The organism is Lactococcus sp. S47 (assembly GCF_016517475.1).
Taxonomy (GTDB): Bacteria; Bacillota; Bacilli; order Lactobacillales; family Streptococcaceae; genus Lactococcus; species Lactococcus lactis.
Map to the genome: position 1 here is coordinate 1 of NZ_JACVUB010000011.1, position 57,671 is coordinate 57,671.

Below are 57,671 nucleotides of genomic sequence, written 5' to 3' on the forward strand. Positions count from 1 at the left end.
GCAAGGGACTTTGACTCCCTCATGCGTTGGTTCGAATCCAGCTACCCCAGTTGTTATGTTTCGCCGAAGTGGCGGAATAGGCAGACGCGCCAGACTCAAAATCTGGTTCCTTCACGGGAGTGCCGGTTCGACCCCGGCCTTCGGCATAACATAAAAGCTAACATGCCTATTGTTAGCTTTTTTATATAATTAATTGGATTATTTTATAGTTAATAAAAAACTACTGAAAATTATTGAATTCTGTAGTTTTTTGTTATATTAAATGCGTTTTTAAAATCAGGAAAAGCGTAAAGCCTGAACTGAGAAGCTTGCTCCAGCAATGATAAAAATATAGCCAATAATCAAGGATTTGAGAATATTTCCGTCGCCATTAACGATTAGAGGAATCAAAAATCCTGCTAAGCACAGAATTGGGGTCCATGTTCTAGTTGCTAGATTATGCCAGGCTAAATAGAAAATTAATAGGGAAAGAACTGCTCCCACAGCAAGAAGTAAAATCAGTAGTGTAGAGTTGATTGCTGTTAAATTACCATTTATCCAGAAGACGCCATGTTTTAGTATCTCATCCACCTTTCCCCTGTAAGTCCCATCTATATCATACCGTTGCCAATCTACTTTAAAAAAAGTATGGTTAAAAATAATATAAGTGATGATAATAATTAGCGAAAGGATAGAATATAGTAATAAGATCCATCTTTTAATATTATTTGGTTTGTTTATAAAATTTTTCATAGTTCTCCTTTTTACATTATTTTTTAATAAGGTAATAGCTTAAAAAATGTGTCTAGTAGTTTGATTGCAGATCCACCAAAAAGATTCACTGAGCTATGGACAATCGCGCTCTCGATGAAATTATTTCTTTTTGAATAAACCCAAGTAATAATAAAAGAAAGGATGAGATATGGAAGTAAGTACCAAGAAAATCCCGTATGGACAAGAGCGAAAAGTACAGAAGATATTAAAAAGGCAACCTTTTTATTAGTTATTGATCCAAAAATATAACTTCTAAACAATAGCTCTTCCGAAAGTGGAACAATAATTCCTAAAATATATTTTTGACAAAGGATTGGTAGTTGGCCTAAAATATCCGACATACCAGTATCACTCGTCACGGAAGAAATAATTTGTGTTTTTAGGACAAGTACTGTTACTAGATAATTGGTTGCTAAAGTGAAAAACACAATCCCCATTAGCCAAAAAATACGCTTTAAATCCCAGTTCTTAAGTGTATTTTTTAGATATCCGAGCTTCCAAGCAATTATAAAAATGAGTATTAATACCAAAGTCATTAATAGTGGTAAGGTCCAAGAGGAATTAGTATATAAAAAATCGGTAAAGAAAAAGATTCTTTTATTAAAGAAATAGGCAAAAACTAAAACAAGAGGATATTGATAAAGAATGTTTAATAAAAGAAAAAATAGAATTCCTAAAATATTAAGTTTGTATTTTTTTAAAATCATGGCTGTTCTCTTATAAAAATTTTTAGTGAGTGTTGCAGGTTCATCACTATAAATTTTTGAAGTTCATTTAAATTCTTCTTCATAAGCATCTCCTTTGTTATAAAAAAACTATATATTCAAACTATTTCGAATATATAGTATAATATTAGCACTTGATCAATACCATGTCAAAGAAGTTTGTGTATTTTTAATATAAATGCCATTATTTAATCAAAAGTAGTATGTATAATAAGTTTCATCTAATGAAAAAATAGATAAACTGACCTATTTATAATAGGTCAGTTTTATTTTATAGTAAGGGTTTATTCAAAATCCAGACCTGTTATATTTTTTGAAATCTGCCAAAGTCTATCTGCGTCATTGTGGTCTATTGCATGCGGACGTAGGCCTCCAGAAAAATTATTAGCTTCTTCTGATGTCATAAGTCTGGCAATATTAAGGTCTTCACAATAAAGACCACCCTTACCTTCTAAATCAGGGCTTGTTGAGGCCCAAAGAGGTGTTGCGGCACCTTGAGCGATTGTTTTTAAATAGCGATATTTACTTCGGTCAAAGCCGGATTTAAGTGCATTAAAAAATACGGGGATATGAATTAATTTAAAATAGTCGGCTAGGTAGCGGAGCCAAGGGGTAATTGGTGAATTTTGACGACCAATATTTGTCATTGGAATCATACCAGGGTGGACGGCAAAACTTCTAATTCCATATTTTTTTCCTAGTTCATCTAGTTTTATTGAAAATAAAACGTTGGCAGTTTTAGATTGTTGGTAGCCTATTTGGGGATTATAGTTTTCTATTTTTTCAAAATTCCAATCTTCTAGTAATGGTGTCATTTGTTGAGCACGACTGGATAAATTTATAACTCTTGAGTTTTTTGCATTTTTTAAAGCGGGTAAAAGTTCCATTGTTAATTGATAGTGGCCTAGATGGTTTGTGGCAAAGTGATATTCTATTCCTCGTGAATCTCTTTTTAAAGGAAGGTACATTAATCCAGCGGAATTAATAAGAATATCTAGTTTTGAATTATTTTGCAAAAAACTTTCGGCAAATTGATGAATACTTTCTGGATTGGTGAGGTCAAGGGGAAGAATGTCAATATTTTTTATTTTAGATAAATTTTTCTTGGCCACTTCCATTCTTCGGGCAGGGATAATAATTTTTGCTCCAGCACGTGAAAGTTGTTTGGTCATCTCTAAACCAATACCAGAATACCCACCAGTGATGATGATTGTTTTTCCTGAAAGATTAATATTTTTCATAACTTTATTTGCTGTTGTTTTATAATTAAATTTGTAGTTTGCTATTGGTTCTTGGTTTGTCATAATAAAATTTTCCTTTGTGTTATAATATTTATGTGATACAAGTGTAACAGCAAAAAAGAACTTTTACAATTAACTTTGGACGGTTTGTCTTTAAAAGTGACAACAAAATGAAAGTGTAACAGAAATGAAGCGAAAAGAGCAATATCAAGATTTTCATGACTTTATTATTGAAGGAACGATGTTGTGTTTAGAGAAATATACAATCAATGAATTGCCATTGACAGAAGTTTGCAAAAAAGCCGGGGTGAGTCGGATGACTTTCTATCGGCACTTCAAAAATAAAGAAGAAGTCGTATTAGAGTATTTTGAGCTAATCTATGATAAATTTCTTAAAGAACTTTTGGAGCTAGAAAGTATTAACTCACTTATTTTAAGTGAGAAGTTGGTGGGGCTATTTGTTGAACAAGAAGAAGAAATAGAAAAAGCTGTCAAGGGGAATTATTATTCGCTGATTTTTCAGGTATTTGCTCAAAAGATGACTATTTTTTATAATGAAACAACGACTTGGGCTGATTATCTAGGGACAAAGCAAAAATTTTGGAACGATTTTATGGCTGCTGGTTTATTTTATGTTTTAGGAAATTGGGTGAAAAATGGCTGTCAAGACTCTTATGATGAAGTGGTGAAGATGGTTGTAGAATTCCATGAATAAGTGACAGATAAAAAGGCTCAAGTTATTTTGAGCCTTTCTTTTAGCCAATAAATTTTTTCCCTTGTTTATTAAGAATCACTTTTGTAATTTCAATGACAAGGGTTGGGATTAAAGCTAAGATGATCGCTATTAGCCAGTGTGTCATTGATAAAGGAGCAACTTCTAAGATGTTCATCAAAATAGGAACATTTGTAAAGAGAACGGTTATTCCTAGTGATAATAAGGTGGTACCAAAAATCATTTTATTAGTGGTAATTCCTCTTGTGAAGAGAGATTCATTACTTCTAGCATTATAGACATTAATCGTAGAAGCAAGGGTTAATATCACAAAGGCCATTGTTTGTCCGAGTTGATGGTTGGGTGTCAATCCAGCGATTTCAATAAACCTACCAAGATAAAAACCAACTAGAGCAGTAATGATGAATGCTGTAGAACAAATGGCGATACGCCAGCTGACTCCTCTTGAGAAGATACTTTCTTTGACTCCAACAGGTGGCTGTTCCATGATATGACTGTCGGCTTTTTCACGTGAAAGTCCAAATCCGGGAATTCCATCAGCAAGGACATTGATATAAAGGAGTTGAATTCCTGTAAAAGGCATTCCCCAACCGACAATTGCTCCAATGAGCATTGTTAGAATTTCAGCTACGTTTGCTGAGAGAAGGTAATAAATTGTTTTTTTGATATTGGTGTAAACGCGACGGCCTTCGCGAATGGCAGCGACGATGGTCGCAAAATTGTCGTCAGCAAGAATGATATCAGAAGCGGATTTTGCAACTTCTGTTCCAGCTATTCCCATTGCAGTTCCGACATCGGCTGCTCTTAAGCTAGGTGCGTCATTGACCCCGTCTCCTGTCATGGCGACGATTTGTTCTTTTTCTTGCCAGATTTTTACAATACGAAGTTTGTCTTCAGGACTTACTCGGGCATAGACCGAAATTTGTTCAATCGTTTGGCTAAGTTCATCATCTGTCATTGATTTGAGCGTTAAGCCGTCAATAACTTTATCTCCGTCACGATAGATGTCAATTTGTTGAGCGATTGCTTTTGCTGTAAGCGCGTGGTCCCCTGTAATCATGATTGGTTTAATACCAGCAGCCCTTGCTTCTTGAACAGCGGCTTTTGATTCTAATCGTGGAGGGTCAATCATTCCCACGATTCCAAGAAAGGTAAGATTATTTTCTAATTCAGTTAAATCTTCTGGGACTTTATCGATGATTTTGTAAGAAAGAGCAAGAACACGTAGGGCTTGGTCAGCAAAAATATCATGTATTTTTTGGGCTTGACTCAATAAATCATTTGATAAGTGAGTGGAAGTCTCCTCTTTATTTGAAGAAAGGAGCTGTGGATGCTGTGCTTGATGTTGACTGCTTGGTGCAAGTCTATCAAAAGCGCCCTTGGTCAGTACAAGATATTTTTCATTATCTTGCGGATGTGGAATGACAACGGTCATTTTTTTGCGTGAACTATCAAAAGGGAGTTCGGCAAGTCGTTTTGGATTTTTTTCGGGTTCATAGAGATCATGAGTAATTAAGAAGCGAATGATTGCTGCTTCGGTTGGGTCACCATGGATTTCCCAATCACCGTCAATGAGTTGTGCACTGGCGTTTGAGGCATAAGCAAAATTTTGTATTAAGGAAACTTCAGAGCTTGATAATTGACCTCCTGACCAACTATCTTGTCCAGATAGCCAAAGTTTTTGAATGGTCATCTGATTTTGTGTGAGTGTTCCGGTTTTGTCAGAAGCGATGACTGTTGCGTTTCCAAGAGTTTCAACGGCAGGGACATTTCGGATAATGGCTTTTTTCTGAGCAATATTTTCTACACCGTAAATCAAACTGAGGGTAACAATAACTGGAAGTGTTTCTGGGACGGCAGCGACTCCTAAAACAACGGCGGTCATTAAATTATCAACAAAAGGAACATTTCCATACAAAAGGTTAATGACAAAGATTAAGATTCCAGCAGCAAAGGCAATGACTGCTAAGCGTTTGGCAAGTTTATCGATTCTTTTTTGAAGAGGAGTTTTTCCTTTTATTTGTTCGCCAATAAGTGTGGCAATTTGTCCCATTTGAGACTCGGAACCAACTGCGACAACGATTCCTTCGGCTGTTCCGTTAAGGATATTTGTTCCTGAGAAAACCATGTTCAGTTGATCTCCAAGAGGAACTTCGTCAGTAATATCAAGGTCAGCATTCTTGTCAATGGGTTCTGATTCACCTGTCAGTGAAGATTCATCAACTTGCAGGCTATTACTTGTGAGTAAGCGAATATCAGCTCCAACTTGTACGCCGGCTGTCAGCTCAATGAGGTCACCGCAGACTAATTCACTTGAAGGAATAGTTTGGCGTTTTCCAGAACGAAGAACAGTTGATGTTGGTGAGGAAAGCTCTTTGAGTGCAGCGAGTGCATTTTCCGCCCTGTTTTCTTGGAAGATTGAAACGAAAACGTTGATGGCAACGATAAGTAAAACAACAATTGTTTTAGTATAGTTTCCATTACTGATATAAGCCAAATAGGCTGAGAGAACACCAACTAAAATAAGAATGATATTCATGACTTCTAAGAGGTGATGAAGAAGTTTTTGAAAAATATTTGGGCCACTTTGTTCTTCAAAGTTATTATGACCGTATTTTATTCGTGAATTTGTGACTTGAGTTGGACTGAGACCAGTTTTACTATTAATATCATAGAATTTTTTTATATTATCAATGGATTCTGTTTTATATTTCATATTTTTTAGCCCTTTCTTTTGGAAATTTACATTATAATATAATTATAATATATTTTTAATAATTACTGGAACGATATGCAAATAAAATTTTTACAAAAGTCTGTATAATTAGCCGAAAATATGGTATTATGGATGATATGAAAACTAAAACAGTAAGTGAATTGGCAGAGCTTTTTGGAGTGACTCGCCAAGCGATGAATAAACGTGTTAAGTCGCTAGATACTAAATTTGTTGAAAAAAATGAGAAGAATGTAACAGTCGTTAATGCTGAGGGAATTCATGAACTTGAAGGACTATACGGAAAAGTGGTGACTGCCAAGGCAGAGGTTCTGGAAGAAAATGCTGACAAAGGTTCTGAGGTTGCGCTTAAGACAGATGATGCAACATCCGCAGCTTACGAAATGATTAGCGCTTTGATGAAAGATAAAAACGCTGAGATTGAACGTTTAAACAGTCAACTTATCTCCAAAGATCAACAATTAAACGTAAAAGATGCTCAAATTGCTGAAAAAGATGTACAGATTAAAAAACAGCAAGAGTTAATGGAAAAAGCTTTGACAGATCAAAAACAATTTTTTACGGATTTGCAAGAACAGTTAAAAACCACTGATAATAAGGGCTTTTTTGGGCGTTTATTTGGTAAGAAATAAATCATAAATTTGCTGAGCGTTTCATCAGTAAATTTTTTTATTGCTTTTTTATAGAAGTGGAAGAAGAAACTATTCTTAAAAGTACGAGCTTTTTTAATGTTAAACGCTTTCAAGAGAAGTGGACTTCTTTTGCTTTTGTAGAGCGCTTTCTAAGGGAGTTTATGTTTGCAAATTTTAAAAAAAGTGTTAAAATAAAAGAGTAAGTTAAATTGTTAACTTAGTCAATTTAAAAGGTAAGCCTTTTATAAAATCTAATCCCTATAAGGAGGAAACTACTAATGGTAGTTAAAGTTGGTATTAACGGTTTCGGTCGTATCGGTCGTCTTGCTTTCCGTCGTATTCAAAATGTTGAAGGTGTTGAAGTTGTTGCAATCAACGACTTGACAGATCCAGCAATGCTTGCTCACTTGCTTAAATACGATACAACTCAAGGTCGTTTTGATGGTAAAGTTGAAGTTAAAGATGGTGGTTTTGAAGTTAACGGTAAATTCGTTAAAGTTACTGCTGAATCTAACCCAGCTAACATCAACTGGGCTGAAGTTGGTGCAGAAATCGTTCTTGAAGCAACTGGTTTCTTCGCAACTAAAGAAAAAGCTGAACAACACTTGCACGCTAACGGTGCTAAAAAAGTTGTTATCACTGCACCTGGTGGATCTGATGTTAAAACAATCGTTTTCAACACTAACCACGAAGTACTTGATGGAACTGAAACAGTAATTTCAGCTGGTTCATGTACAACTAACTGTCTTGCTCCAATGGCTGATACTTTGAACAAACAATTCGGTATCAAAGTTGGTACAATGACTACAGTTCACGGTTACACTGGTGACCAAATGACTCTTGATGGCCCACACCGTGGTGGAGACTTCCGTCGCGCACGTGCTGCAGCTGAAAACATCGTACCTAACTCAACAGGTGCTGCTAAAGCTATCGGTCTTGTATTGCCAGAACTTCAAGGTAAACTTCAAGGACATGCTCAACGTGTACCAGTTCCAACTGGTTCATTGACTGAACTTGTTACTATCCTTAACAAAGAAGTTACAGTTGACGAAATCAACGCAGCTATGAAAGCTGCTTCAAATGAATCATTTGGTTACAACGAAGACCAAATCGTTTCATCTGATATCGTTGGTATCTCAAACTCTTCACTCTTTGATGCTACTCAAACTGAAGTTACTTCAGCTGATGGAGCTCAACTTGTTAAAACTGTATCTTGGTACGATAACGAAATGTCATACACTTCAAACCTTGTTCGTACACTTGCATACTTCGCTAAAATCGCTAAATAATTTTCCGATTTTAACGGTATAAAAACCAGTCTTCGGGCTGGTTTTTTTTGATTTAATAAAGGAGAGAAGATGGAAACACCAAAATGTATTCATTGTTCAAGTGAATATACTTATGAATTATCAGATACGAGCTTTGGCTGTTCTGAATGTGGAAATGAATTTACTCTTGAGGAAATTGAGGCAGCTGGAAAATTTATTGTCCTTGATAGTTTAGGAAATGAGTTAGAAACTGGGGATGACCTTGTTATTGTACAAGATTTGCCAGTTAAGGGAATGCCAAAACCAATTAAGCAGGGAACAAAAGTGAAAAACATTCGCATTAATCCAGAAGGGAAAAATGAACATTTTATTGATTCAAAAATTCCGGGCTTTGGAGCAATTGCTTTGAAGGGTTCAGTTGTTAAGAAAGCATAAAAAATAATCAGAGTAATTTCTGATTATTTTTTTACTGACAGAGCTTTCTGTCAGTAAATTTTGCTGATAAATTCTCTGTCAGCAAATTATATTTGATTTTTGAAGCATTTAACCTTATATATTGGTATAATAAAAGTATGAAATTAACAGATTCAGTGCAATTTTTAAAAGGTGTGGGACCGAAATCTGTGGAAAATTTCCATAAGTTAGGAATTTTCACGGTTCAAGATTTATTGCTTTATTTCCCTTTTCGTTATGAAGATTTCGCAAGTCGTTCGGTTTTTGAACTTGTTGACGGAGAAAAAGCAACAATTATTGGAACGGTAGTGACACCAGCTAATGTCCAGTATTACGGATTTAAACGTAATCGACTTTCATTTAAAATTAAAGAAGGTGAGGCCGTGGTTGCTGTCAGCTTTTTTAATCAACCTTATTTGGCTGACAAAGTGGAAGTTGGTAAGGAAATTGCAGTTTACGGAAAATGGGAGCAGGCAAAGCAACAACTGATGGGGATGAAAGTTGTGGCTCAGGTGGACGATGGCTTAGAACCTGTTTATCATTTGACAGCTGGTATGAAACAAAGTCAATTGGTCAAAGTAATTCATCAGGTTTTTGAATCAGACCTTCTATCAGAATTACCTGAGAACTTACCAGAATTTTTGATTAAAAAATATCGTCTGATGAACCGGCAAGAAGCCGTTTTGGCTATGCATTTTCCTGAAGATATGGAAGCTCATAAGCAGGCTTTACGTCGTGTAAAATTTGAAGAATTATTCATGTTTCAGTTGAAATTACAGGCCTTAAAAAATAAAGAAAAGTCGGGCCGAGCAGGATTAGAAGTTGTTTTTGAGCAAGGAGAAATTGATCAGAAGATTTCTGAATTACCTTTTGAACTGACAGGTGCTCAATTAAGCGCTTTGTCAGAGATTCTGACGGATATGAAATCTCCTTATCACATGAATCGACTTTTGCAAGGTGATGTGGGTTCTGGTAAAACAGTTGTTGCTTCCCTTGCCATGTACGCGGCTTGTTTGGCGAATTTTCAAGCAGCAATTATGGTACCAACGGAAATCCTTGCCCGTCAGCATTTTGCAAACTTGAAAGCTCTTTTTCCAGAATTGCAAATTTCACTTTTGGTTTCGGGTTTGAAAGTGGCAGAGCGCCGCGAGATTTTGGCTGATTTAGTTAGTGGTCATACACATATGGTAGTTGGAACTCATGCACTAATTCAAGAAGGGGTCGATTTTTATAATTTGGGTCTTGTGATTACAGATGAACAACACCGTTTCGGAGTTAATCAGCGAAAAATTTTACGAGAAAAAGGGCAAAATCCAGATGTTCTAATGATGACAGCTACACCCATTCCAAGAACGCTTGCGATTACGGCTTTTGGGGATATGGATGTTTCAATTATTGATGAACTACCCAAGGGACGTCAACCCATTACTACAAGGTGGGTCAAACATGAACAATTTTCCGAAGTTTTAAGTTGGATAAAAGCAGAGGTTGCTAAAGATTCACAGGTTTATTTTATTTCACCTTTAATTGAGGAAAGTGAAACGTTGGACCTGAAAAACGCAGAAGCTCTTTTTGCGGAATTAAATGAATACTTTGGATTATTTGCCAAAATTGGTCTTTTACATGGAAAAATGAGAAATGATGAAAAAGACCAAATCATGCAAGAATTTAAGGCTAAAAAATTAGATATTTTGGTTTCAACAACAGTGATTGAAGTGGGAGTTGACGTTCCTAATGCTACGATTATGGTGATTATGGATGCTGACCGCTTTGGACTTTCGCAGCTTCACCAATTGCGTGGTCGTGTTGGTCGGGGAACAAAAAAATCTTATGCCATTTTAGTAGCAAATCCTAAGTCCGATTCAGGAAAACAACGGATGAAAATTATGACAGAAACACAAAATGGTTTTATTTTAGCCGAAGAAGATTTGAAAATGCGTGGTTCTGGAGAGATTTTTGGACTTCGTCAGTCAGGACTTCCAGAATTTATTGCGGCTGATTTAGTCAATGATTATAATATTTTAGAAGTGGCTAGAAAAGAAGCAGTTGAAATTTTTAAAAATGCAGATGAGTTTCCTGATTTGATTGCTCAAGTTAATGTTGACGGGGGCTTTGATTGATGAGTAAAATGGATAATGAAAAATTAGACCACTTGATTTTAGAAACGTGGACAGATTTTATCGACTTAAAAAATAAAGCTGAGCTGTCAGAAGTTTTGATTCCAAATAGTATGCCACTTTTGTGGTTTGGTGACTTAGCCAAATATGAAAAATCAGACTTAAAAATACTGACGGTCAGTAAAAATGCTTCTTATGCAGAATTTGGTGAAAATCAACGTTATGAAAAATTACTGACAGAATTTTCGTCAGTAAATTTGGAAACTTACAAGTCAAATCTCAATCGGTATTTTGAATACAATCCTAGTCCTTGGTTCAATCAGTTAGCAAAATTTTTACCTGTTTTTGATTCAGCTTATAAAGAATCTGAAAATCAAATTAATCGAGCCTTACATATTGATTTGTTTACCCCAATTGCGACACATCCAGTTTGGCCAGGTTTAGCTAAGAGCCAACAAGAACAATTCAAGATGAAATTTCCGCAACTTTTGCAACTTTTAGAACCAGATGTTTTACTGACAAGTCTGTCAGTAAGTAATTTAAAAATTTTACTTAAAAATGCTGGAACTGAAATCGAAGAAATATTTGATAAAGAAGAAGTAGGAAAAGCTGCCAAATACGTTCGAGCTTATCGTGTCGATAAAAAATTAATCGTGATTAACGGTCGAAACTTTCAAGGAACTTATTTCGGTGGAATGACTGACCAGTTTGTTAGAAAATGTCTGACAGAAATTAAAGGGATGATTTGATGATTGACCAATTTCTGTCAGTAAAAAAAAAGAGTTCATTTGAACTCTTTTTTATTTTCCCAAACAAAATTGTGAAAAAAGTTGTGTAATCAATTCATCTGGGGCAGCTTCCCCTGTGATTTCTCCAAGTAATTGCCAACAACGTGTGACATCCACTTGAATTAAATCAACAGGTAAGCCCAGAGCAAGCCCAGAGTTTGCTTCTTTAAGAGCCTTCAAAGCTTCTTCAACAATTGAAATGTGGCGGGCATTAGATAATACCGTTGCATCTTTGGCTTCAATTTCACCGGCAAAGAAAATTTGATTGATTTTTTCTTCAACAGCATTTAAGTTTTCATTTTTAAGAGCTGAAATTCGGATAAAATCACCAGAAATTTGAGTGCTATCAATTTTTTCTGGCAGGTCGGTTTTGTTGAGTAGAACAATGCGATTTGAATTTTTAGACAGTTCTAAGAGCTCTAAATCTTTGTCAGTCAATTCATTTGAGGCATCTAAAACGAGTAAAACTAAATCAGCTTCAGCCAAAGCTTTTTTAGAACGTTCAACCCCAATCGCTTCGACTAAATCATCTGTTTCACGAATACCAGCAGTATCCACTAGTTCAAGAGGAACACCGCCAATATTGGCAAATTCAGTAATGACATCGCGCGTTGTTCCAGCAATATCAGTGACAATGGCTTTTTCTTCACGAAGCAATTGATTAAGTAAACTTGATTTTCCAACGTTTGGCCGACCAATAATCGCCGTTTTTAAACCTTCTCTTAAAATTTTTCCGCGTTTAGCTGTTGATAAAAGATTTTCCAAAAGCTGTTCAAAATGAGCCGTTTTTTCAAGGAGCATTTGTGAAGTCATTGTTTCCACATCATCATACTCTGGATAGTCAATATTGACCTCGACTTGTGCCAAACTTTCGAGAATCTCTTGACGAATGTTATTAATCATTTTTGAAAGACTTCCGTCAAGTTGTTTTACGGCAATGTTGGCAGCTTTGTCAGTTTTAGCTCGAATTAAATCCATGACAGATTCAGCCTGAGCCAAGTCAATTCGTCCATTTAAAAAGGCACGTTTGGTAAATTCGCCAGGTTCAGCGAGTCTTGCGCCATTACGTAAAAGTAATTGCAAAATTTCTTGTGTGACTGCAATTCCACCATGCGTATTTATTTCAACAATATCCTCGCGTGTAAATGTTTTAGGCGCACGCATGACTGAAACCATGACTTCGTCAACGAGACGTTTTTCTTCAAAAATATGGCCATAATTAATCGTATGGCTAGCAACTTGAGTTAAATTTTTTCCTTTATAGACAGATTGAGCAATTTTTAGGGCATCTGTCCCTGATAAACGAACAATGGCAATTGCTCCTTCACCAAGCGGTGTCGAAATCGCCGCAATCGTATCAAATTCTTGTGTTAATGTCATAAAGACTATTTTAACGCAAAAAGGCTGAATTTCCTAGCCTATTTAATTTATTTTTTTATAAAAAATAAAAATCTATAATAATTGAGTTTGCACCAATAAAAAGTGATAAAAAAAAATAAATTTTGATGCTGACTAAAAATAGAAACAAAAAATTTTCTATTTTTTCTTCGCATTTTCCCAATTTATGCTCACATCTTGATATAATAGTAGATATGACCTATCAAGTAAAAATTATCTATCCAAAAGAAGAAGCCGCTGAAAATAACAAACTCACTGAGCGTACATTTAATGAGTTTATTGATGGACTCGAATTAGAAGAAGTCATCACGCAATATGAGCAATTACTGACAAAAGGTTATTCAATCTCAGTCAATTTTGCTCCACCTCAACTTGATGACAAGGGAACTGAGCCAGACCCATTTATGATTGCGGGTCGCTTAGAGCTTGCTGGGATTCCTTATAAAGCCACTTTGAAATTAAAAGCAAGTGGTGATTATGAATCAATGGTAAAAATTGCTAAAATAATTGAACAGCAAGATTATGATTATGATATCTCAGCTAAATTGCAAATTCGTGAAAATTCATCAGTTGATTTTGAAAAAGAAGGTTCTTGGTTTGATAAAGATTACACCAAATATACGATTTTACCCAAAGCCAGCAGCCAAGATATTGCCGATTTAAAAACACTTTATGACGCACTTGTTGAAGAACATCAAAAAGTGACCATTAATATCAAAGCAAAAGTCAAAAAAGATGATGATGACAGTTTTGCCAATCAATTGGCAGCATATCCACCAGAAACAATGATTATTTTTAAGCTGACAGATGCAGATATTTATGGAGAATAAGAATGAGAAAAAGTTACTGACAGACCTGTCAGCAAAATCTGATATAATAAAAGACATGAGACTAGATAAATTTTTAGCAGAAAGTGGCCTCGGAAGCCGTAGTGAAGTCAAAATTCTATTGAAAAAAGGGCGCGTGACAGTTGCTGGGGAAGTTCAGCGAGACGGCAGGTTTCAAGTAGACAAGAATTCTAGACAAGTCGCCTTTGATGGTGAGATTTTAGATTACCAAGAATATTATTATTACTTATTAAATAAACCGCAAGGTCTTGTTTCTGCAACAAAAGATAATCTTTTTAAGACAGTTGTTCAATTATTATCGGAAAAAGATTTTCGTGAGGATATTTTTCCAGTCGGACGTTTAGATAAAAATACTGAGGGACTTTTAATTTTGACGAATGACGGAGCATTGGGACATGATTTAACTCAACCCAAAAAGCATGTTGAAAAAGAATACTTTGCGCGAATTGATGGAAAAGTTACTGACGAAATTGTCAATAAATTTGCTGAGGGCTTGACTCTAAAAAATGGAGAAAAAGCACGACCAGGAGAATTATTCATCGAAAATATTTACGAAGGAGAGAGTCAATCTGGCTGGATTAGTGAAATTCGTGTGATTATTCATGAAGGAAAATTTCATCAAGTCAAACGGATGTTTGAAGCTGTTGAAATGTACGTTCTCTATCTCAAACGCATTCGGATGGGCAATTTAGCATTGGATTCAGATTTAGCGCTAGGAGCCTATCGTCCTTTAACAATCGAAGAAATAGAAAATTTGAAAAAATAAAAAGTTACTGATGAAAATTCGAAGGTATCCGTAAGTTAAAAAACAACGGCTATCCTAGAAGTTTCATCAGTAACTTTTTTAATTTTCGCGATTAATATTGACCCCAAGGACGGTCAAATGGCCATTAGAAATTAATTTGATAATCAAATGAGCAAAATCTCGAGCAGACATTTGTGTAGAAGTGCTGACCCACCAGTCTAAAGTTCCCACCAAAATCGAGCTGATGTAAGAAATTACAAAATCATTGGGAACCACAACATCTTTTTCTCTAACTTCCAGTTTTTCAAATAACTCGGTATAGCGTTCAGATAAAATCTCCAGAAATCGATTTTTTAACCGTTGATCATGCGCTCTGTCAGTAATCATTTGTGCAATTTCAGGATTATCGCGAACAAATTCATAGAAACGACTCAAGACAGTTTCAATTTCTTTGACATGAACATTGTTACCATCAACCAAATTTTGTTCATCTAAAATGCCAGTGAAGCTAGCTAAAAATTGGTCAATCAAACTATCATATAAATCTTGTTTGTCAGCATAATGAGCATAAAAAGTTGCCCGATTAATCATGGCTGAATCGGCAATTTCTTGAATTGAAATCTTTTCAAATTTTTTCTTGCGTAACAAACCAAAAAAAGCCTGACTAATCAATTTTCTTGTTCGTTTCACACGTAAATCATCTGATTTAACCATAAAAAACCATCTTTCCAGTTTCAAAAAGACCCAGTCCCGATAGACTGTTTTGTCTAATTTTTCACATTGTACTATTTAACTCCATTATAATCAAAAAATAGATTAAAGTCATTAAAGAATTTAGTCAAAACATTTTGTCATTCGATGTCAAAGTCTTTTAACATAATCAACAGCTTGTTTTGAATTGTCGTTTATGTGACAACCACGCCCTTTTTGCTGGTTGCTTTTCTTATGACAAATGATAAAATGAACATATAATAAGATAAGCAACAGACCGTCTAAATTACTTTTTATCAAAATTCTGCCTCCAAAAGATAAGTTAGATTTCAAATTTAACTTGCCGAAAAAAATATTAAGAACTTAGCGGACTTGTTCAAGTGATATTTCTCACATAACTAGGAGACCATCTTGACACAAATTTATAAAACAGGGATTGACGTTGGATCAACCACAGTAAAACTCGTCGTTTTTGACGAAAATTTTAAGCTCATTTTCTCACGCTATGAGCGCCATTTTTCAGATGTGAAAGCAGCAACCATCAAAGTATTCAAAGATTTTATAGAAGAACATGGAGATTTAAATCTAGAACTAGCCATTACTGGCTCTGGAGGAATGGGACTTGCGGAAGTCATTGATGTTCCTTTTGTTCAAGAAGTTATCGCTTCATCAATTACCATTGAAAAATTCATTCCCCAAACAGACGTGATGATTGAGCTTGGTGGTGAAGATGCCAAGATGACCTTTTTTGATAACGGAACTCAAGAATTACGTATGAACGGAACATGTGCCGGTGGGACAGGTGCTTTCATTGACCAAATGGCAGCTCTTTTGAAAGTTGATGCCAATGGTGTCAATGAGTTAGCTAAAAACTACGAAAAACTCTATCCGATAGCATCACGCTGTGGCGTTTTTGCCAAGACAGACGTTCAACCGCTGTTAAATGAAGGAGTGCGTCGTGAAGATATTGCTGCTAGTATTTTTCAAGCCGTTGTCAATCAAACCATTGCTGGTTTAGCAAGTGGACGAAAAATCAAAGGAAATGTAGCCTTTCTAGGCGGTCCGCTTTTCTTTATGAGTGAATTACGCAAACGTTTCATCGAAACCTTGGATTTAAAAGAAGAAAATATTATCTTCCCAGAAAATCCACAACTTTTTGTGGCAATGGGGGCTGCGCTCTATGAAGAAACAAGTCAGAAAACAGCAACTGATTTAATTCATAGTTTAGAAAATGATGATTCAGACAGCTTAATTCCACAAGATACAATGGATAAACTTTTTGAAAATCAAGCAGAACTTGATGAATTTCGGACGCGTCATGCCAAAGCAACGGCTAACTATAAGAACCTGTCTGAACATCATGGAGCTGCCTTCTTAGGAATTGATGCCGGTTCAACCACAACAAAAGTTGTTCTTATTGATGATGAAGGAAATATTCTTTATGACCATTATGGTTCTAACAATGGAGAACCGCTTGAATCTGTCATTAATATTTTAAAAGATGTCTATGCCAAACTTCCAGCGGACGTCTATATTGCAAAATCAACAGTAACGGGTTATGGAGAACACCTGATTAAAGCAGGACTTCATGTTGATTATGGTGAAGTTGAAACAATGGCTCATTATAAGGCCGCTGATTATTTCAATCCAGGAGTAGATTTCATTCTTGATATTGGTGGACAAGATATGAAAGCTATGCGAATTCGTGATGGTGCTCTATCAAGTATTCAACTTAATGAAGCTTGTTCATCAGGTTGTGGTTCATTCATTGAAACCTTTGCCCATTCACTAAAACATGATGTTCGTGAATTTTCACAAAAAGCACTTTTGGCTGAGCATCCAGTTAATCTGGGTTCTCGTTGTACCGTCTTCATGAACTCAAAAGTAAAACAAGTTCAAAAAGAAGGAGCGACTGTCGGAGATATTTCCGCAGGCCTTTCATACAGTGTCATTAAAAATGCTCTATATAAAGTTATAAAAGTAAAACGTCCAGAAGAACTTGGTAAGAAAATCGTTGTTCAAGGGGGAACTTTTTACAATGAAGCCGTTCTACGTGCTTTTGAAAAAATTTCTGAGCGCGAAGTGGTTCGTCCAAGTATCGCTGGATTAATGGGAGCTTACGGTTGTGCTTTGATTTCCTTAGATAACCAAGAAGCAAATAAAGAATCAGAAATTCTAAAACTTGATGAATTAGAAAAATTCACAACTCATAAAGAATTTATGGTCTGTGGTCTTTGCGAAAATAACTGTAAAATGACCCTAACGGTATTCAATGATGGGAATAAGTTTGTAACTGGGAACCGTTGCGAACGTGGTGCCGAAAAAGCAACAAAAGTTAAAGTCGCTAAAAAAGATAAAAAAGTTAACTTAGTTGATTACAAGTATAAAAAACTTTTCCGTTACCATAGCTTAAGCAAGAAAAAACAAACCAGAGGAGAAATTGGGATACCACGTGTACTCAATATGTATGAAAACTATCCGCTTTGGCACACGATGCTGACAGACCTTGGATTCCGTGTTGTTTTAAGCCCTCGCTCTGATAAAGAACTCTTTGAAGAGGGGATTGAAACCATTCCTTCAGATACGGTATGCTATCCAGCCAAAATGAGTCACGGACATATTATGGCTTTGATTAAACAAGGCGTTCCAAATATCTTCTATCCATCTGTCCTTTTTGAACAAGAAGAACAAAAAAATGCTCAAAACCATTTCAACTGTCCGATTGTGCAATCTTACCCTGAAGTTCTTAAAAATAATATCGATGAAATTCGTGAAGGGCAAGTTAATTATCTTCATCCTTTCATTAATCTAGCCAATCCGGAAGGAGTAGCTGTTAATGTTCATAAGGCTTTAACCGCCCAAGGGATTTCTGTCAATCTTACGGAAGTACAAGCTGCCGTCCAACATGGCTTTGAAGAAATGGATAAATTTAAAGAAGATTTGCGCCTTAAAGCAGAAGAGCTGCTCATGCAAATTAATTTAAATAATGAAAAAGCCATTGTTCTCGCTGGACGTCCTTATCATTTGGACCCAGAAATCAATCATGGAATTGCTGACATCATCACTCAAGAAGGTTTCCACGTTTTGACTGAGGATTCTATTAGTCATTTAGCCGAAGTTTCTGGCCTGCGTGTGGTCAATCAATGGGTTTACCATAGCCGCCTTTATGCAGCTGCAAATGTTGTTTGTAAAAATAAAAATCTAGAACTTGTTCAACTTAATTCCTTTGGTTGTGGTCTTGATGCCGTAACGACAGACCAAGTAGAAGAAATCATGCGTGGACACAATAAGCTTTATACCGTCTTGAAAATTGACGAAGGATCAAACATGGGAGCTGTTCGGATCCGTTTACGTAGTCTGAAAGCAGCAGTTTCAGAGCGCGTGCGTCATAATATTGAAGCAAGCACCGAAGTTCACGAATTAGTACAAGAAACACCAGCTTTCACAAAAGAAATGGCAAAAAAACACACTCTTCTTTTACCAATGTTGTCACCAATTCACCAAGAAGGGCTATTAGATACAGCTTTTGCCGCTGCGGGATATAATGTCGTTTCTCTACCAGAAAGCAATACTTCTGTCAATAATGGGTTGAAATTTGTTAATAATGACTCATGTTATCCAGCGATTATTACAATAGGTCAGCTCATTGAAGCTCTCCAGTCAGGAGAGTATGACCTTGATAATACTTCGGTCATGATGACTCAAACAGGTGGGGGATGTCGCGCAACAAACTATATTCCTTTATTGCGTAAAGCTCTAATTGATGCAGGTTTCCCACAAGTACCTGTCGTTTCCCTATCAATGGGGAATCAAGGAACAGAAAAAGGATTTAAATTCACAGTTCCACTTTTAACGCGCTTTATGATTGCAGTTCTTTATGGAGATTTATTTGAAAGAGTCGTTTATCGTACTCGACCATATGAAGCCACTGAAGGTTCTGTCAATGAATTACATGCGAAATGGTTAGAAAAAGCTCGGAAAAATGTAGAATCTGGATCAATTTTTGAATTTAATCGTAACATGAAAAAAATTGTTGCCGAATTTGACCAAATTGAACTTTTGGATATTCAAAAACCACGAGTGGGTGTTGTCGGTGAAATTTTGGTTAAATATAGTAAAACAGCAAATGATGATATTGTGTCAATAATTGAAGAAGAGGGCGGCGAAGCAGTTGTTCTTGATTTAATTGGCTTCATGAACTATAGCTTGTACAATCAAATCTGGAAAGCAGATGAGATTGGCTTTAGTAAGAAAAATAAACTCATGGCTAAAACTTTCATTGGTATTATTAATATGTTAGAAAAACCAATGAATAAAGCCTTGAAAGCCTCAAAACGCTTTGATTCTATTGAATCAATTTATGATATTGCAGCATCAACTGAAGAAGTGATTTCAATTGGGAATCATACTGGTGAGGGTTGGTTCCTCACTGGCGAAATGATTGAACTCTTGCAAAAAGGGGTGAACAATATCATTTGTCTTCAACCATTTGGTTGTCTTCCTAACCATATCGTTGGTAAAGGAATGATGAAAGAACTTCGTCGTCAGTACCCAGGAGCCAATCTCGCTCCCATTGATTATGACCCAGGAGTTTCTGCGGTCAATCAATTGAATCGGATCCGCTTAATGATGACCACGGCTAAAAAGAGAATGAACACTACTTCCAATTCAGTCGAAGAATCAGAAAGAGAGTCAGAAATGGAAACTGCTCAAGCTTATTAAAAAATAAAGACTAAATACTGACAAATCTGTCAGTATTTTTTTATATAAAGAGTAACAAATGTTATCAATGATGGGTATCAATGCTTAATATCAATACTGGATATCAATGCTTGGTATCAAAAAATGTGGTCGCGCTTCGTATCGCTTTTGTTTAAAATAATTGAGTAACTTAAAAACATTTGAGAACAACAAGATTCCCGTTTCTCAAAAATAGAAATTATTGTTATTTAAGAAAGGAATTTCGAAATGAAATTTGAATTTAAAGGACTTTCTTCATATGAAGAAAATTCAACACCAAACTATGTAGGCGATACTAAAGTACGCAGTGTCATTCAAGACTTCGTTAACATGGATGAAGCAATTGAATTTGTTTCAAATCACCACGGTTTTATAAAAACTGAAGATGGAAAATTTGCTTTTGAAGTAAGAAATATCTCAGCTATCGGTTAATTAGATAAGGACAGTTAGCATGGAACAAAAATATTCAAGAATTTTAGTTGGTATGGATGGTTCAGCAGAATCACTTAAAGCATTTGATGAAGCAGTCAGAGTTGCTAAACGCAATGATGCTGAGCTCATCTTAGCCAACGTTATTGAAAAACGTTCATTTCTTGCCGTGAATACTTACGACACAATTGCCGAAGAACAGCATGAAAATGGAACAAAACTTTTATTGCAACAATTTGCTAAGGAAGCATTGGATGAAGGACTAACAAATGTTAGAACACTTTTGGAATATGGTTCACCTAAAGTAGTAATGGCAACAAAAATTCCTAAGCAAGAAAATGTTGATTTGATTGTAATTGGCGCAACAGGGATTAGTTATATAGAGCGTGTAGTTGTTGGTTCAGTTGCATCTTATATTGTTAATCATGCCACTTGCAATACACTCATCGTTAGAAAATAATAGTCTTACTTAGTCACTCATAAAAAGAGCAGAGTCTCTTTTACTTAGAAATGGAAAAAATCATGAAAAAAGAAAGTATTTTTACTCCTACTTTCGTTATTAACACGCTTATTAGTTTTTTATTTTATATTGTTTTTTACGTCTTAACCTCCTCAATAGGGACTTATGCGCTTCAACAACTTCATCAATCAACAGTTGTTAGTCTTTCTTTATCAAGCGTTTTTGTTATTGGAGCCCTGATTGGTCGGGTTTGGACAGGTATTAATATCACACGTATCGGAATGAAGCGATTGCTCTATATTGGTGGACTTATTTTTCTTGTTTTAACTTTTGGTTATTATTTGACAACTAATATTCCCTTACTCTTTTTGATTCGAGTGATTCAAGGCGCAGGTTTTGGGATTGGTGCAACAGCCTCAGGAACAATTGCAGGTCACGTTGTCCCTGCTTCACGTCGTGGTGAAGGAATTGGCTACTACGCTTTATCTGTTACCTTGGCAGCTGCAGTTGGTCCAGCCCTTTCAATCATGATTTACTCTTCACTTGGTTTTGGTTCTTTACTTGGAATTGCTCTTGGTTTGTTGGTTATTACCTTCATATTAATTTTCTTTGTTCGTGTCAAAGAATTTTCTGCAGAAGAGCGTGCCTATGCCCTGGCGCATGAACCTAAAGGTGTTGAACGATATATTGAAAAATCAGCTCTTCCTATTTCAATTATTGCCTTTTTAGCCGGATTTATTGACTCAGCTATTTTAACAGGAATGGGTTCATTTTCAACAGATCTTAAAATTCCACTTGCGGGATCATTATTCTTCACGATGTATGCCGTGTTAATCTTTGTTTCACGTCCATTCACAGGTCGTTTATTCGATACTAAAGGGGATAACTGGATTTTCAATCCAACATTTATTTTCTTTGCAGTGGCAATGCTTCTTGTTGGATTAGCCGGTTTCTTCAGCCCAGCTATTGGCTTTGTTGTCTTATTAATTGCTGGTGGAGCCTTCGGTCTTGGTTACGGTGGTGTTGCACCATTTGGTCAAGCAATTGCTATTCGTGATTCAAGTAAAGATCGTATCGGTGTTGCAACTTCTACCTTCTTTGGATTTTTAGATTTAGGTGTTGGTGGAGGACCTATTGTTCTTGGAGCAATTATTCCAATGTTTGGAAATGGTATGCTTGGTTTCAGAAATTTGTATCTTTACAGTGCTCCCGCAGTTGTAATTGTTTGGATTATATACTATCTCATTCATGGTAAACATCAAAAATCAAGTTCTAAAGTTTGATTTTAATGATTTACATAAAAAATGATATAATGAAATGGCTACAGCCTTATATAGGCGAATAAATGAACAAATTAGCGAGTAGATGAGTTTTAATAAGATGGAAGAAATGGCAAACGTAAACATTGAATATCTAATCAATACACTAGAGCAAAAAAAAGTCAGTGTCGTAACACGTAAAAAGCATAGCTATATTATGTATCAAGGAATTGAGTCAGAATATATCTACGTCCTTAAAGATGGTGTAGCGAAGATTAGCAATATTTTAAGAGATGGTCGTGAATTTAATATCGCGTATGTTGCGCAGCCAGATTTTGTTTCTTTATTGGAAGAAAAACAAAATGATGGAATCTCAGCATTATTTAATGTCAGAGTGGAATCTCCAACGGCTAATTTTTATAAAATTTCGCGGAGCGATTTTTGGGATTGGGTACGCGAAGATTTAAATTTATTTAGAGTTGTTGATGATTTTTATAAAAGAAGATTGGCACTTAATTTAGAAATTCTTCAAAAAATGACAATTAATGGTAAAAAAGGAGCAGTTTGTGCTTGTCTCCATAGTTTAATTGATGATTTTGGCATTCGTAAGAAAGATGGAATTTTGATTGATTTCACAGTTACTAATGAGGATATTGCAGGCTTCTGTGGTATTTCTACAAGAAACAGTGTCAATCGTATTCTCCACGATTTAAAGGATGAGAAAGTAATTGATGTGATTGATAATAAGATCATGATTTATAATCCTCAATATTTGGAAGAATATATTAGTTAATATAAACAGATAAAAAAGCTACTTTAGGTAGCTTTTTTGTTATAATTAGGTCAGCATGATATCAAAGTATTCAAGGAGGTAAAATGGATAATTTAAAAAAACAAGTCGGCATAAAAGCTGCTGAATTTGTTAAATCGGGAATGGTCGTTGGTTTAGGAACTGGGTCAACAGCAGCCTATTTTGTCGAAGAATTGGGTCGAAGAATTGCCGAAGAACAATTGGAAATTACGGGTGTAACAACGTCCAATGTAACAAGTAGCCAAGCCAGAGCTCTTGGAATTCCTTTAGCCTCTATTGACGAAGTAGATTATGTTGATTTAACAGTTGATGGCGCAGATGAAATTGATTCTTCACTAAATGGTATTAAAGGTGGTGGAGCAGCACTTCTAATGGAAAAAATTGTTGCAACCTACTCAAAAGACTATATTTGGATTGTTGATGAAAGTAAATTATCAGAAAATCTAGGATCCTTTAAAATTCCTGTAGAAGTTATTCCTTATGGCTCACAACAAGTTTTTAAAAAATTCGAAGCGGCTGGCTATGCTCCAACTTGGCGTCTAAATGAGGAAAACGAGAGATTGATAACGGATATGCATCACTTTATTATTGACCTTCATATCTCTCAAATTAAAGAACCAGAAAAACTTGCTGAAGAGCTTGATTTAATGGTTGGAGTTGTTGAACACGGCCTCTTTAATAATATGGTTAAAAAAGTGATTGTTGCTGGCAACGAAGGCGTAAGAATAATAAATAAGTAAATAAAAAATCGTCAATCAGACGATTTTTTTATTTCTTTAACCACTCTTGAACTCCCCATTTATGAGAGCCACGTTTGAGTTTACTAATAGCTGTTTCTGGGTCAAACCAGCTAATATGGTTAAAATCTTCGAGAGGTTTGGAATCAAAGCGGACATTCTTAGTATTATAAATATAGGCGGGATTATAAAAATATTTATCACGATGCGAACTATAAAAATATTCATCTGCTTGCCCTAAAAATTCTCCAATTTCAGCGGTAGCTCCTAACTCTTCCATGAGTTCACGATGAAGTGCTTTTTCTTGATCTTCACCCGCTTCAATTTCTCCCCCAGGAAGAAAATAAGCTCCATTGGGTGCCTGAACGAGACAAATTTCTTTATTCTCTCTTGCGACAATCGAATAGACACCATATCTTGCCTGATAATTTTTCTCTTCATTTTTTTCACCGAAAACTGGAATATGATTCATAAAAAATTCTCCCCAATACTGATTATTATGATAAACATAACTATTTTAAAATAGTTAAAAACCGCTTACAGAAATTTATTACTACTATTCTATCAAAATTCTGTCAAATTTGATAAAATAAGGTACGAGTAAGAAGAACTTATACGACTATCGGATTGAAAGTGAAGATTAGTTCAAAGAGATAAACGATATAAGAATTGCTTTTGCTTATGCAAAGGGCTATGTGAAATCACAGAGCTTTCAAATTTAATTTAGAGAGTTTGAAACATATTACCGAAGGGAACATAGAATAGTGAAAAAAATTAACTTAAGTAAGCTTATTATTATTGCACTCATTATCATTATTGCAGCGATGTCAGCAATTTTTATCTCTGCCAAAAATTTTAAGTCTAACCGTAATCCGTCAGCAATGACTCAAACCATTAATGATGGGACAAGTTTTGTTGACAGAGTACTTGTGGCACCTATCCACTTTGTTCAAGACAAGGCTAATGAATTGTCGAATCTGATGGATACCTACCAACAAAACCAAAGTTTAAAAACACAATTGGCAAAGTCAAAAGATGATGATAATAAATTAAGCGGCCTTGAGTCAGAAAATAAAGAGTTGAAAAAAGCTTTGAAACTCCAAGAAACTTTAACTGATTATCAAACGGTTGCTGCAAATGTGATTACTCGTGAGCCTTCTTCATGGAATGATACACTAGTGATTGATAGCGGTAGTAAGGATGGCTTGACAACAGGTATGATTGTTATGGCAAATGGTGGCGTTGTTGGTCGAGTAACTCAAGTGAATAAAAATAGTTCAAAAGTTGCACTTTTAAGTTCTTCTAAAGGAATTGATAATAAAATTCCTGTAAGAATTGAAAGTGACGGCTCACCTGTTTATGGCATTTTGAGCAGCTATGATTCCCAACAAGAGGCTTATGTAGTTAAAAATATCGACTCACAAGGGAAATTTAAAAATGGAGATTCCGTTTTTACTAGTGGTCTTGGAACGAATTCTGGTAGTCAAGGTGGAACACCAAGTGGTTTACTTATAGGAAAGGTTATCGGTGAAAAGCAAGATAGTGATGGCCTTGGTAAAATGGTTTATATCAAACCAGAAACAAATCTCTATGATATTAGATTCGTCTTTGTGGTCAAAAGCAAAATTGACGGTCAGTAGTTTTTGCTAGATAAGTATTAATTATTATTTTGCTTATGGAAATAAAGCATTAATTTGTTAAAACCAACTAGAATATAAGGAATTAAGTAGTGAGTCGATTTACATTTCAATTTTTTAGTCCAATTATTCTTTTTTTACTAATGATTTTGGACGGTCAAATTACCCATATATTAACGGGGGTTAGCAGCGGGACGTGGGTGCCAGTGAGTCATTTATTTTTGATATTTCTGATGTACAGTGTCACTCAGCACAGACCAAGCTATATTATCATCTTAGCGGCAGTTTTGGGGGCAATATATGATAGTTATTATCTAGGGATTTATGGAATTGCGACCTTATTGTTCCCACTTATTGCTCTTTTTATATATAATATACAGATAACCATATTTACTAATCGCTGGACACGGTTATTTACAACAATTATTATTGTGACGGCTTTTGAAGTTTTTAGTGCAATCATTATGGTAGCTTTTGGATTTGCACATTTAAACTTTATTAATTTTGTTGTTTACCAGCTAGCACCTACACTTTTGCTTAATATTATCTTGGCTGTAGCCTTGCAATTTCCTTTAGAAATCTTTTACAGATTAAAGAAAAGTCACGGAAGATACAATTAGAAAGCGTTTTGTAACCATAAAGAAATGTTTTGGGCGGGTAGGAATAGTATAATATGTTTATTCAACCGAACTTAATGGGAGGAAAAATTAAAAAATTACAGTTATGAAAAAAAAGATTATCTCAGCTATTTTAATGTCTACAGTGGTACTCTCTGCTGCAGCACCGTTGTCAGGGGTCTACGCTGACACAAATTCAGATATTGCTAAACAAGATGCGACAATTTCAAGTGCGCAGTCTGCAAAGGCTCAAGCCCAAGCACAAGTTGATAGCTTACAATCAAAAGTTGATAGCTTACAACAAAAACAAGCAAGCACAAAAGCTCAAATTGCTAAAATCGAAAGTGAAGCAAAAGCGCTTAATGCACAAATTGCAACATTGAATGAAAGTATCGCAGAACGTACAAAGACATTGGAAGCTCAAGCACGTAGTGCTCAAGTTAACAGCTCAGCAACAAACTATATGGATGCTGTTGTTAATTCAAAATCTTTGACAGATGTTATTCAAAAAGTAACAGCAATTGCTACAGTTTCTAGTGCCAACAAACAAATGTTGGAACAACAAGAAAAAGAGCAAAAAGAACTTAGTCAAAAATCAGAAACTGTTAAAAAGAACTATAACCAGTTCGTTTCTCTTTCACAAAGTTTAGATTCTCAAGCTCAAGAGTTGACTTCACAACAAGCTGAACTTAAAGTTGCTACTTTGAATTATCAAGCAACAATTGCTACTGCGCAAGATAAAAAACAATCTTTATTAGATGAAAAAGCAGCCGCAGAAAAAGCAGCTCAAGAAGCAGCTAAAAAACAAGCAGCTTATGAAGCACAACAAAAAGAGGCCGCTAAAGCTCAGGCAGCTTCTACAGCAGCAACAACTAAAGCGGTAGAAGAAGCAACTTCAACTGTTTCATCTAGTCAAGCTTCACAATCAAGTTCATCAAGTTCAAACACAAGTAGCAATAATACATCATCAAATTCAAGCAGCTCAAGTAGCAATTCATCAAGCTCTAATAGCTCATCAAGCTCTAATAGCTCTAATGGTGGTGGAAGTACAAATACTGGTAACAATAATGCTGCTGGTACTGGTAATACTGGTGGTTCAAGTTCATCAGGTATTAATAGCACACCAATTGCTAATCCTTATGCTGGTGGTGGATGTACTGACTATGTATGGCAATACTTTGCTGCACAAGGAATCTACATCAGAAATATCATGCCAGGTAATGGTGGGCAATGGGCAACTAATGGTCCTGCCCAAGGTGTACTCCATGTTGTAGGAGCTGCACCTGGTGTTATCGCATCAAGCTTCTCAGCTGATTTTGTTGGATATGCAAATTCACCTTACGGTCACGTTGCTATTGTAAAATCAGTTAACTCAAATGGTACAATTACCATTAAAGAAGGTGGATATGGTACAACTTGGTGGGGACATGAACGCACTGTAAGTGCGTCTGGTGTAACATTCTTGATGCCAAACTAGTTCAAATTTTTAATAAATAAAAAAATAGTGATTTGATAGTGGGGAATAATTTTCCTTCTGTCAAATCATTTTTTATTATTGTGGTATAATAATAAGGAAAAATGATAAGGGGATAGATACAAATGTGTGGAATTGTCGGCTTTATTGACCGGATGAATCAAAATGATAAATCAAAAACTTTAGAAGAAATGATGAATACTATTGTTCACCGTGGTCCAAGTAGTTCAGGTGAATTTATTGATGAGGGTGCCGCAATTGGTTTTCGTCGTTTGAGTATTATTGACCTTGAAGGTGGAGACCAACCCATTTTCAATGAAGATAAAAGTAAATTGATTACTTTTAATGGTGAAATTTATAACTTCCGCGAATTACGTGAGGACCTTATCTCTAAAGGTCATGATTTTACAACTCATGCTGATACAGAAGTTCTTTTGCATGGTTATGAAGAATATGGTGTAGAACTTCTTCAAAAGCTTCGTGGAATGTTCGCTTTTGTTATTTGGGATAGAGAAAAACAAGAATTGTTTGGTGCTCGGGATCATTTTGGTATCAAACCACTTTACTATACTCAAATGGGTGGAACTTTCATGTATGGTTCAGAAATTAAAAGTTTTTTGAAACATCCAAACTTCAAAAAAGAATTAAATAAAGAAGCTTTAAAACCTTACATGACTTTCCAATACTCTGCTCTTGATGAAACTTTCTTTAAAAATGTTTTTCGTATCAAAGAAGGTCATTACTTTACTTACAAAGATGGGGTCTTGGATATCAAACCTTATTGGGATATGAAAGTTGATGAAAAAGATATGAGCTTGGAAGAATCAATTGATTTGATTGATAAGACTGTTTTGGGTTCTGTTGACGCTCATAAATTTGCTGACGTAGAAGTTGGAGCTTTTGTATCAAGTGGTGTCGATTCTAGTTATGTTGCTTCAACGCTTCGTCCTGAACATACTTATTCTATTGGTTTTGGTCAAGGAACTTTCAATGAATCTAAACAAGCCAAACAATTGACTGATATGATTGGTTTGAACAATACTTCTCGTGAAATCCATGGAGATGAAGCGTTCAAGTATTTCCCACAAATTCAATATTATTTGGATGAACCAGATTCAAATCCTTCTTGTGTGCCACTCTTCTTCCTCGCAGAATTAGCAGCACGTGATGTACGTGTTGTAATGAGCGGTGAAGGTGCCGATGAGCTTTTTGCTGGTTATGAGTCTTATGGATTTAGTACAAATTCTCGTGCGGTTCGTGTTTTCGCAGAAGGTTTGAAGAAATTACCAAAATCTTTACGTTTCTCAATTGCTCGTGGTATTGAAAATAAACATTTCAAAGGTCAAAAACATCTTTATGAATCACTTGCGCCTGCTGAAGATTTCTTTATCGGTCAAGCGAAAGTGTTTGATGAGTCTGAATCAGTAGAGCTTTTGAAAGAAGAATTTAAAGCAGCTCCAACTGTTAAAGATATTGTTGGAAAAACTTACAAAAAGGCCCCAGAAGGTTCTGAACTTCGTAAAATGCAATATCTTGATATGCACCAATGGATGCCAGGAGATATCCTGCTTAAAGCTGATAAAATGGCAATGGCACACTCACTTGAATTGCGTGTTCCACTACTTGATATTGAATTGATGCATACAGCGGAACAAATTCCTACAAAATATCTTTTGAATGAGCATAATACAAAGTATGCTTTCCGCCAAGCAGCTCGTCGTCATTTACCAGAAGAATGGTCAAATCGTAAAAAATTAGGCTTCCCAGTGCCAATTAAAGACTGGTTGCGAGAAGAAAAATATTATAAAGTTGTTCGTCAATTATTTGAACAAGATTTTGTTGCTGAATTCTTCGATCAAGAAAAACTTTTGAAGATGTTGGATGATAACTTTGCAGATAAAAATGATGCACGTCGTAAACTCTGGACAATTTATTCATTCTTGACTTGGTATGATGTTTACTTCATCAACAATGGTGAAAAACCTGCTGTGGTTAATTTTTAAGGGAGGTTTTTGTGTCACAAACAAATAAATTTCAACCTATCTTGTTAGGTTCTGATATCAACGTCTATGGAATGGCTCGTTCATTTCATGAAGAATTTGGAATTACTTCTCTGGCTTTAAGTGCTTCTGGATTAGCTCCAACAAAGTATTCAAAAATTGTTGAAGTACAAACTCATGAAAATTTTGACCATGAAGAAACTTTTATTCAGGTGCTTCGTGATTTTGCAAGTAAACATAAAGACAGTAAGAAAAAATATCTTTTAGTAGCTTGTGGGGACGGTTATGCCCTACTTGCTTCAAAATATCGTGAGGAACTTTCGAAATTTTTTGAAGTGCCTTATATTGACTACGCGCTTTATCGTCAATTAGAAAATAAGCCTGATTTTTACAATATCTGTGAACAATATAATTTACCTTATCCAAAAACGGTATTAGTTAATCCAAAATCAGAAATAGATACTTTAGTAGATGAGTTAACTTTCCCTTATCCAATGATTTTAAAACCAGGGAATTCTATTTCTTATTTAGATGTGCACTTTGAAGGACAGAAAAAAGCGTTCACGATTGCATCTAACGAAGAAATGAAGTTGATGCTGCATCGTTGCTATGAAGCTGGTTATCCTGATGAGATGATTATTCAAGATTTCATTCCTGGAGGGGATGAAAATATGCGTGTTCTGAACGCTTATGTAGATAAAAATCATAAAGTTCGCATGATGTGTTTGGGTCATCCCTTACTTGAGGATCCAAGTCCAAAAGCGATTGGGAATTATGTGGCGATTTTGCCTGATTATAATCAACAAGTTTATCAACAAATTCAGGATTTTCTTGAAAAAATTGAATATACAGGCTTTGCTAATTTTGATATGAAATATGACCCACGTGATGGCTCTTATAAACTTTTTGAAATTAACTTACGTCAAGGACGTAGCTCCTTTTATGTTACTTTAAATGGTTACAATTTGACGCGTTATTTAGTTGCTGACCGTATTAACAATGAACCTTTTACTGAGACAATTTATGGAAAAGGTTCAAAACTTTGGTTAGGGGTTCCTAAAAAAGTATTGCTCAAATATGTAAATCCTAGTTTTAAAGAAGAAATTCGTCGTTTTATTAATTCAGGAAACTATGGGACAACTCTATTTTATTCTAAGGATAACTCACCAAAACGTTATCTTTTGATGAAATATGCATTCCATCGCTATATTGGGGCATTTAAAACGTACTTTCACAAATAAAAATTAAATAAGAAGGACAGGGGGATATAATGGAAAACTTCTTTACAATCTTGGGGGGGATGGGTACTCTTGCGACTGAAAGTTTTATTCATACGCTGAATGAACGAACAGAGGCTTATCGTGACCAAGATTATTTGAATTATATCGTAGTTAATCATGCGACAATTCCTGACCGAACAGATTATATCAAGAATCCTTCATTGGAAAATCCAGAAGAAAAATTGATTGATGATATTAAGATTCACAGTCAACTTTCACCAAAATTTTTCGTTGTTCCTTGTAACACGGCTCATTATTATTTTGATGAGATGCAAAAAGCAACAGAAATTCCGATTCTACATATGCCACGCATTGCCGTTGATAGTATTAGCCATCACTTTCCAAAAGCTAAGAAGGTGGCCGTGCTAGCGACTGAAGGAACAATTTTGACAGGAGTTTATCGTAAGGCCTTGGAAGAACAAGGATATGAAGCGGTAATTCCAGATGATCAATTGCAAGAAAAAATAAATCGCTTGATTTATCAAGAAGTTAAGGAAAATAGAAATCTTAATTTTGAACTTTATAAGGAAATTTTGTCTGATGTCGCGTCAGAAATGAATTGTGAAGTAACCATTTTAGGTTGTACAGAATTGTCAGTCTTATATGAAGCCTATGATTTGACAAAAGAGTACAATATAATAGATGCACAAGCTGAAACTGTACATCGAACAATATCTATGATGGGAAAAAAAGATTTATTAGATGACTATTAAAAAGAAAAAACTTTTTAAAAAAAGGATCGTAATTTTATTTGTTCTTGTGGCCTGTCTACTTATTTTTACTTTAATTGTAAATCCTAAGAATCAAGAAGATAAAAAATTAACATCTGCATCAAAAACTTTTGTCCAAACTGATCGTAAGGGTAAGTACGATTATGTTTTGATGAAAACTGGTGATGTTAATCAAATGACAATCGGAGCCTACCAGGGATGTGAAATTGTTTCTTTTTACAATGCATTGGTCTATTTGGATAAAACTCAGGGTAGGACGGTCACTGATTGGATTGAATCTTTGCCGTATGTGGGTTGGGGAGGTGATCCAGGAAGTGGTTATGCTGGGAATCCTTGGACGTCTGATGAAGACATCCCGGATGGTGGTTTTCCAACGATTTGGCCCACAGCTTTGATGAGTTTTGCTCAAGAAAATAATATCCAAGTTGCTGACTTATCTGGAAAAAGTATTAGCGAGATTAAAGATGCTGTTTTATCAGAACATTTAGTTGAAATGTGGGTGACGATTGATTTTGATGAACCCAATATCACTTACGATGATTATTACGGTTATAAGGTTGTAGCTAATACGCATGCTGTTATTTTAGATGGGTATAACGAAAAGAAAAATGAGTTTCATGTTACTGATCCAATAAAAGGAAAATATTGGTTGGCTGAATCTACAGTTGATTCGGTTTATAGTGGAACAAATCAATTTGCGATAGAATTTTTATAGTGTAATTAGCACTCTTATAAAAAGAGTGCTAATTTTTTTGCCAAAAATGAAAAAACGTGGTAAAATAGTGCTATTGAAAAATTGATTTAGTAAAGGAAGTGAGTAATTTAGAAATGAATAATACTGAATATTATGAACGACTAGGTGTCGATAAAAATGCCAGTCAAGATGAAATAAAAAAAGCTTATCGTAAAATGTCCAAAAAATATCACCCCGATTTAAATAAAGAAGAGGGTGCTGAAGAAAAATATAAAGAAGTTCAAGAAGCATACGAAACGCTTTCGGATGAACAAAAGCGTGCTGCTTATGACCAATATGGTGAAGCTGGAGCCAATGGCGGCTTTGGTGGCGGTGGCTTCGGCGGAGCTTCTGGTTTCTCTGGTTTCGGCGGTGGCTCAGGTGGCTTTGGTGGTTTTGAAGATATATTCTCAAGTTTCTTTGGAGGAGGTGGTGCACAAGTTAACCCTAATGCACCCCGTCAAGGAGATGACTTACAGTATCGGATAAACTTAAAATTTGAAGAAGCTATTTTTGGCGTGGAAAAACAAGTCAAATATAATCGGGAAGAACTCTGTCACACTTGTGGAGGTTCTGGAGCGAAAGCTGGCACACATCCAGAAACTTGTCATAAATGTGGTGGTCGTGGACAAATTAATGTTGTTCGTGATACACCACTTGGACGGATGCAAACACAAGTAACATGTGATGTTTGTAACGGAACAGGTAAAGAAATCAAAGAGAAATGTGAAACTTGTCATGGTTCAGGTCATGAAAAAGTGGCACATACTGTTAAGGTTACTGTACCTGCTGGTGTTGAAACTGGACAAAAAATGCGTTTGCAAGGACAAGGTGATGCTGGTGTAAATGGTGGACCTTATGGTGATTTGTATGTTGTTTTCCAAGTGGAAGCTTCAGACAAATTTGAGCGTGATGGTGCAGAAATTTACTACAAGATGCCAATGGACTTTGTTCAAGCTGCTTTAGGTGATGAAATTGAAGTTCCGACTGTTCATGGAAATGTGAAGTTGAAAATTCCTGCTGGAACACAAACAGGGGCTAATTTCCGTCTAAAAGGTAAAGGTGCGCCAAAACTCCGTGGTTCTGGTAATGGTGACCAATATGTTATTATCAATATTGTCACTCCTAAGAATTTGAATCAAGCTCAAAAAGAAGCGCTCCAAGCTTTTGCTAAAGCAAGTGGTGTTGAAGTCTCTGGTTCAGGTAAAAAAGGTTTCTTTGATAAGTTTAAATAAAAATAAAAGTAAAAGTCGCTTTTGGCGGCTTTTTTTGTTCTATCAGTAATTTTGTTCTCTATTTTTTTGCTGACAAGTTTGTCAGTATTTTTAGGGAAGAAAACAGGAATTTCTGTAAGTTTTTGATATAATAGGGGCATGAAAATTGATAATTATAAGCCTGATTATTTAGTGGAAGCTGTCTATCAACTAGACCCTAAACGTCTGCAAGCCTTGAATGTTCGTGCCGTAATGGTGGATTTGGACAATACTTTAATTGCCTGGGATAATCCTGACGGAACTCCAGAGCTTTTGGCTTGGCTTTTGGATATGCGAGAAAATGGTTTAAAAGTGGTGGTTGTATCAAATAATAAACAAGCAAGAGTTGCTCGTGCTGTGGAAAAGTTTGGTGTTCAATATATTTGGCGGGCAATGAAACCTTTTGCTTGGGGGATAAAAAAAGCCTTGAGATTGCTTGATGAGCGTCCTGAAAATGTGATTATGGTTGGTGATCAATTGATGACGGATATTAGAGCTGCTCATCGTGCCGGCGTCAGAAGTATTTTAGTCAAACCTTTAGTTGCATCAGACTCTTGGAGTACACAAGTGAATCGTTGGCGTGAACGACGTGTTTGGAAAAAATTGATTGCTCGAGATGGTGAGCCTGTGTGGAAAACAAGTTTATAAAAAAAGATTTCAAAAAAGAATTTTACCTGTGGAAAAATAAATTCACAAGTAAAATCCTTTTTTTATCTTATTTTACGGATAAAAACAGAAAGTTTTCCACATAATTGTGAAGTCTTTCCACAAATGTGTGGAAAACTGTGTAAAAGTTTGTGGAAAAGATAAAAAACCTATCGTTAAGACAGGTTTTTTTCTTTATTTATTGTAGTAACCACGTTCTTGATACCATAAATCAGGTTGCCAAGCCCATTCGTGACCATTTTTTTCTAGTAAGTCAAATGCAGCCTTAGGTCCCATTGTGCGAGCTGCATAAGTTGGAAGCTCAGAAGTTTCTTTATCCCAAGCTTCTCGAATAACATCAATAAGTTCCCAGGCGCGAGCCGCTTCTTCCCAATGTGAGAAATTTGTTCCATCTCCATTAAGGACATCTAGGAAAAGTTTTTCATATGCTTCAGGAGAATTTCCAAGAAATTCACTATCGTGTCGGAAATTTAACCGCAAAGGCTCTAAATGGAAGCCTTGACCAGCCGCTTTTCCATTTACTGAAAGTGAAAACCCTTCAGTTGGTTGAATATAAATGGTCAAAACATTTTGAACGGATTGGTCATCGCAATTTTCTGCAAAGAGATTGTCTTTATCTTTTTTGAAAACGATATTAATACGAGTTCCTTTTTCAGTCATACGTTTTCCTGAGCGAACATAGAAAGGGACGCCTGACCAACGCTCATTATCAATGACAAATTTTCCAGCAGCGAAAGTTTCAGTTCGACTGTCTGTTGCAACAGAATCTTCTTCGCGATAGCCTAGGTAATCTTCACCGTCAAAACGTCCTGCGATATATTGACCACGAACGAAGTTTTCTAAAGCTTCCTCAGAAGAATATTGACGGATTGCATTAAGGGCTTTAACTTTTTCTTTTACAATATAAGATTCATCAAATTTTTCAGGTTTTTCCATGGCAATGAGGCTGAGTACTTGTAAGACATGGTTTTGAATCATATCTTTTAAAGCACCAGAAGTTTCGTAGTAACCGCCACGGTCTTCAACACCGATAAATTCGGCAAAAGTAATCTGAACGTTATCAATGTGTTGATTATTCCAAAGCGATTCAAAGATTGGATTGGCAAAACGAACGGCAGAAACGGCCTGGATCATTTCTTTTCCAAGGTAGTGGTCGATTCGGAAAATTTGTTCTTCACTAAATACTTTTGCGAGGCTGTCATTAAGTGATTTTGCCGTATCGTAGCTTGTTCCAAATGGTTTTTCAATGACGATTCTCTCAAAACCCTCACCTGTCAAAATATTTTCTGATTTAAGGTGTTCAGCGATAGTGCCAAAAAATTGAGGAGCCATTGCTAAAAAGAAGACTTGATTGCCAGCAGTTTTATACTGTTTACGCAATTTTTCACCCAAATCTTTTAAGTTAACGTAATGTGAGCTGTCGCTAACATCGTGACTTTGATAATAAAAATGGCTGGCGAAATTTTCGGCTTCTGTTTTTGAGTTCATTAAATCTTTGATAGACTCTAAAACAACTTCACGATAATATTCGTTTGTCCATGGACGGCGAGCGGTACCAATGACTGCAAAATTGTCAGCTAGCTCACCTTTTTTGAAAAGGCGAAAGAGTGAAGGGTAGAGCTTTCTTTTAGCGAGGTCACCAGTTGCTCCGAAGATGGTGAAAAGTGCTTGTTTTTGTTCGGTCATATTTTTTCCTTTTTTAAAAAACAATAATTAATTTACTGACAGACTGATTTAGAATTTCTGTCAGTAAAATTTAACCATTTGTATTAGTTTCATTGACGTAATCATGAGCGTACTGTTCAATATCGGCTTTGAGTTCAGCTTTCATTTCTTGAAATTCGGACTCGCTATAATCGCGCTCGGCTATTTTAGCATTATAAAAGGGAATTGCTAGCTCTTGACGAAGTCGTGTCTCAAGTTCTTGTCTATTCATTTTAACCTCCAATAAGTTGCCTCAAAAACTCTTGTGAAGCATTAATCTTATAAGAATTATATCATAAATTGGGGTTGTAAAAAATAGAATAGGATTTAAATGTTCTTGATAAAGTATCTTAATCAAAGGAACAAGCAGCTTTAAAAAGTTTTTGGTAAAATAGGGTTATTAGATTGGAGAAACACATGTCTTTATTAGTATTTACTCTGTTGATGTTACTTCTTGGTTTCGTCGCAGGGGTATTTGGCTCAATTTTGGGTCTTGGGGGTGGAATTATTATCACACCTATTATTACGACATTTTTTGGTGTTGATATTAAATATGCCATTGGGGCAAGTATTGTTGCCGTTATTGCAACAAGTTCTGGTGCGGCCATTTCTTATCTGAAAGATGATATGATTAATGTTCGTACCGCTATGTTTTTGGAAATATTTACCACAATTGGTGGTTTAGTTGGTGCAATTTTAGCAGGATTTTTTGATGCTACGATTTTAAATATTTTATTTGGTTGTCTTTTGATTTTCCAAGGCTACAATATGTGGCGGAAAATGCATAAAGGTGAGGAAGTTGTTCAAAAGGTTGAGTCAGATAAGATAGCTGAGAAATTAAAATTAAACTCAAGCTATTACGATAAACAACTTGGTAAAGAAATTCCTTATCAAGTAGAAAAGGTTCCAGGTGGTGCTGCTGTAATGCTTGGTGCTGGTGTTGCGTCAGGTCTTTTGGGAATTGGTTCTGGGGTCTTTAAGGTCATGGCAATGGATTCAATGATGAAAATGCCTTTAAAAGCTTCAACAGCGACTTCAAATTTGATGATTGGGGTAACAGCAGCGGCTTCTGCAACGGTTTATTTTTTCAATGGCTATGTTAATCCAAGTTTAGCAGGTCCGCTTGCTATTGGGATTGTTGCCGGTGCAGCTTTGGGCTCAAAAATTATGCCTAAGTTACCAGCAAAAACAATTCGATTGATTTTCATTCCAGTTATTTTGATTATGGCATTGCAAATGTTGCTTAAAGGATTGGGGGTATCGCTCTAATGGTAAATAAAGAATTAACAAAAGAAGAGTTACTCAAAATAGAGCGAAATATCGGAAAAATTCTTAGGATTGGTGTATTTGTTAGTACTACAGTCATTATTATTGGAATTTTGATGTTTCTCCTAAGCGGCCATTCTGGTTATGCTGAAGGGGTTTGGCCAGATAAATTTAATGAAATTTTAAGTGGTTTAGTTGAATTTAAAGCATTGGCTTGGTTGATGACTGGATTATTCCTCTTAATTTTGACTCCTGTTTTGCGAGTAGTTGCTTCAATTGTGGCTTTTGCAAAAGAAGGAGATAAACTCTATGTGGCAATTACAACTTTGGTTTTGATTATATTAATTGTTGCAATGTTTGTAGGGCACGGAGGTGCTTAAATAGGGCGTCATAGCGGATTTTCAACTTGCATTTTTTCTATTAAACTGATATTATAGAAAAGTGTTATGACCCGCCGGGGAAGTGCCTTTGTAGTAGTCGCTATAGCGACTTACGTAAAAGGACAGCGTTATGACCCGTAGGGGAAGTGCCTTTGTAGTAGTCGCTTTAGCGACTTACGTAAAAGGACAAGGTTATGATCCGTAGGGGAAGTGGTGGAATGGCAGACACGCATGCTTCAGGTGCATGTGCGAGAAATCGCGTGAGGGTTCAAATCCCTTCTTCCCCATGATTAAGTGGACGGTTGGCTGGAAGCTGGCCGTTTTTTGCTCTTTTGAGCTTTTTAAGAGATGGAGAAATATGACTAGATTAACAAGAGAAGAACTAGAGAAAATCATTGATGAAAATCCTTTACGCTCTTTATCAAGCATTGGCGAAGAAACAGGAAATTCACGAGTGGCTATTGAAAAATGGTTGAAAACTTATCAATTGGATGAATATCGTAACCGAAAAATCAAACGGTTGCGGGGAGATAAAGCCCGTAAACGTCGTGATTACCAAAATTAGACGAAACAGATTTTATAAATCTGCTAAATAAAGGAGAAGAAATGGCAAAAATAGCATTTATTGGTACGGGTGTGATGGGAGCCGCAATGGCTGGTCATCTTATGGACGCTGGTCATGATTTAATTGTTTATAATCGTACAAAATCAAAAACGGACGGTCTTGTGGCACGTGGTGCAACTTATGCTGAAAATCCACAAAAGGCTGCGGCTCAAGCTGAGTTTGTGATTACAATTGTTGGTTATCCTAAGGACGTCCGCGAAGTTTATTTTGGTGCAGAAGGAATTTTCAAAAATGATTGTTCAGGAAAAGTTCTTATTGATATGACGACGACTGAGCCAACTTTAGCACAAGAAATTTATCAAGAAGCTAAAAAAGTTGGAGCTTTCGCACTTGATGCCCCTGTTTCTGGAGGAGATTTGGGTGCAAAAAATGCGACACTGACTATTATGGTTGGTGGTGATTCAGAAACTTATGAGAAAGCTTTGCCTTTATTTGAAAAAATGGGAAAAACTATTACTCATCAAGGGGCAGCTGGAAGTGGACAACACACCAAAATGGCTAACCAAATTTGTATTGCGGGTACAATGACTGGAATGACTGAGCTTCTAGCTTATGCCCAAAAGGCTGGTTTGGATTTGGATAAAGTTTTAAATACTGTTGGGGGAGGTTCTGGTGCTACTTGGTCTTTGGCTAATTACGGGCCTCGGATTCTCCGTGAAGATTATAGTGCAGGATTTTTTGTTAAGCATTTCATCAAAGACTTAGGGATTGCACTTTCTGAGGCAGAAAAAATGAATCTTGAGCTTCCTGCAACTAAAGGGGCAAAAGAACTCTATGAGCAATTAGCTGATAAAGGCTTTGAAAATGATGGGACTCAAGCTTTGATTAAACTTTGGTGGCCAAATGGACATCGTCCAGAATAAGAGAAATAGCGCAAGACAGCCTGAACATTTCAGGCTGTTTTTATAGATAAAAAAGTTGAAGTGATTGAAAAACTAAATATATTTTATAGATTTCACCCTAATTATAAAGCGAAGTATCGTCACTTTACCAAATATGTTATAATTATTTTATAAAGTCTAAGAGTTTTAATGAAAGAAATAATTAGTAATTAATGAAATTTTAAGGAGGCTTGAGATGCACTATGATGACTTAGTGGATTTGCTTGTTGAAAAAATAAAAAGTCTTGATTATGTTAAAGATTTTCAACAAGCTGAAACAGCACTAATGGCTAATCAAGAACTTTTTAAAGCTCAAGAAGAAATGAAAGCTCTACAAAAAGAGGCTGTTTTATATCAAAAAATTGATAAAATACAGGCTTACAAAAAGACTTCACAGTCGGCTCAAGTCATTGAAAAACGGATTAAGCATCATCCTTTGGTAGAAGATTATGCTACAAAATTAGAGGATGTCAATGATTTAGTTCAATATATCACTGGTGAATTAGAAGAGAAAGTAAATCTTTTGTTGGAAACTGGTGAATAAAAAGTACTGACAAGAAATTCTGGCATAGGATAGGCCATGTAAGCTTGCTTATGGAGATGCTAGAATTTTTGTCAGTAAAAATATAATAAAAAATACTGACAGAATTTCTGTTTTAGGATATTTAGTGTTAAATTTTCTTACGGATATGCTAAGAATTTCGTCAGTAAAATTTAGATGGGATAGGAAGAAAAAATGGCTGAAAAAATTTCACCAGGAATGCAACAATATTTAGACATCAAACAAGATTATCCCGATGCTTTCTTGCTCTTTCGGATGGGTGATTTTTATGAGCTTTTCTATGATGATGCAGTGAATGCTGCCCAAATATTAGAATTAACCCTGACTTCAAGAAATAAAAATTCAGAAAATCCAATTCCAATGGCTGGTGTTCCCCACCATGCAGCAGCTGAATACATTGATAAATTGGTTGATTTAGGCTACAAAGTGGCTGTTGCTGAACAAATGGAAGACCCGAAAAAAGCGGTCGGAATTGTTAAACGGGCAGTAACACAGGTGATTACCCCAGGGACAACGATTGACACTGCAAATTCGGTTGATAATAATTTCTTGGTGGCAATTGACTTCAAAGATAAACATTATGCTCTTTCCTATATGGACTTATCAACTGGGGAATTCAAGGTGACAGAGCTCAGCGAATTTTCAGCGGTAGTAGGAGAAATTGCTTCACTCAAGGCGCGGGAAATTGTAGCTGGTTTTACTTTAGATGAAAGTCAGTTAAAAGTTTTTGAAAGACAAATGAATCTTTTGATTTCAGAACAAATTGAAATTCCTGAAAATTTACTGATAGATTTGTCAGGATTGACCGCCTTAGAAAATCAAGTCGCTTCAAAATTGTTGGCTTACGTAAAAGAAACACAAATGCGTGATTTGAGTCACTTACAAGAAGTTGAACATTATGAAATTAAAGACTTTTTGCAAATGGACTTTGCGACAAAATCATCTTTAGAGCTGACGGCAAATAAAAGAGAAAATAAAAAACATGGCACACTTTATTGGTTGCTTGATGAGACGAAAACAGCGATGGGAACCAGAATGTTACGGTCGTGGATTGACCGTCCTTTGGTTTCAAATTCAGCCATTCAAAAACGAATGGAAATTGTTCAAATTTTCTTAGACCATTTCTTTGAGCGTTCCGATTTGATAGAAGCCTTAAAAGGGGTCTATGATTTAGAACGTTTGGCTTCACGTGTTTCTTTTGGTAAGGCTGTTCCGGTTGATTTTTTGCAGCTGGCTAATTCTTTATCAAATGTTCCTGCTATCAAAAATATTTTGGGAATGCTTAATGAAGCTCCATTAGAAGAGTTAAAAAGCCAATTAGACGAAATTCCAGAATTATCTGGTTTAATTAATTCAGCTATTAGTGAGAATGCCTCAAGAACGATTACTGAAGGGGGCATTATTAAAAAAGGCTACAATGCTCAATTAGATAAATATCGGGAGGCGCTTGAAAATGGGACTTCTTGGATTGCTAAATTGGAAGCAGATGAAAAAGCCAAGACAGGAATTTCCACACTGCGAATTGATTATAATCGTAAGGATGGTTATTATTTTCATATTACTCAAAGTCAGTTGAATAGTGTTCCTGAACATTTTTATCGGAAGGCAACTTTGAAAAATTCTGAGCGTTTTGGTTCTCAGGAATTAACTGAAATTGAAGAAATTATGTTGGAAGCGCGTGAAAAATCATCATCTCTAGAATATGATTTATTCATGGGCCTTCGGACTGAAACGGAGCAATATATTGGCAGACTACAAGCTCTAGCCAAAACAATTGCTGAAATTGACTGTTTACAAAGTCTATCTGTCGTTGCCGAAAAACAAGGATATATCCGTCCGACGCTTACAGACGGCTCAAGAATTGTTGAAATTAAAGGCGGTCGTCATGCGGTCGTTGAAGCGGTCATGGGTGCTCAAGAATATGTGCCAAATGATATTGAACTGCCTGAACAAACAGATATTCAACTCATCACAGGACCGAATATGTCAGGTAAATCAACCTACATGCGTCAATTTGCTTTGACGGTGATTATGGCTCAAATTGGATCTTTTGTTCCAGCAGAAACAGCCAATTTACCAATTTTTGATGCCATCTTTACACGGATTGGTGCCAGTGATAACTTGATTTCAGGGGAATCGACCTTTATGGTTGAAATGTCTGAGGCCAATCATGCCATTCAAAAGGCAAGCAGTCGCAGCCTGATTATTTTTGATGAATTAGGGCGAGGAACGGCAACTTATGATGGGATGGCTCTAGCTCAAGCAATTATTGAATATGTTCATGACCATATTGGGGCAAAGACCTTGTTTGCTACGCATTATCATGAATTGACAGACTTAGATGAAGCGCTCGATCATCTTGATAATGTCCATGTTGCTACCTTGGAGCAAAATGGGAATGTGACTTTTTTGCATAAAATAACAGAGGGACCAGCTGATAAATCCTATGGGATTCATGTGGCGAAAATTGCAGGTTTACCACAGCCTTTGTTAGAGCGAGCAGATTTGATTTTGCAGAAGTTAGAAAATAAACCTTTGCCTGCTAAAAAAGTTGCTGATGAACAAGAACAACTTAGTTTATTTGATTTTACCGAAAATTCTTCAGAAATTATTGAAAAGATAAAAAGGCAAAATGTTGATAATATGACTGCAAGAGAGGCTTTGAATTTCTTGTGGGAACTTAAAGATTCACTTTGAACTTGGTAGCGAGGCTTATTCTGTAAATAAGCTAAGAAAAAAGGCTATAATTACTTAAAAAGAGATTCATTGAAAGATGAATTGAGTAGAAGCTAACATAAAAAGGAGCTAAACATGGAAAATGAAAAAGAACTTAAAGGGCAAGAAATTCCAGAGACTCAAGTGGAGCCAACTGAAGAATTAAATTCTGAGAATCTTGCTTCTCAAGAAGAAACAACTAAGAGTGATATTAGTGAATGGGATGCCTCAGAGCCTGTACTTGATGAGCCAGTAGTTGCCAAGGCTGAAGTTTCAGAAGGTTTTGTAAGTGAACCAGTGATTGCAGAACCAGTAATTGCTGCTAGTGAACCACTTGATTCAAAAGTCGAAGAGAAAACGAGCGAACAATCAGCTTATGCAGATATTCCTCAGAATCGTTCACTAGAAAATCAAGATGAAATTAAAACTAAATGGAACTGGGGCGCTTTTGCTTTAACTATGTGGTTTGGGATTGCCAATCGCGCTTATTTGGGACTTTTGATTCTACTTACTTTGGTACCGTGGGTAGGTTGGATTTTTGGGATTGTATGGATGATCGTTTTTGGTTTTAATGGCGAAAAATGGGCACTTGAAAATCGAGATAATAAATATCGTGATGAGGAAGAGTTCCGTAAGGTCATGGACGGTTGGAATCGAGCAGGTTTCGTTGCATTCATCATTGGAATTGTATTATTTGTGATTGCAATTTTGATTCTTATTTTCGTATTAGTCTTTGCTTTTAATAGCTATAATAATTTTGATAATAGTTACCGCAATTTTGGAAACTACTAATTTATGTAAAAATGATAGACAATTTTCATCTTGTCTATCATTTTTTGTCAGTAAAAAATGAAAAGCGAGCCCTTGCTTTTTGTGTTATAATTAGAATTAATTTAAAAAAACAAGAGAGCGAGATTATTGTGGGAAAAATTATTGAACTAAATGAAGCGCTCGCCAATCAAATTGCTGCTGGAGAGGTGGTTGAACGGCCTGCTAGTGTTGTCAAAGAATTAGTCGAAAACTCAATTGATGCTGGAAGCAGTAAAATTATTATCAATGTTGAAGAAGCTGGTTTGCGATTAATTGAAGTCATTGATAATGGTTTGGGTTTGGAAAAAGAAGATGTGGCTTTGGCTTTACGTCGTCATGCAACAAGTAAAATCAAGGATTCGGCAGATTTGTTTCGGATTAGAACACTCGGTTTTCGGGGGGAGGCTCTGCCATCAATTGCTTCTGTCAGCCAGATGACCATTGAAACAAGTACGGCTGAGGAAGAATCAGGAACAAAACTAATTGCTAAAGGTGGAAATATCGAAACTTTAGAACCACTTGCTAAGCGCGTGGGGACGAAAATTTCTGTTGCTAATCTTTTTTATAATACACCAGCAAGACTCAAGTATATCAAGTCCTTGCAGGCTGAACTTTCTCATATCACAGACATCATCAACCGATTGAGTCTGGCTCATCCAGAGATTTCCTTTACTTTAGTTAATGAGGGTAAAGAATTTTTGAAAACGGCTGGAAATGGTGATTTACGTCAGGTTATTGCTGCAATTTATGGCATAGGGACAGCGAAAAAAATGCGTCAAATCAAGGGTTCAGACTTAGATTTTGAACTAACAGGTTATGTCAGCATACCAGAGCTGACAAGGGCTAATCGTAATTATATTACGATTTTAATAAATGGTCGATTTATCAAAAACTTTTTATTGAATCGGGCAATTTTAGAAGGATATGGCAATCGATTGATGGTGGGACGGTTCCCTTTTGCTATTTTATCGATTAAAATTGACCCAACACTTGCTGATGTTAATGTTCATCCGACAAAACAAGAGGTGCGTTTGTCTAAAGAGCGTGAATTGATGGCTTTAATTTCTAAAGCAATTGATGAGGCTTTATCAGAAGGTGTTTTGATTCCAGAAGCTTTGGAAAATTTGCAAGGAAGAGCTAAAGAAAAGGAAGCTCTTTCTGTTCAAACGGAACTTCCTTTGCAAAATAATCCTTTATATTATGATAATGTTCGCCAAGATTTTTATGTCAGAGAAGAGGCAACTTTTAAAATCAATAAAAATCAAGCTTCAAATGATTCGTCTGAACAAACTTTTGATAATTTTACAGAAAATCAACTTAATACAGATGCTGTCAGTGAAAAAATGACTGACAGAACTGTTGAAAGTACTACTGAAATTACTGACAACAGTCTAGAAAATACTGTCAGCAACTTTGAAATTGATTTTGATAATGAAGTAAAGATAAGTCAGTCATCAACTTTTCCGCAGCTTGAATACTTGGCACAATTGCATGCGACTTATTTACTTTGTCAGTCCAAAGAAGGACTTTATTTGGTTGACCAACATGCGGCTCAAGAGCGAATCAAATATGAGTATTGGAAAGATAAAATTGGTGAGGTCAGTATGGAGCAACAAATTTTACTTGCACCATATTTGTTCACTTTAGCCAAAAATGATTTTATTGTTTTAGCCGAGAAGAAAGATTTGTTGCATGAAGCCGGTGTTTTCTTAGAAGAATACGGAGAAAATCAATTCATTTTAAGAGAACATCCAATCTGGTTAAAAGAAACCGAGATAGAGAAATCAATTAATGAAATGATTGATATTATTCTCTCATCAAAAGAATTTTCACTCAAAAAATATCGTCATGATTTAGCTGCAATGGTTGCTTGCAAAAGTTCAATTAAAGCTAATCATCCCCTTGATGCCGAGTCAGCTAGAGCATTGCTTGCAGAATTAGCAACTTGTAAAAATCCTTATAGTTGTGCGCATGGACGGCCAACGATTGTTCATTTTTCAGGGGATGACATTCAAAAAATGTTCCGGAGAATCCAAGAAACGCATCGTTCAAAAGCAGCTTCGTGGAAAGATTTTGAGTAAAAAGTGACTAAACAGATTAATGACGAAGTTGGTCAGTAAAAAAATAGATAAAAACTACTGACAGACTTGAATAAGGGAGTTTGTCAATCAAAAATAGAAAAGTAAAAAAATGTTTGAATATCTTAATGGAAAATTAGTAAAAATTTCCCCAACAAATATTGTAATTGATGTAGCAGGAATTGGCTATCTTATCAGTGTAGCTAACCCTTACGCTTGGTCGGCTTTGATGAACACAGAAGTAAAAATTTATGTTCATCAAGTCATTCGCGAAGATGCGCACAGTCTCTATGGTTTTGTTAACGAGGCCGAAAAAGCTTTATTCTTACGTCTGATCAGTGTTTCTGGGATTGGGCCAAAATCAGCTCTGGCCATCATTGCGGCGGCTGATAACGAAGGTTTAATCACTGCTATTGACAATAGTGATATCAAGTATTTAACTAAATTTCCAGGAGTTGGTAAAAAAACAGCCATGCAGATGGTGCTTGATTTGGCTGGGAAATTTGATGCGACAGGAACTGTAGGTATTTCTCTTCTTGATGCTGGACCTGCTGGCAATCTTGCTTTGGAAGAAGCGATTGAAGCGCTGCAAGCTTTGGGTTATAAAGCAACAGAATTGAAGAAAATTGAGAAAAAATTAGCTCAAGAAACAGGTCTGACTAGCGAAGAATATATCAAATCAGCCTTAAAACTTATGATGAAATAAAAAAGTTTGAAGAAAGAACTGACAGACATCAAAAATAGTCATTCAAGTCTTTCTGTCAGTAAAATTTACTGACAGCTTCTCATAAGTCATCAAAAATCATCTCTAAAAGGAGAATTACAAGATAAGATGAACGATATATTAAACAAAGAGCCAATGGAAGAAGATTACGGTATTGAAAAATCTCTACGTCCGCAATTTTTTAATCAATATATTGGTCAAGATAAAGTCAAAGAACAATTAGAAATCTTTATTAAAGCAGCAAAAATGCGTGAAGAAGTTTTGGACCATGTATTACTTTTTGGTCCTCCGGGACTTGGTAAGACAACAATGGCATTTGTCATTGCCAATGAGTTGGGAGTTAATATTAAACAAACAGCGGGTCCTGCCATTGAAAAGCCAGGAGATTTAGTTGCGATTTTGAATGAATTGGAACCTGGCGATGTGCTATTTATTGATGAAATTCATCGGATGCCAATGCAAGTTGAAGAAGTTCTTTATAGCGCTATGGAAGATTTCTACATTGATATTATGCTTGGTTCTGGTGATGGTTCACGCTCGGTTCATTTAGATTTGCCGCCATTTACTCTAGTTGGGGCAACAACAAGAGCTGGAATGCTTTCGAATCCATTGCGTGCCCGTTTTGGAATTTCAAGTCATATGGAGTATTATCAAGAGCGTGATTTAGAAGAAATTGTTAAAAGAACAGCTGATATTTTTGAAGTCGAAGTTATTGATAATGCCGCTTTAGAGATTGCTTTACGTAGTCGAGGGACTCCACGGATTGCCAATCGTTTACTTAAACGAGTGCGTGATTTTGCTCAAATAATGGGGGATGGCCGAGTGGATAAAGCAATTACCGATAAGGCCTTGTCTATTCTTGATGTTGATGCCGCTGGTTTGGACTATATTGACCAAAAAATCCTCCGCACAATGATTGAAATGTACCACGGTGGTCCTGTTGGGATTGGAACTTTGGCGGTAAATATTGCCGAAGACCGTGAAACGGTCGAGGATATGTATGAACCTTATTTGATTCAAAAAGGATTTTTGATGAGAACTAAACAGGGACGTAAGGTGACCCAAAGAGCCTATGAACACCTAGGTTATGTTTACAATGAAGAAGATTGACAGTTAGTATCTGTCAGTAAAAAAGTTTGTCAAAGCTTGACAGGCTTTTTTATATTACATAAATTCCTGCCGTTGTAACAATAATGAAAAAAGTATATAATATGACCATAAAGTTACGACTGGAGAGACAAGACAAATGGTTAATCAATACTATGGTTTAAAACTTCAAGAACTCTGTGAAGCTAAAGAAATCACGAAAAATGAAATTATCAAAAAAACAGGAATTCCTAAAAGTAGTCTCTCTCGTTTTTTTAGTGGAGAAGGTTATTTAAATCTTGATCAAATTGATGCTTTGCTTGAATTTCTTCACTTGGAACTTTCTGAATATGATTATTATCTCAATAATTTTAAACATAGTTTTTACGAAGAATTATTTAGTAAAATCGACCAAGCGGCAACGAATAATAATATTGAAGAACTAAAAGACATTGCCTGGCAATGTGAGCAAATTGGCGAACATTTGATTGCTCTTTGTGCCAAAGCACGCTTAGAAAAGTTGCCAGAAAACGAAGTGGTTGAGTTAAGTTCTTTTATTTTAGGAATTGAAATATTTAGTTTTTATGAACTTCTCATTTTGTCAGATACCATTGAGCAATTTTCGTCAGAAATGATAAAAGCAATTATTCAAGATTTGAGCCATCATCATCAAAGGTTAGCCAATCGTACACGTTATCGCAAAATTATTTGTCAAATCGCCTGTCGCGGAGCAGTGACTTGTATCCAAGAAGGGAAAGAAAAGGAAGCGCAAGAATGTCTGGCTCTGGTCAAAGCATATTGTCATGAAAAAGACGCATATTCTAGATTGATTTATCGCTTTACTAAAGGTTATTATTGTATTTTTTATGGTCAAGGCGAAGAACGACTTCTGGGAATTGATAGCATGAAAAAGGTCATCGAAATTTTTGATTGGGAAGGAAGTATAAATTTAGCAAAAACCTACCAAAAACTCTATGATAAATATGTGAAAAACTATAATTTTCCTCAATGGTTAAGTGATATTCTAGGAAAAGATTCAATTTGAATCTTTTTTTTGTGCTTTCGAAATCGGTGCTACAATAAAGTTAAGGAGACAAAAATAAAAACAAACGAGGAAAAACCAATGGACAAATTCGCAAGCTACTGAGCGCAGCCAAGAAAACAAAGTAAAAAATGAAAGGAAGCTCTCAACATGAGAAAAATATCATCAGCTTGATTCAGAAAAGATAATTTCTTTCTGAATTTGGGCAGAAAGAGGTAAATTATGAAAATGAATTTGAAAAAACAAATCTTTGTCTTATCAACTTTACTTGTTACGACAGGTGCGATAGGGGTAACTTCTGTATCTGCGACTCAAGTCACCTATGTAAAAACAAGTTCAGTTACTTACTATCTAAATAATGTTTCTACAGGAACAACGGATTATTATGATTATGTGAATATCCTTCATGGAGGTTCTTATACAACCACCACAAGTACAATTTACTACACGGTAGTAAATTCTGTCGGACAAAGTCAACCGGCAAAACAAGTAACTACTTATTATCATTATTGATGGAATAGGAGTAAGCTACCTCACTTACTCCTAATTAATGATTATTTTTGATTGAGAGGTGATTAAATGAAATACTTCAAATTTGAATTAAAAAAGTTTATTCTAAACAAAAGAAACAGATACTTATTAGCTTTGATTTCTTCCTTAATCATAGTTTATAGTGTATATAATACAATTTCTTTTACTAATATTTTTAAAAATAACATCACTAGCCTTGTTCAAGAGGTACAGACTAATGAAAAATCAGTTCAGGATAACATTGAAACTACTGAAGAAAGCCTAAAAACCACAAAAGTGAAGGCAGAAGATGATAATCTAAATAATACATTGAGTGACTTAAAGCAAAAAGATAACATCTATCAAAAACAAATCGCAGCTATAGGCGTCAATGACATTAATGAATATTATCATTTACAAAAAGAAATTGACCAGTTGTATTTTAAACAAAATGGTAACCAATCATCATCTGGTCAAGATAAATTCCTGAAAGCAGAAATTAAGTATATCAAGACAGTTCAAGAGAGAAAGTTAGATTTTGAAGCAATGCCTACCATGCAATCTCATGCTTTTGGAAATTTTCATCAGCAGTTCATTCCAATTTTAACGAGTAGTCTATTCATTGTCTTATTTGCTTCCATGGTTTCAATCCTTGTCGCCACTAGTTATGAATCAAAAGAAAACAGATTTTATCGATTTGCGGGAATTGATTTGCAGAAAAATTTAATTATAAAAGTTTTATCTGGAACTTTAGCGACCTTTGCTTGGATTATTATTTCTAGTATCATTTATTTTCTGGTAATTGGGGTGGTGAATGGTTTTGGAGCATGGAATTATCCCGCCTATCTTGGTGATTCGGATTTGAAAACAGGATTTACTTTGACTAATCTCACAATTCCAAATGGAATTTTGGATTTAGGAAGTATCCTCTATCTGTTTTTTGTCATCTTTTTCTTGGCTTCATTAGGTGCCTTGATTTCTGTTTTTGTAAAACGGAGTATGGTTGTTGTTGGGGTTATAGCTCTATTTGTCATGGGATATTCGATGATAGGAAATGTTTCTTGGATAATTTCAATTAGACGTTTTGTGCCACTTTCTTATCTTGAACCTCTAAAACTTTTTGGAAATCCTAGTGCTCTTTTTGGAAAATATTCTATATTAATCGGGGCTGGCTATCTACTTTCTTTAAGTGTATTATTTTTGCTCATTTCTGTCTTCATTATTAAAAATCAAAAAACAAGGAGAATCTCATGATATTAAAAATAAAAAATTTGAAGATACCAGACATTGCTCCGCTTAATTTTGAGATTTCTGAAAATGGTTTGTACGGTCTGATTGGACGAAATGGGATTGGGAAAAGTACACTTTTCGGCATTCTTTCAGGAGAAATTGGATTTTCTCAAGGAGAAATAGAAAATGGGCGTGTCGCTTATCTTCCCGATGTAGAATCTTTTGAAGAAAGTTTAAAAATGCATGATTATTTTAAAATTTTGAAAAATAGTGAACAGGATAGAGCAAGAGAGTTAAGTCTTACTTTTGGTGCAGATAAATTTGCGAAAAAGAGAATTGGCCAATTTTCTTTAGGAATGAAAGAGCTTTTTGCGACAATTTTATCATTTTCTATCGACTGTGATATTTTAATCATTGACGAGCTATTCAGTGGGCTTGACGTTTCCAAAAAAGTCCTAGTTTATGAAGAAGTGAAAAAAATCGCTCAAGAAAAAATTGTTTTATTAACCTCACACAATCTCAAGGAAATTGAACATTTCTGTGACCAAGCTTATCTATTGTCCGAAAAAGGACTGACTTTGGTGACAAATTTTGATGAAGCGGCAAAAGAAATCGGTTATATGGATGTATTTTTTTAGTGAAAGGGAATTAATGCGAAAGAATACTACATTATTTGGTTTATATATTTTCTAATAATTGTTTCCGATTAAGAGATAAGTCGAATGAAAGATAAGGAGAACTTATGTCAGTAATTACACCTGCCCCTCAACCTAAAAGTGATATTTTTCGGGAGGTTGAACAACTCCAAAATTCTTTTAAAAATAATGAAAGTAAAGTTTTGGTAGATAACAATAAAATTTATAAAAAATTGAAGGAAAAAAAGAAAAAAATTAAGCAGAAAGATTAGTTCGTCTGTCAGTAAAAAAGTTTGTCAAATTTTGGCAGACTTTTTCATTTTAGAATTCTGTCAGTAATATCTTGTGAAATAGGGTATAATAGAATAAATGCTCAAAATTAGTTAATTTATAAATGATATAAAGTAAGGAAGTCATGGAAAAGATTGTTTTTGTCTGTTTAGGAAATATTTGTCGTAGCCCAATGGCAGAATTTGTCATGAAAGATTTAGTTGAAAAAGCAGGAAATGAATCAAATTTTTTGATTGAAAGTCGAGCAACTTCTTCTTGGGAGCATGGAAATCCAATTCATTCTGGAACCCAAACAAAACTAAAAGAACAAAAGATTGCTTTTGACCTTCACAAAGGAAGTCAAAAAATCAGTAGTGAAGATTTTTATGAATTTGATAAAATTATCGCAATGGATGAATCCAATTTAGAAAATCTTAGAAAAATGGCACCAGAAGGAACGAGTCAAAAAATCGCGATGCTTTTAGAACAAGGTGTTCCAGATCCATGGTTCACGGGCGATTTCCAAGAAACTTATCAACTTGTTAAGACGGGTTGTCAAAGATTATTGGATGAAATTGTATAAAATATTTCAAATAAAATAAACCGATGTGAGAAAATCTCACATTAAAACTTGACTTTGCTAATAACAAGGTCTATAATGAAAGGCATGGAGGCGAGATTTGGTGAAAGAACGTGAATTAAGACGCTCTATGGCGGTACTTCCAATAGGAACTGTCATGAAACTCACTGACCTAAGCGCAAGGCAGATTCGTTATTACGAAGAGCAAGAGCTTATTTTCCCGGAGCGAAGTGACGGTAATCGTCGCATGTATTCGCTCAATGACATAGATGCTCTATTTGATATTGCTGACTTATTACAAGAAGGTAATAATATTGCAGATATCAAAGAAATTTATGCCAAAAGGGATGCTAAGAAGGCTCAAACTTTATCTATCGGAGAAGTCCACCATGCACTTGAACGCGAATTTGCCCAACAAGGTAGATTCGGAACTCCTGATCCCACTCATTTTACCCAACCGCGGATGTAAGTTTAGTTTACTTTATTTGTCAACTAAGTTTACAGCGAAAATTTAACTAGGAGAGTAAAGCATGACAATCACAGCAGCAGACATTCGTCGCGACGTCAAAGAAAAGGATATTAAATTCTTGCGTTTGATGTTTACAGACATTCTTGGAACACTTAAAAACGTTGAAGTTCCAGCTACAGATGAACAATTGGACAAATTGTTTGAAAACAAAATGATGTTTGACGGTTCATCAATCGAAGGATTCGTTCGTATCAATGAATCAGACATGTATCTTTATCCAGACCTTGACACTTGGATTGTTTTTCCTTGGGGAGATGAGTATGGTAAAGTGGCAGGTGTAATTTGTGATGTTTACACTCCAGAAGGTGAACCTTTCGCTGGAGACCCACGTGGTGTCTTGAAACGTAACCTTAAATCAATGGAAAAATTGGGCTTCAAGAGCTTTAACCTTGGACCTGAACCAGAGTTCTTCCTTTTCAAACTTAATGAAAATGATGAACCAACACTTGAAGTGAATGATAAAGGTGGTTATTTTGACCTTGCACCAACTGACCTCGCAGGAAACACAAGACGTGAAATCGTAAATGTATTGACAGACCTTGGTTTTGAAGTTGAAGCTTCTCACCACGAAGTAGCAATCGGTCAACACGAAATTGACTTTAAATATGCCAATGCTTTGAAAGCTTGTGATAATATTCAAATCTTTAAGCTTGTTGTTAAAACAATTGCGCGTAAACATGGTTTACATGCAACGTTTATGGCAAAACCAGTTCACGGAATCAACGGTTCTGGGATGCATTGTAACATGTCTTTATTTACAGAAGATGGTGCCAATGCCTTTGCTGATCCAACAGGAGATATGGGACTTTCAGATGTTGCACATAGCTTTATTGCTGGACTTTTGAAACATGCTTATAACTTTACAGCAATTACAAACCCAACTGTTAACTCATATAAACGTTTGGTTCCTGGTTATGAAGCACCCGTTTATGTCGCTTGGGCTGGACGTAACAGATCACCTTTGATTCGCGTACCTGCTTCACGTGGTTTGTCAACTCGTGTTGAACTTCGTGCGGTTGACCCAACAGCAAATCCATATCTTGCATTGGCTGTTCTATTGGCAGCTGGTCTTGACGGTGTTGAACATAAATTGGAAGCGCCAGAAGCAATCGAATCAAATATTTACGTAATGACAGAAGAAGAACGTAAAGCACATGGTATTACAGATTTGCCATCTACTTTGCACAATGCCGTTAAAGCATTGCGTGAAGATACAATTGTGACTGAAGCGCTTGGAGAACACGTTTTGGTTAACTTTGTTGAAGCAAAACGCATTGAATGGGCAAGCTATGCACAATTCGTATCGCAATGGGAAATTGATAACTATTTAGAACTTTATTAATTGATATAAAAAATCACTGACAAAGCCTGTCAGTGATTTTTTGGACCATTTAAATATTTTAGTTGTTTTCAGTAATTGTCAAAACGTTGAAGGCAGTTTTTCCGTCTTCGGCAATCAAGAATCCTTTGTGTTCAGCAACATAGTCAATAGCTGCTTGGAAATCAGCGAATTCTTTGACGATTGAGCAAGTGTTTGTGGCACCGACATAATTGTTTTCTGAGTCCTCGTAATAATTGATTCCTTTAAATTTAAATTTCATAATAAAAAGTCCTTTCTTTGTTATAGTTTTATTATAGCAAATGGCACTTATTTTTTACTGATAAAACTTTAAATCAAAGTTGAAATCACAAAAAGAGCCATATTTTTTGAAAAATTCACAAAGTCAGTGTAAACTTGAGATAGGTTTTATGAATTTAATGCGAGAAAGGAAGCGAATCTTAATATTTTTTACTAAAAGTAGATTTGCATAGGAAAATATGGAACTCAATGATTTGAAAGATTCACTGACTGCTTTAAAATATGGTGAAATTGCAACTGTCGCGATGATTGACCGAGGCGCATATGCTGAAATTGAAGAGTCTATTGAAGCGGAAAGTAAAGATCAAAAGATAAATTCTGGAATCTTTAAAGAGCTTGCTGCTACAGTTAAAGATGAAAACGAGGATTTAGTGGTAGTTGGTCGTTCAGATATTGATCAGGCACTGACTCCAGAAGATTTTTCGCGATTTATCGGTCAGATGACCAAGGAAAAACATATTATTTTTGTTGAGTGTCTCTATTTGGGAACAACAGAAATTAAAGGTTTTCTTAACAGCTTGAAAGAAAATAATCTTTTAGAAAATAGTAAATTGGTTCTGCTTGATTTGCCGCAATTAGAATACATGATGTTGCGAGACAGTTTAGCTGGACAATTTAAATTATAAAAAAGTTACTGACAAAATTATCGCTCAGTCTGTAAGTTGCGTAAGCAAGCAGATAGGAGTGATAGAATTTTTGTCAGTAACTTTTTCTTATTGTTCACGGTTTTCTCTTTGATAAAGGCGAGAATTTTTCATAATATCTTTAAAAGTATTAATGATTGTTTCTTGATAAGCAGAATTTTTAATATTTTGGCGAGCCAAATCTAATACGGCTTGTTCGCGAGAGTTATCTAAAATAGTAATTTTTTGTGCTTGTTTTTCTTGGCTAATTTCTTGAACAATTGTCATACGTTTCTCAAGAAGCTGAACGATTTCTTGGTCCACTTGGTCAATGTTGTTCCGAAGTTCTTCTAGTTTATTCATGGTTTTTATTATATCATAGCCAGTAACACGAAACAACGTTTCATGTTGCTGACTTCTTTCTCTCATTATGACCGAACTCAGCGGGACGATAATTTTCCGCCGAGTGAGTGCGGCTCGACTTGTTGCTTTAGCAACGTAGCGTAGTAGAAGCAAGAATGATTATATCAAAACTAATCTAAAATTTGCCTTTAAAAAATGATATAATGGATTATATTATTTTTGAGGAGCAACAAGATGAATAAAGAAGAAAAAATCGAAGGTTATGAGTTGCTTAATTTGCAACTAAAAGCGCTTCTTAGTGAACAAAATTATACACTTTCAAACTTAGCCAATGCAAGTAGTTTACTTTGGAGCTTTTTGCCTGAGCAAGTTTATACAGGTTTCTACCTCTACAACGGTGAAAAATTAATTTTAGGGCCATTTCAAGGGTCTGTGTCTTGCGTTGAAATTATAATGGGCAAAGGGGTTTGTGGGGAATCAGCTCAAAATCGCCAAACCATTATTGTTGAAAATGTAAAGAAACACAAAAATTATATTTCTTGTGACGGTCGAGCAATGTCTGAAATTGTTGTTCCAATGGTTAAAGATGGTAAATTAGTTGGGGTTCTTGACTTAGACAGTTCAGAAATTGGTTTTTACGATGAAATCGACCAAAAATATCTTGAAGAATTTGCTAACATTTTATGTGAAATGACTGATTTTAAATTTTTTGAAGTAGGTTAAATCAAAATTTTAAAGGGTATCGGAGAAAAAAATGAGTGAAATAGTAAAAAAATTTATTGCTGACCGTTTTGGGGAAAAAGAAGGAATATCTGTAAATCCAGGTAATATTGGAGATGTTCGTGAATTTGCGCAAGAATTAGGAAGTTTTCTCTATCAATTACATCGGCTACCAACAACAGATGCAAAGTCACCTAGTTTTGAAAATGCTTTTGCTGGTTCTGATTTGATTTTCTTTGAAGCTGAGATGATAGAACTTTTGAAAGTCTATCAAAAAGTTGTTCCTGCTGACCTTTTGCAAGAAAAATTTGATTTTGCAGCAAAAACAAAATGGTCCAAGAAACCTGTTTGGGTTTTGGGAGAATTGCTTACGCAAAATTTAAAAGTTACTGACGGAAAGTTAGTTAACGTCAAAATTACTGACAAAGCTGTTATTGGTGATCCAGCTTTTGATTTAGCAATTGCTTGGACGATTTTTGATGAAAAAGCACGTAAAATATTTTTTGCGGCAACCGAAGCAGATGAGGCAACGATTAATCGAGCAAGAATGTTCGCCCTCAGACAGGCCCTCAGAAATTATCAATCACAAGATATTGATGAATTGATTCAATCACGTGATGCTTCAACTGAAATTTTAAAAGACTTAAACTATAGTCTTGGGCAAGATTTCTATTGAAACAAGCGGATATGAAAAGAATACTAAGTAAAAAATTGGAAGAGAAAAATGGCATATCAAGCATTATATAGAAAATATCGAAGTCAAAGATTTGATGAAATGGTGGGGCAAGAAGTTGTAGCGACAACATTAAAAAATGCGATTGTCAATCATCAAATTTCACATGCTTATCTTTTTTCTGGTCCAAGAGGGACAGGGAAAACCTCAGCAGCTAAAATTTTTGCTAAGGCAATAAATTGTCCTAATCAAGTGGATGGAGAGCCCTGCAATAATTGCTTTATTTGTGACTCAATCACCAAAGGAAGCTTAGATGATGTCATTGAACTTGATGCGGCATCAAATAATGGGGTTGACGAAATTCGAGAAATTCGAGATAAATCAACTTACGCAGCTAGTCAAGCCACTTACAAGGTTTATATTATTGATGAAGTGCATATGCTTTCGACAGGGGCTTTTAATGCACTTTTGAAAACACTAGAAGAACCTACAGAAAATGTTGTTTTCGTCCTGGCTACTACTGAATTACAAAAAATTCCAGCAACCATTATCTCGCGTGTTCAACGTTTTGCTTTTAAATCAATCACAACAGGAGATATTCGGACTTATTTAGCAAAAATAATGGCTGATGAAGGACTTGAATTCGACGGTAAAGCACTCGATGTTATTGCTAAAGCAGCTGAAGGTGGAATGCGTGATGCCCTCTCTTTATTAGACCAAGCCTTATCGTTTTCATCAGGAAAATTAGAAGAAAATGATGCACTACTTGTCACAGGGTCGATTGCTGCAGATGCTTTAGTAACATATGTTGCAGCGCTTTTTGAGCATGATGAAGCAAAAGCGCTGACGGAACTTGATAAGATTTTTGCTGAAGGAAAAAATATGCTTCGATTTACGGAAGATTTATTAGCATACCTTCGGGATTTACTCTTGGATAAAAATTCTCAGTATGACCGGGGTCAAATTTTTTCATGGATTGATGTTGCAATTGAAAGTTTGAAAACGATAAAGGAAACGACTCAAACAAAAATTGCGGCAGACGTCATGACCATGCGTTTGGCTGAAATTGGACAAAATAATTTACTGACAGCTTCGCAAGGAGAAATCCCTAATCAGCTGACAGCCGAAATTGCTACTTTAAAAACCGAAATTAATCAATTGAAAGCTCAAATTTCAGCTGGTCAAATTCAGGTAAATTCAGATTCACAAAATAATTTACTGACAGAAAAAGTTAAAGGCAGTCCGAAACCAATAGCATCTAAAAAACGCCAAATTAACAAAGATTTAATTTATAAAGCTTTGGCTGAGGCGACAAATGAAGCTAGAAAAGCTGCTCTAAGTGCGTGGCCAGAACTTGTTGCTTCGGTAACTAAACCGGCAGACCGAGCTTTACTTAATAATACAGCGCCTGTCGCTGCGTCAGAAAATTTCCTTGTGGTGACTTTTCCTCATGAGAATCTTGCTAAAAGAGTCAGTGAAAATGAAGAATTGCAACTTTTTTGTGGGAATCTCTTGAGTTCAATTGTTGGATTTGCGCCAGAAATTATCTCTCTTGCTGAACAAGACTGGCAAGAAGTTCGAGCAGAATATGTTTCTAATTTAAAATCTGAAAATGTTCAAGAAGATGAAGAAGATGAAAAAGAGCTGGATGAAACGGTAAATTTAGCTAAAGAACTCTTTGGTGAAAAAGTAGTTGAAATTAATGATTAAACTAATAAAAAAGCCGCTCATTGAGCGACTTTTTTTAATCTTTATGACGACTTAAATCAACCTCTTTAAGGGGGATAAGTTTCGTTTTGTTTTTAAATTTATAACCCAAGTAAAGGATGAAGAAGAGTGGGATTGCGGCATACATGATGACACCTTGCACCCAAGTTTTACCAAAAAGAAGCATTGGGTCTTGGCCGAGTGTGACTAAAACGGTCATAATTAAGGCTAAGATTGGACCAAATGGGAATAGTTTTGCATGATAAGGTAATTTTTTAACATCTTTTCCTTGAGCGACATAGGCGCGGCGGAAGCGGAAGTGGCTAATTGCAATCCCAATCCAAGC

The 57,671-nt window shown here is 35.7% G+C and carries 57 protein-coding genes and 2 tRNA genes (1 of these 59 running past the window's edge); 47 read left to right on the top strand and 12 right to left on the bottom strand.

Annotated elements, in window-relative coordinates; genetic code table 11:
• Positions 1-62: 62 nt before the first annotated feature.
• Positions 63-146 (top strand) — tRNA-Leu (locus IAE52_RS10245).
• 130 nt (positions 147-276) lie between these two features.
• On the opposite strand, the gene IAE52_RS11595 is transcribed toward IAE52_RS10245, so the two are convergent.
• The 3 genes from IAE52_RS11595 to IAE52_RS10260 form a co-directional block, all read right to left on the bottom strand.
• Positions 277-570, bottom strand: coding sequence for a hypothetical protein (locus tag IAE52_RS11595; protein WP_228248797.1), 294 nt, complete (start codon positions 568-570; stop codon positions 277-279).
• Between the two features lie 185 nt (positions 571-755).
• The gene (locus tag IAE52_RS10255) at positions 756-1,460 is read right to left on the bottom strand and encodes a CPBP family intramembrane glutamic endopeptidase (RefSeq protein WP_023164731.1); all 705 of its coding nucleotides are present in this window, start codon (positions 1,458-1,460) and stop codon (positions 756-758) included.
• Positions 1,461-1,762: 302 nt separating this feature from the next.
• Positions 1,763-2,782 (bottom strand): SDR family NAD(P)-dependent oxidoreductase, encoded by a 1,020-nt coding sequence (locus IAE52_RS10260; RefSeq protein WP_109991351.1) that lies wholly within the window; start codon positions 2,780-2,782, stop codon positions 1,763-1,765.
• A 124-nt stretch (positions 2,783-2,906) separates the two neighbouring features.
• On the opposite strand from IAE52_RS10260, the gene IAE52_RS10265 reads away from it, so the two are divergent.
• Positions 2,907-3,434 carry a TetR/AcrR family transcriptional regulator gene (locus IAE52_RS10265; RefSeq protein WP_021723196.1) on the top strand — a complete coding sequence of 176 codons (528 nt, stop codon included), beginning with the start codon at positions 2,907-2,909 and terminating at the stop codon, positions 3,432-3,434.
• Between the two features lie 40 nt (positions 3,435-3,474).
• Here the strand turns inward: IAE52_RS10265 and IAE52_RS10270 are convergent, their stop codons facing one another.
• Positions 3,475-6,168, bottom strand: a complete 2,694-nt coding sequence (locus IAE52_RS10270) for a cation-translocating P-type ATPase (protein ID WP_109991350.1) — start codon at positions 6,166-6,168, stop codon at positions 3,475-3,477.
• A 128-nt stretch (positions 6,169-6,296) separates the two neighbouring features.
• Between IAE52_RS10270 and IAE52_RS10275 the strand changes: the two genes are divergently transcribed.
• The 5 genes from IAE52_RS10275 to IAE52_RS10295 all read left to right on the top strand — a co-directional run bounded on the left by IAE52_RS10275 (position 6,297) and on the right by IAE52_RS10295 (position 11,405).
• Positions 6,297-6,818 carry a DUF536 domain-containing protein gene (locus tag IAE52_RS10275; protein ID WP_003131246.1) on the top strand — a complete coding sequence of 174 codons (522 nt, stop codon included), beginning with the start codon at positions 6,297-6,299 and terminating at the stop codon, positions 6,816-6,818.
• Positions 6,819-7,096: 278 nt separating this feature from the next.
• Positions 7,097-8,107 (top strand): type I glyceraldehyde-3-phosphate dehydrogenase, encoded by a 1,011-nt coding sequence (gene gap / locus IAE52_RS10280; protein WP_003131244.1) that lies wholly within the window; start codon positions 7,097-7,099, stop codon positions 8,105-8,107.
• 69 nt (positions 8,108-8,176) lie between these two features.
• The gene (locus IAE52_RS10285; protein ID WP_010906411.1) at positions 8,177-8,521 is read left to right on the top strand and encodes a zinc ribbon domain-containing protein YjdM; all 345 of its coding nucleotides are present in this window, start codon (positions 8,177-8,179) and stop codon (positions 8,519-8,521) included.
• A gap of 137 nt (positions 8,522-8,658) precedes the next feature.
• Complete coding sequence (gene recG, locus IAE52_RS10290; protein ID WP_109991349.1) at positions 8,659-10,659, top strand: ATP-dependent DNA helicase RecG; 2,001 nt, start codon at positions 8,659-8,661, stop codon at positions 10,657-10,659.
• Positions 10,659-11,405: a hypothetical protein gene (locus IAE52_RS10295; RefSeq protein ID WP_010906409.1), complete on the top strand. Its 747-nt coding sequence runs from the start codon at positions 10,659-10,661 to the stop codon at positions 11,403-11,405. The genes recG and IAE52_RS10295 overlap by 1 nt, the downstream gene beginning before the upstream one ends.
• Positions 11,406-11,456: 51 nt before the next feature.
• Here IAE52_RS10295 and mnmE read toward each other — a convergent pair whose 3' ends face one another.
• Positions 11,457-12,824, bottom strand: coding sequence for a tRNA uridine-5-carboxymethylaminomethyl(34) synthesis GTPase MnmE (mnmE, locus tag IAE52_RS10300; RefSeq protein ID WP_003131240.1), 1,368 nt, complete (start codon positions 12,822-12,824; stop codon positions 11,457-11,459).
• 212 nt (positions 12,825-13,036) lie between these two features.
• Between mnmE and IAE52_RS10305 the strand changes: the two genes are divergently transcribed.
• Positions 13,037-13,672, top strand: coding sequence for a hypothetical protein (locus IAE52_RS10305; RefSeq protein WP_162551489.1), 636 nt, complete (start codon positions 13,037-13,039; stop codon positions 13,670-13,672).
• Positions 13,673-13,727: 55 nt separating this feature from the next.
• Positions 13,728-14,456, top strand: a complete 729-nt coding sequence (locus IAE52_RS10310; RefSeq protein ID WP_033899257.1) for a pseudouridine synthase — start codon at positions 13,728-13,730, stop codon at positions 14,454-14,456.
• 78 nt (positions 14,457-14,534) lie between these two features.
• Here IAE52_RS10310 and IAE52_RS10315 read toward each other — a convergent pair whose 3' ends face one another.
• On the bottom strand, positions 14,535-15,149 hold the full coding sequence (locus tag IAE52_RS10315; protein ID WP_010906406.1) for a TetR/AcrR family transcriptional regulator: 615 nt from the start codon (positions 15,147-15,149) through the stop codon (positions 14,535-14,537).
• A 417-nt stretch (positions 15,150-15,566) separates the two neighbouring features.
• On the opposite strand from IAE52_RS10315, the gene IAE52_RS10320 reads away from it, so the two are divergent.
• From IAE52_RS10320 to rpiA, 6 genes are all read left to right on the top strand, one after another.
• Positions 15,567-19,868: a 2-hydroxyacyl-CoA dehydratase gene (locus tag IAE52_RS10320; protein ID WP_180350384.1), complete on the top strand. Its 4,302-nt coding sequence runs from the start codon at positions 15,567-15,569 to the stop codon at positions 19,866-19,868.
• 246 nt (positions 19,869-20,114) lie between these two features.
• A complete protein-coding gene (locus tag IAE52_RS10325; RefSeq protein WP_003132029.1) occupies positions 20,115-20,318 on the top strand; it encodes a hypothetical protein in 204 nt (67 codons plus the stop codon).
• Positions 20,319-20,337: 19 nt separating this feature from the next.
• Positions 20,338-20,775, top strand: coding sequence for a universal stress protein (locus tag IAE52_RS10330; RefSeq protein WP_033899262.1), 438 nt, complete (start codon positions 20,338-20,340; stop codon positions 20,773-20,775).
• Positions 20,776-20,837: 62 nt separating this feature from the next.
• On the top strand, positions 20,838-22,058 hold the full coding sequence (locus tag IAE52_RS10335) for an MFS transporter (protein ID WP_200136788.1): 1,221 nt from the start codon (positions 20,838-20,840) through the stop codon (positions 22,056-22,058).
• Between the two features lie 82 nt (positions 22,059-22,140).
• Positions 22,141-22,827: a Crp/Fnr family transcriptional regulator gene (locus IAE52_RS10340; RefSeq protein WP_012898712.1), complete on the top strand. Its 687-nt coding sequence runs from the start codon at positions 22,141-22,143 to the stop codon at positions 22,825-22,827.
• A gap of 83 nt (positions 22,828-22,910) precedes the next feature.
• On the top strand, positions 22,911-23,585 hold the full coding sequence (gene rpiA, locus IAE52_RS10345; protein ID WP_003132023.1) for a ribose-5-phosphate isomerase RpiA: 675 nt from the start codon (positions 22,911-22,913) through the stop codon (positions 23,583-23,585).
• Between the two features lie 28 nt (positions 23,586-23,613).
• Here rpiA and IAE52_RS10350 read toward each other — a convergent pair whose 3' ends face one another.
• Positions 23,614-24,054 carry an NUDIX hydrolase gene (locus IAE52_RS10350; RefSeq protein ID WP_012898710.1) on the bottom strand — a complete coding sequence of 147 codons (441 nt, stop codon included), beginning with the start codon at positions 24,052-24,054 and terminating at the stop codon, positions 23,614-23,616.
• Between the two features lie 292 nt (positions 24,055-24,346).
• Between IAE52_RS10350 and mreC the strand changes: the two genes are divergently transcribed.
• From mreC to IAE52_RS10395, 9 genes are all read left to right on the top strand, one after another.
• A complete protein-coding gene (gene mreC, locus IAE52_RS10355; RefSeq protein WP_033899265.1) occupies positions 24,347-25,222 on the top strand; it encodes a rod shape-determining protein MreC in 876 nt (291 codons plus the stop codon).
• A gap of 89 nt (positions 25,223-25,311) precedes the next feature.
• Complete coding sequence (gene mreD, locus IAE52_RS10360) at positions 25,312-25,839, top strand: rod shape-determining protein MreD (protein WP_014570856.1); 528 nt, start codon at positions 25,312-25,314, stop codon at positions 25,837-25,839.
• 103 nt (positions 25,840-25,942) lie between these two features.
• Positions 25,943-27,313 (top strand): CHAP domain-containing protein, encoded by a 1,371-nt coding sequence (locus IAE52_RS10365; RefSeq protein WP_010906400.1) that lies wholly within the window; start codon positions 25,943-25,945, stop codon positions 27,311-27,313.
• 122 nt (positions 27,314-27,435) lie between these two features.
• Positions 27,436-29,313: an asparagine synthase (glutamine-hydrolyzing) gene (asnB, locus tag IAE52_RS10370; protein ID WP_015427227.1), complete on the top strand. Its 1,878-nt coding sequence runs from the start codon at positions 27,436-27,438 to the stop codon at positions 29,311-29,313.
• Positions 29,314-29,324: 11 nt separating this feature from the next.
• Entirely contained in the window at positions 29,325-30,551 is a 1,227-nt protein-coding gene (locus IAE52_RS10375) for a carboxylate--amine ligase (protein WP_033899272.1), read from the top strand.
• Positions 30,552-30,580: 29 nt separating this feature from the next.
• Positions 30,581-31,303, top strand: coding sequence for an aspartate/glutamate racemase family protein (locus IAE52_RS10380; RefSeq protein WP_109991346.1), 723 nt, complete (start codon positions 30,581-30,583; stop codon positions 31,301-31,303).
• Positions 31,293-32,036, top strand: a complete 744-nt coding sequence (locus IAE52_RS10385) for a C39 family peptidase (protein WP_017865247.1) — start codon at positions 31,293-31,295, stop codon at positions 32,034-32,036. The genes IAE52_RS10380 and IAE52_RS10385 overlap by 11 nt, the downstream gene beginning before the upstream one ends.
• A gap of 113 nt (positions 32,037-32,149) precedes the next feature.
• Positions 32,150-33,289 (top strand): molecular chaperone DnaJ, encoded by a 1,140-nt coding sequence (dnaJ, locus tag IAE52_RS10390; protein WP_010906396.1) that lies wholly within the window; start codon positions 32,150-32,152, stop codon positions 33,287-33,289.
• A gap of 138 nt (positions 33,290-33,427) precedes the next feature.
• Complete coding sequence (locus IAE52_RS10395; protein WP_003132009.1) at positions 33,428-33,955, top strand: YqeG family HAD IIIA-type phosphatase; 528 nt, start codon at positions 33,428-33,430, stop codon at positions 33,953-33,955.
• A gap of 192 nt (positions 33,956-34,147) precedes the next feature.
• Here the strand turns inward: IAE52_RS10395 and zwf are convergent, their stop codons facing one another.
• Positions 34,148-35,659: a glucose-6-phosphate dehydrogenase gene (gene zwf / locus IAE52_RS10400; RefSeq protein ID WP_012898704.1), complete on the bottom strand. Its 1,512-nt coding sequence runs from the start codon at positions 35,657-35,659 to the stop codon at positions 34,148-34,150.
• A gap of 70 nt (positions 35,660-35,729) precedes the next feature.
• On the bottom strand, positions 35,730-35,909 hold the full coding sequence (locus IAE52_RS10405) for a hypothetical protein (RefSeq protein WP_003132007.1): 180 nt from the start codon (positions 35,907-35,909) through the stop codon (positions 35,730-35,732).
• A 185-nt stretch (positions 35,910-36,094) separates the two neighbouring features.
• Between IAE52_RS10405 and IAE52_RS10410 the strand changes: the two genes are divergently transcribed.
• The 19 genes from IAE52_RS10410 (at position 36,095) to glnA (ending at position 52,942) form a co-directional block, all read left to right on the top strand.
• Positions 36,095-36,946, top strand: a complete 852-nt coding sequence (locus IAE52_RS10410) for a sulfite exporter TauE/SafE family protein (RefSeq protein ID WP_021463283.1) — start codon at positions 36,095-36,097, stop codon at positions 36,944-36,946.
• Positions 36,946-37,323, top strand: a complete 378-nt coding sequence (locus tag IAE52_RS10415) for a DUF1634 domain-containing protein (protein ID WP_003132003.1) — start codon at positions 36,946-36,948, stop codon at positions 37,321-37,323. The genes IAE52_RS10410 and IAE52_RS10415 overlap by 1 nt, the downstream gene beginning before the upstream one ends.
• 204 nt (positions 37,324-37,527) lie before the next feature.
• Positions 37,528-37,610, top strand: a tRNA-Leu gene (locus IAE52_RS10420).
• 71 nt (positions 37,611-37,681) lie between these two features.
• Positions 37,682-37,888 (top strand): hypothetical protein, encoded by a 207-nt coding sequence (locus IAE52_RS10425; protein ID WP_003132002.1) that lies wholly within the window; start codon positions 37,682-37,684, stop codon positions 37,886-37,888.
• Positions 37,889-37,929: 41 nt separating this feature from the next.
• Entirely contained in the window at positions 37,930-38,811 is an 882-nt protein-coding gene (locus IAE52_RS10430; RefSeq protein ID WP_003132001.1) for an NAD(P)-dependent oxidoreductase, read from the top strand.
• Positions 38,812-39,025: 214 nt separating this feature from the next.
• The gene (locus IAE52_RS10435; protein ID WP_012898702.1) at positions 39,026-39,373 is read left to right on the top strand and encodes a RicAFT regulatory complex protein RicA family protein; all 348 of its coding nucleotides are present in this window, start codon (positions 39,026-39,028) and stop codon (positions 39,371-39,373) included.
• A gap of 192 nt (positions 39,374-39,565) precedes the next feature.
• A complete protein-coding gene (gene mutS, locus IAE52_RS10440; RefSeq protein WP_012898701.1) occupies positions 39,566-42,088 on the top strand; it encodes a DNA mismatch repair protein MutS in 2,523 nt (840 codons plus the stop codon).
• 114 nt (positions 42,089-42,202) lie between these two features.
• Positions 42,203-42,898 (top strand): hypothetical protein, encoded by a 696-nt coding sequence (locus IAE52_RS10445; protein ID WP_012898700.1) that lies wholly within the window; start codon positions 42,203-42,205, stop codon positions 42,896-42,898.
• Positions 42,899-43,026: 128 nt separating this feature from the next.
• A complete protein-coding gene (gene mutL / locus IAE52_RS10450; RefSeq protein WP_162551488.1) occupies positions 43,027-44,997 on the top strand; it encodes a DNA mismatch repair endonuclease MutL in 1,971 nt (656 codons plus the stop codon).
• Positions 44,998-45,106: 109 nt separating this feature from the next.
• Positions 45,107-45,700, top strand: a complete 594-nt coding sequence (gene ruvA / locus IAE52_RS10455; RefSeq protein WP_003131995.1) for a Holliday junction branch migration protein RuvA — start codon at positions 45,107-45,109, stop codon at positions 45,698-45,700.
• A gap of 126 nt (positions 45,701-45,826) precedes the next feature.
• Positions 45,827-46,828 (top strand): Holliday junction branch migration DNA helicase RuvB, encoded by a 1,002-nt coding sequence (ruvB, locus tag IAE52_RS10460; protein ID WP_003131994.1) that lies wholly within the window; start codon positions 45,827-45,829, stop codon positions 46,826-46,828.
• 136 nt (positions 46,829-46,964) lie between these two features.
• The gene (locus IAE52_RS10465; protein ID WP_058203823.1) at positions 46,965-47,849 is read left to right on the top strand and encodes an XRE/MutR family transcriptional regulator; all 885 of its coding nucleotides are present in this window, start codon (positions 46,965-46,967) and stop codon (positions 47,847-47,849) included.
• Positions 47,850-48,074: 225 nt separating this feature from the next.
• A complete protein-coding gene (locus tag IAE52_RS10470) occupies positions 48,075-48,359 on the top strand; it encodes a hypothetical protein (RefSeq protein WP_233610988.1) in 285 nt (94 codons plus the stop codon).
• 66 nt (positions 48,360-48,425) lie between these two features.
• A complete protein-coding gene (locus tag IAE52_RS10475; RefSeq protein WP_014570851.1) occupies positions 48,426-49,610 on the top strand; it encodes an ABC transporter permease in 1,185 nt (394 codons plus the stop codon).
• Positions 49,607-50,224 (top strand): AAA family ATPase, encoded by a 618-nt coding sequence (locus IAE52_RS10480; protein WP_012898695.1) that lies wholly within the window; start codon positions 49,607-49,609, stop codon positions 50,222-50,224. The genes IAE52_RS10475 and IAE52_RS10480 overlap by 4 nt, the downstream gene beginning before the upstream one ends.
• 104 nt (positions 50,225-50,328) lie before the next feature.
• A complete protein-coding gene (locus IAE52_RS10485) occupies positions 50,329-50,493 on the top strand; it encodes a hypothetical protein (RefSeq protein WP_003131988.1) in 165 nt (54 codons plus the stop codon).
• A gap of 143 nt (positions 50,494-50,636) precedes the next feature.
• On the top strand, positions 50,637-51,074 hold the full coding sequence (locus tag IAE52_RS10490) for a low molecular weight protein-tyrosine-phosphatase (protein WP_058219793.1): 438 nt from the start codon (positions 50,637-50,639) through the stop codon (positions 51,072-51,074).
• Between the two features lie 100 nt (positions 51,075-51,174).
• A complete protein-coding gene (locus IAE52_RS10495) occupies positions 51,175-51,540 on the top strand; it encodes a MerR family transcriptional regulator (RefSeq protein ID WP_003131985.1) in 366 nt (121 codons plus the stop codon).
• A gap of 61 nt (positions 51,541-51,601) precedes the next feature.
• A complete protein-coding gene (gene glnA, locus IAE52_RS10500; protein WP_003131984.1) occupies positions 51,602-52,942 on the top strand; it encodes a type I glutamate--ammonia ligase in 1,341 nt (446 codons plus the stop codon).
• A 58-nt stretch (positions 52,943-53,000) separates the two neighbouring features.
• Here glnA and IAE52_RS10505 read toward each other — a convergent pair whose 3' ends face one another.
• Positions 53,001-53,201, bottom strand: coding sequence for a hypothetical protein (locus IAE52_RS10505; RefSeq protein WP_003131983.1), 201 nt, complete (start codon positions 53,199-53,201; stop codon positions 53,001-53,003).
• A 217-nt stretch (positions 53,202-53,418) separates the two neighbouring features.
• Between IAE52_RS10505 and IAE52_RS10510 the strand changes: the two genes are divergently transcribed.
• Entirely contained in the window at positions 53,419-53,865 is a 447-nt protein-coding gene (locus tag IAE52_RS10510; protein ID WP_003131961.1) for a hypothetical protein, read from the top strand.
• An 87-nt stretch (positions 53,866-53,952) separates the two neighbouring features.
• Here IAE52_RS10510 and IAE52_RS10515 read toward each other — a convergent pair whose 3' ends face one another.
• The gene (locus tag IAE52_RS10515) at positions 53,953-54,225 is read right to left on the bottom strand and encodes a chorismate mutase (protein ID WP_003131960.1); all 273 of its coding nucleotides are present in this window, start codon (positions 54,223-54,225) and stop codon (positions 53,953-53,955) included.
• Between the two features lie 234 nt (positions 54,226-54,459).
• On the opposite strand from IAE52_RS10515, the gene IAE52_RS10520 reads away from it, so the two are divergent.
• From IAE52_RS10520 to dnaX, 3 genes are read left to right on the top strand one after another with little or no spacing between them, the layout of a single operon-like run.
• The gene (locus tag IAE52_RS10520; RefSeq protein WP_003131959.1) at positions 54,460-54,948 is read left to right on the top strand and encodes a GAF domain-containing protein; all 489 of its coding nucleotides are present in this window, start codon (positions 54,460-54,462) and stop codon (positions 54,946-54,948) included.
• A gap of 31 nt (positions 54,949-54,979) precedes the next feature.
• Positions 54,980-55,621, top strand: coding sequence for a phosphotransferase (locus IAE52_RS10525; RefSeq protein ID WP_023190151.1), 642 nt, complete (start codon positions 54,980-54,982; stop codon positions 55,619-55,621).
• 48 nt (positions 55,622-55,669) lie between these two features.
• On the top strand, positions 55,670-57,328 hold the full coding sequence (gene dnaX, locus IAE52_RS10530) for a DNA polymerase III subunit gamma/tau (protein ID WP_033899287.1): 1,659 nt from the start codon (positions 55,670-55,672) through the stop codon (positions 57,326-57,328).
• A 34-nt stretch (positions 57,329-57,362) separates the two neighbouring features.
• Here the strand turns inward: dnaX and IAE52_RS10535 are convergent, their stop codons facing one another.
• Positions 57,363-57,671, bottom strand: partial view of an amino acid permease gene (locus tag IAE52_RS10535; protein ID WP_017865200.1) — the final stretch only. It continues 1,158 nt past the right edge of the window; 309 of the gene's 1,467 nt are visible here — the last part of the coding sequence; the start codon falls outside the window, past its right edge — the gene reads right to left on this strand; the stop codon is at positions 57,363-57,365.

Coding starts and splice junctions, on each gene's coding strand:
- IAE52_RS10255 (WP_023164731.1), bottom strand. CDS start 1,460: ATGATTTTAAAAAAATACAAACTTAATATTTTAGGAATTCTATTTTTT.
- IAE52_RS10260 (WP_109991351.1), bottom strand. CDS start 2,782: ATGACAAACCAAGAACCAATAGCAAACTACAAATTTAATTATAAAACA.
- IAE52_RS10265 (WP_021723196.1), top strand. CDS start 2,907: ATGAAGCGAAAAGAGCAATATCAAGATTTTCATGACTTTATTATTGAA.
- IAE52_RS10270 (WP_109991350.1), bottom strand. CDS start 6,168: ATGAAATATAAAACAGAATCCATTGATAATATAAAAAAATTCTATGAT.
- IAE52_RS10275 (WP_003131246.1), top strand. CDS start 6,297: ATGGATGATATGAAAACTAAAACAGTAAGTGAATTGGCAGAGCTTTTT.
- gap (WP_003131244.1), top strand. CDS start 7,097: ATGGTAGTTAAAGTTGGTATTAACGGTTTCGGTCGTATCGGTCGTCTT.
- IAE52_RS10285 (WP_010906411.1), top strand. CDS start 8,177: ATGGAAACACCAAAATGTATTCATTGTTCAAGTGAATATACTTATGAA.
- recG (WP_109991349.1), top strand. CDS start 8,659: ATGAAATTAACAGATTCAGTGCAATTTTTAAAAGGTGTGGGACCGAAA.
- IAE52_RS10295 (WP_010906409.1), top strand. CDS start 10,659: ATGAGTAAAATGGATAATGAAAAATTAGACCACTTGATTTTAGAAACG.
- mnmE (WP_003131240.1), bottom strand. CDS start 12,824: ATGACATTAACACAAGAATTTGATACGATTGCGGCGATTTCGACACCG.
- IAE52_RS10305 (WP_162551489.1), top strand. CDS start 13,037: ATGACCTATCAAGTAAAAATTATCTATCCAAAAGAAGAAGCCGCTGAA.
- IAE52_RS10310 (WP_033899257.1), top strand. CDS start 13,728: ATGAGACTAGATAAATTTTTAGCAGAAAGTGGCCTCGGAAGCCGTAGT.
- IAE52_RS10315 (WP_010906406.1), bottom strand. CDS start 15,149: ATGGTTAAATCAGATGATTTACGTGTGAAACGAACAAGAAAATTGATT.
- IAE52_RS10325 (WP_003132029.1), top strand. CDS start 20,115: ATGAAATTTGAATTTAAAGGACTTTCTTCATATGAAGAAAATTCAACA.
- IAE52_RS10330 (WP_033899262.1), top strand. CDS start 20,338: ATGGAACAAAAATATTCAAGAATTTTAGTTGGTATGGATGGTTCAGCA.
- IAE52_RS10335 (WP_200136788.1), top strand. CDS start 20,838: ATGAAAAAAGAAAGTATTTTTACTCCTACTTTCGTTATTAACACGCTT.
- IAE52_RS10340 (WP_012898712.1), top strand. CDS start 22,141: ATGAGTTTTAATAAGATGGAAGAAATGGCAAACGTAAACATTGAATAT.
- rpiA (WP_003132023.1), top strand. CDS start 22,911: ATGGATAATTTAAAAAAACAAGTCGGCATAAAAGCTGCTGAATTTGTT.
- IAE52_RS10350 (WP_012898710.1), bottom strand. CDS start 24,054: ATGAATCATATTCCAGTTTTCGGTGAAAAAAATGAAGAGAAAAATTAT.
- IAE52_RS10365 (WP_010906400.1), top strand. CDS start 25,943: ATGAAAAAAAAGATTATCTCAGCTATTTTAATGTCTACAGTGGTACTC.
- asnB (WP_015427227.1), top strand. CDS start 27,436: ATGTGTGGAATTGTCGGCTTTATTGACCGGATGAATCAAAATGATAAA.
- IAE52_RS10380 (WP_109991346.1), top strand. CDS start 30,581: ATGGAAAACTTCTTTACAATCTTGGGGGGGATGGGTACTCTTGCGACT.
- IAE52_RS10385 (WP_017865247.1), top strand. CDS start 31,293: ATGACTATTAAAAAGAAAAAACTTTTTAAAAAAAGGATCGTAATTTTA.
- dnaJ (WP_010906396.1), top strand. CDS start 32,150: ATGAATAATACTGAATATTATGAACGACTAGGTGTCGATAAAAATGCC.
- IAE52_RS10395 (WP_003132009.1), top strand. CDS start 33,428: ATGAAAATTGATAATTATAAGCCTGATTATTTAGTGGAAGCTGTCTAT.
- zwf (WP_012898704.1), bottom strand. CDS start 35,659: ATGACCGAACAAAAACAAGCACTTTTCACCATCTTCGGAGCAACTGGT.
- IAE52_RS10405 (WP_003132007.1), bottom strand. CDS start 35,909: ATGAATAGACAAGAACTTGAGACACGACTTCGTCAAGAGCTAGCAATT.
- IAE52_RS10410 (WP_021463283.1), top strand. CDS start 36,095: ATGTCTTTATTAGTATTTACTCTGTTGATGTTACTTCTTGGTTTCGTC.
- IAE52_RS10415 (WP_003132003.1), top strand. CDS start 36,946: ATGGTAAATAAAGAATTAACAAAAGAAGAGTTACTCAAAATAGAGCGA.
- IAE52_RS10425 (WP_003132002.1), top strand. CDS start 37,682: ATGACTAGATTAACAAGAGAAGAACTAGAGAAAATCATTGATGAAAAT.
- IAE52_RS10430 (WP_003132001.1), top strand. CDS start 37,930: ATGGCAAAAATAGCATTTATTGGTACGGGTGTGATGGGAGCCGCAATG.
- IAE52_RS10435 (WP_012898702.1), top strand. CDS start 39,026: ATGCACTATGATGACTTAGTGGATTTGCTTGTTGAAAAAATAAAAAGT.
- mutS (WP_012898701.1), top strand. CDS start 39,566: ATGGCTGAAAAAATTTCACCAGGAATGCAACAATATTTAGACATCAAA.
- IAE52_RS10445 (WP_012898700.1), top strand. CDS start 42,203: ATGGAAAATGAAAAAGAACTTAAAGGGCAAGAAATTCCAGAGACTCAA.
- ruvA (WP_003131995.1), top strand. CDS start 45,107: ATGTTTGAATATCTTAATGGAAAATTAGTAAAAATTTCCCCAACAAAT.
- ruvB (WP_003131994.1), top strand. CDS start 45,827: ATGAACGATATATTAAACAAAGAGCCAATGGAAGAAGATTACGGTATT.
- IAE52_RS10465 (WP_058203823.1), top strand. CDS start 46,965: ATGGTTAATCAATACTATGGTTTAAAACTTCAAGAACTCTGTGAAGCT.
- IAE52_RS10470 (WP_233610988.1), top strand. CDS start 48,075: ATGAATTTGAAAAAACAAATCTTTGTCTTATCAACTTTACTTGTTACG.
- IAE52_RS10475 (WP_014570851.1), top strand. CDS start 48,426: ATGAAATACTTCAAATTTGAATTAAAAAAGTTTATTCTAAACAAAAGA.
- IAE52_RS10480 (WP_012898695.1), top strand. CDS start 49,607: ATGATATTAAAAATAAAAAATTTGAAGATACCAGACATTGCTCCGCTT.
- IAE52_RS10485 (WP_003131988.1), top strand. CDS start 50,329: ATGTCAGTAATTACACCTGCCCCTCAACCTAAAAGTGATATTTTTCGG.
- IAE52_RS10490 (WP_058219793.1), top strand. CDS start 50,637: ATGGAAAAGATTGTTTTTGTCTGTTTAGGAAATATTTGTCGTAGCCCA.
- glnA (WP_003131984.1), top strand. CDS start 51,602: ATGACAATCACAGCAGCAGACATTCGTCGCGACGTCAAAGAAAAGGAT.
- IAE52_RS10505 (WP_003131983.1), bottom strand. CDS start 53,201: ATGAAATTTAAATTTAAAGGAATCAATTATTACGAGGACTCAGAAAAC.
- IAE52_RS10510 (WP_003131961.1), top strand. CDS start 53,419: ATGGAACTCAATGATTTGAAAGATTCACTGACTGCTTTAAAATATGGT.
- IAE52_RS10515 (WP_003131960.1), bottom strand. CDS start 54,225: ATGAATAAACTAGAAGAACTTCGGAACAACATTGACCAAGTGGACCAA.
- IAE52_RS10520 (WP_003131959.1), top strand. CDS start 54,460: ATGAATAAAGAAGAAAAAATCGAAGGTTATGAGTTGCTTAATTTGCAA.
- IAE52_RS10525 (WP_023190151.1), top strand. CDS start 54,980: ATGAGTGAAATAGTAAAAAAATTTATTGCTGACCGTTTTGGGGAAAAA.
- dnaX (WP_033899287.1), top strand. CDS start 55,670: ATGGCATATCAAGCATTATATAGAAAATATCGAAGTCAAAGATTTGAT.